General features: G+C 69.0%; 14 protein-coding genes and 1 pseudogene. 1 reads left to right on the forward strand and 14 read right to left on the reverse strand.

Features of this window, described 5'->3' with window-relative positions; translation table 11 throughout:
- The 8 genes and pseudogenes from H293_RS51600 to H293_RS53375 all read right to left on the reverse strand — a co-directional run.
- Positions 1-2,424, reverse strand: a 2,424-nt coding sequence (locus H293_RS51600; RefSeq protein WP_020124231.1) for an AAWKG family protein, incomplete at its 3' end; no start/stop codon positions are given.
- 155 nt (positions 2,425-2,579) lie between these two features.
- On the reverse strand, positions 2,580-3,059 hold the full coding sequence (locus H293_RS0144485) for a type VII secretion system-associated protein (protein WP_020124232.1): 480 nt from the start codon (positions 3,057-3,059) through the stop codon (positions 2,580-2,582).
- Positions 3,060-3,288: 229 nt separating this feature from the next.
- The gene (locus H293_RS0144490; protein WP_020124233.1) at positions 3,289-3,597 is read right to left on the reverse strand and encodes a WXG100 family type VII secretion target; all 309 of its coding nucleotides are present in this window, start codon (positions 3,595-3,597) and stop codon (positions 3,289-3,291) included.
- A 90-nt stretch (positions 3,598-3,687) separates the two neighbouring features.
- Positions 3,688-4,023 carry a hypothetical protein gene (locus tag H293_RS0144495; protein ID WP_020124234.1) on the reverse strand — a complete coding sequence of 112 codons (336 nt, stop codon included), beginning with the start codon at positions 4,021-4,023 and terminating at the stop codon, positions 3,688-3,690.
- 814 nt (positions 4,024-4,837) lie between these two features.
- Positions 4,838-6,424, reverse strand: a complete 1,587-nt coding sequence (gene eccB / locus H293_RS0144500) for a type VII secretion protein EccB (protein ID WP_020124235.1) — start codon at positions 6,422-6,424, stop codon at positions 4,838-4,840.
- A gap of 43 nt (positions 6,425-6,467) precedes the next feature.
- On the reverse strand, positions 6,468-7,874 hold the full coding sequence (gene eccD / locus H293_RS0144505; protein ID WP_020124236.1) for a type VII secretion integral membrane protein EccD: 1,407 nt from the start codon (positions 7,872-7,874) through the stop codon (positions 6,468-6,470).
- Positions 7,875-8,115: 241 nt separating this feature from the next.
- On the reverse strand, positions 8,116-8,310 hold the full coding sequence (locus tag H293_RS0144510) for a hypothetical protein (protein WP_020124237.1): 195 nt from the start codon (positions 8,308-8,310) through the stop codon (positions 8,116-8,118).
- 124 nt (positions 8,311-8,434) lie between these two features.
- Positions 8,435-9,237: pseudogene (locus H293_RS53375) on the reverse strand (HARBI1 family protein).
- A gap of 421 nt (positions 9,238-9,658) precedes the next feature.
- Here H293_RS53375 and H293_RS0144520 point away from each other — a divergent pair.
- Positions 9,659-13,642, forward strand: coding sequence for a type VII secretion protein EccC (locus tag H293_RS0144520; protein ID WP_020124239.1), 3,984 nt, complete (start codon positions 9,659-9,661; stop codon positions 13,640-13,642).
- A 90-nt stretch (positions 13,643-13,732) separates the two neighbouring features.
- Here H293_RS0144520 and H293_RS0144525 read toward each other — a convergent pair whose 3' ends face one another.
- The 6 genes from H293_RS0144525 to H293_RS0144550 form a co-directional block, all read right to left on the reverse strand.
- On the reverse strand, positions 13,733-14,980 hold the full coding sequence (locus H293_RS0144525) for a S8 family serine peptidase (RefSeq protein ID WP_020124240.1): 1,248 nt from the start codon (positions 14,978-14,980) through the stop codon (positions 13,733-13,735).
- Positions 14,977-18,294: a right-handed parallel beta-helix repeat-containing protein gene (locus tag H293_RS0144530; protein WP_020124241.1), complete on the reverse strand. Its 3,318-nt coding sequence runs from the start codon at positions 18,292-18,294 to the stop codon at positions 14,977-14,979. The genes H293_RS0144525 and H293_RS0144530 overlap by 4 nt, the downstream gene beginning before the upstream one ends.
- Before the next feature lie 148 nt (positions 18,295-18,442).
- Positions 18,443-19,633, reverse strand: coding sequence for an RICIN domain-containing protein (locus tag H293_RS0144535; protein WP_020124242.1), 1,191 nt, complete (start codon positions 19,631-19,633; stop codon positions 18,443-18,445).
- A complete protein-coding gene (locus tag H293_RS0144540) occupies positions 19,630-20,439 on the reverse strand; it encodes a type VII secretion system-associated protein (RefSeq protein ID WP_020124243.1) in 810 nt (269 codons plus the stop codon). The genes H293_RS0144535 and H293_RS0144540 overlap by 4 nt, the downstream gene beginning before the upstream one ends.
- A gap of 738 nt (positions 20,440-21,177) precedes the next feature.
- Complete coding sequence (locus H293_RS51610) at positions 21,178-21,972, reverse strand: type VII secretion system-associated protein (RefSeq protein ID WP_020124244.1); 795 nt, start codon at positions 21,970-21,972, stop codon at positions 21,178-21,180.
- A gap of 405 nt (positions 21,973-22,377) precedes the next feature.
- Positions 22,378-41,595, reverse strand: coding sequence for a lonely Cys domain-containing protein (locus H293_RS0144550; protein WP_020124245.1), 19,218 nt, complete (start codon positions 41,593-41,595; stop codon positions 22,378-22,380).
- Positions 41,596-41,626: the final 31 nt, after the last annotated feature.

Consider the following 41,626-nt stretch of genomic DNA (forward strand, 5'->3'; position numbering starts at 1 on the left):
GAAGACCGAACTACTCCCGTCCGGGAACTTATTGATCACCCCACCGTCATCGGTCAGCCCCGTACCACCACCCGTCGGTGTATCGAGCCCGCCCCCACCCAGACCACCATTGAGGTTGCCGAGATTCCCCAAGTTCGACGTCACCGACTTACCGTCCGGACCAGTCGTCACCGCCTGCCCCGTCGCCGGATCGACCGTCTGCGTCGAACCATCCGGGAACGTCGTCGTCAACTTCCCGTCATCACCCAGCGACGTCACCGAACCATCCGGATTCGTCACCGACGCCCCGCCGCCCAGATCATTCGTCGTGACATGTCCGTCAGGACCAGTCGTCGTCACCGTGTCAGTGTCAGGATCAAAGACCGAACGACTCCCGTCCGGGAAAGTGCTGGTGATCTTTCGATTGTCTGTCCTGGTACCGCCGCCGGTGGGATTCAGCAGGGAGCCTCCGCCGTTGAGTCCGGTTAGGGCACCCAAATCCTGAGTGGTCGGGGGGGTGTCGGAGTCGCGCGTGTCGCCTGGATTATTGTTCAGACCAGCGAAAGCCCCCAGGTTCTGGGTCAGGGCATCGTTGAAGTCGTTCGTCCCGCCCCGGCTGTCACCATTCAATCCGCCCAGAGCGTCGGTATTCTTGTTAGTCACATCATCGGTGACATCGTTCGTACTGTCGTTCAGGTCTCCAAGGTCGCCCAGACTTTCGGTGGTGATTTTTTTTCCGTCCGGTCCGCCCCCACCGAGGAGGCTGTTCAAGTCCTGGCCGCCGCCTCCAGCGGGGTTGTTCAAGTCACCCAGATTACTTTCGAGTCGGTCGGCTTGCTCCTTGGCCCTCTGCTCCGCCTCCGCCTGCGCTTCCTCCTGTTCCTTGCGCAGCTTCTCCTCGTAGGCCTTCTGCTCCTGACGCTCCTTCTCCACCTCCGCCTTCTGCTTTGCTTCTTCCTCTTCTTGCTTTTTCCTGTCGTTCTCGTATTCCGCCTTCTGCTTTGCTTCTTCCTCTTCTTGTTTCCTCCTGTCGTTCTCGTAGTCTGCCTGTCGCTTTGCATTCTCCTCTTCTTGCTTTTTCCTGTCGTCCTCGTAGTCTTGTTGTTGCTTTTTCAAAAAATCTTCCGCATCTTTATTTTGCTTATCGGCATCCTCCATCTCTTCGTCATTCTTATTCTTCGCGTACTCGTCGGCAGCCGTTCCGGTCGACTTCGGTTGGGGTTGGTTCTCCGTGAACACCCTGGCCAGATCCAGGAAGTGGTTATTCAGGGCCGATTGCACCTGGGTGGCCGGCTTGCCCAGGTATTCATCGACGCCCTGGTTCCAGATGCTGACCGCCTTGTCGCCGACCTTTGCCCAGTTCGCGATGTCGGAGAGGTCACCGTACTCCGGATGTACTTGAGTGAATCCTGGCCTCGCATGTCCGTTATAATCCCATGTAATGGTCGCTTGACCCCCAGAAGCCGCGCCAGCCGCATTAGACGTTGAACTTTCGATGTCCACCTTGGTGACGTTGTTCGCGTCCACCCATTGAGCAAGGTCGTCCAGGACGTAACGCAGTACCCGAAGCGGGTCGAAGTATGGAGAGGTGGCCCAGGCGTACCACGCTTCCAACAGCGTCGCAGTGGAATCCTGCAGGTACATTCGGGCCTGTGACAGAGCGCGCGAATATATTGTGCTGCCAGTGCCACCTTCCGTCCCCGGAGGCGTGGAATTGAACGTCTCCACGTAGCTGTCGTAATTCTCCCGAATCTTCTTCAGCAGACTCTGGAAGACCTCCGCCGCCTCCCCCTTCCAGCTCGCGTCATCCCGACTGAAGCGGTCCTCCCAGTCTTTCAGCACAACGTCCTGGTCCTTGAAGAACTTGGCCGCGAAATCGAAGGACTCACCTGTGGCGGCAAAAGTCTTCAGGTCCACCACATCGGCACTCCCGACGGACAAACCGCTGAACTGAACGCCATCAGTGTCACCGCCCAAAAGAGCTCGCAGCGCCGTCCGGGGGCCGTTCATGTACTGGTAAAGTGGAATCGTACTGAACTCGTCCTTGTGCCAATCTTTGAACTCATTGCCCGCACTATTGGACTTGGCGTCCTCGAAGTAGATCTCGTCGCCATTTCTCGCGCGCCCCTCGAAAACGATGCGAGCTTGGCGTAGCGTGGCGTCGCCCTTCATGTCGAAAAACCAGATGTCGTAGTCCTCGCCGGCGTTCCTCAGAAAGCCTGTGCCGTCCTCGACCAGCGATTTGATGGAGTGCTTCTTGATATCCATCCGGAAGAGCTTGCCGCCGTGCTCGGAGCGGAGCTTGTCGAAAACGGTGGCGCGGTCCGGTACCGGGTAGCCGGTTAGGTGAGTGACCAGACCGGCCCAGGTGTCGTCCGACGCAGCACCGCCACTGCCGAACTTGTTGACATTGGCGACGGAATTGGGATCGAATCGATCGGCCACCTGGGCGCCTTTCTGGTCTGTCGTCGTCAGTTCCGGTGCATCGATGCTCCCCGCGGGATGCAGCCGAACTTTTTTATGTCGAGCGGGCGGAGTCTGCCCGGCGTCCGTCGTTACGATGACTCGGCGTCAGCCGGTCGAGTCACCTTTCCGTTCGTTTATGTGGTGGCACCGGTGCCTCCGGTGCCACCGGTGCCACCGGAGGTGAGGGCGTCGATGTCTTGGAAGTTCATGAGCAGCGTCTGCGCGTCGATCTTGCTCAGGTTCTCGTCCTTGGTCTTGATCGCCTGGTCGATGGTTTCGGTCAGGGCCGCCTGCAGGTCCTTGAACAGGGTTATCTGATCGCCGAGCAGCTTGTCGACGGCAGTGGCCGAGGCCCGTACACTCTCCAGCAGCGTCGGCCCGGAGACGAGTGGTTCGGAGCCCATACGACCGAGACGCAGGAGCTGTGTGTCCTGCCCGAGGTTGTCCGGGGTGGTCTTTCCGTCGATGAGAGCGGCCAGCGAGCGGATGTGGCCCCCGTCGCCGTCCTCGCGGTACTTCGTCGCCGTGTTTTGTACCGGTTGCACCTCGTTGTCCCGGAAATTTTCCATCTGTTTGATGTTGAAGTGCGTGACGTCGGCTTTGTCACCAGCCATGGAACGTCTCCTGCCGCTTGTTACCGGACGAGAAAGAAAGGGAGGTGGTCCGTCCGGCGGCTGCGGGCTTCTGGCGCGCCGGCAGCCACCGGCCGGGAGCCGAAACCGCCCGCGCCCGCACCACGTCGTCACATGGGGCGACCGCGCGGGCGGGTTCGGCACCTTCCGATCGCACGCCCCGGACGGTGTGGCTTGCCCTCCGGGGCGGCGACGAATGAAGGGGGCTGCGCTAACGAACCCGCACGCTGTTCCAGCCGTCGACGCTCTTGCGCTCGTCGCGGATGTGGCCGTCGTGGATGTGGGTAAGCAGCTCGCCGGTGCTGTCCAGGAGCGTGCCCATGTTGCCGGTGGCCTGGTTCCACTCCAGCTGTACCTGACGGTACGTTTCCTGGTCGTCACCCTCCCAGGTTTTGATGAGCGGCTGGAGTTCGTCCTGCAGGTTGTTCAGGACACTCGCGATCTGCTGGGTCTGCGCGCGCAGATCCTCAATGGCTTGCCTGGCTACGGTGTACTGCACGTCGATGATGCCGTCGGCCATGACGTCTCCTCTCGGGTGACCGGGCGCGGGCCCGGACGGATCACGGGTAGGACCTCACAAAGGGGCCGTTTCCCGGGTGTACGGACTGGGTCAGCTGAGCGCCTGGAAGACGCCCTTGGAGGTCGCGCCCGCCAGCTGTTGAATCTGCTCCTGGTTGTTCTGTGCCAACTTGTGGGCAGAGTGCACGTTGTGCTCGAGCGCGTCGACCATCCTTGCGATCTGATCGACGACCTTCTGCGCCTCCTCGCTCCAGCTGTTGAACAGCCTCCGCAGGGCCACGCCCTCGTCGCCGCCGATGCCCGAACGAGCGGCGATCTCAACGACGTTGTTCTGAACTCGTGCGACCTGCTGCTGGGCCGTTTGCAGGGAGGTGACACCTCCCAAGCCCTTGGAATAATCCGCTTTCCTTGCGCCAGTGTCGGCCATGTCATGTTCCTTTCATCGAGTTGGTCCTGTCATGGGCAGGCTTTCGCTTTTCGAGGCTTAGGAAAACCAGCGCCCCGCGCAACGCCATGCAGGAACCTTCTAACATACGTTGGCCGTCACAATTAACGTTCGGGCCAGGGGAGTTGTTCCAAGGCGGCAGCCAAAAAGCACGCGTGTCTCACCTTGGGCGGGTGATGTGCGTATTCACCGGATGCTTACACCGGACGATTCCGCCGCGGGCGCCAAACAGGCAGACGAAGACGGCGATCGGTCACCAGGGGTGCCCGTCCCGGGCATATGACGTGCATTTGATACCTGTTCTTCATACTGCCCAGGCAGGTGAAATCGCCGATTTACCGTCATACCTCTCCTGGTCGGGGTCGTAGAGCGATACGGAGGTCGCATCAGCAATCCGCGAGCATCCGCCGGACGGTTCAGTGACCCTTTTGTCTTGCGGGGCAGATGGTGGGATGGCCGGTGGCCGACTGTCACATCGGGTGCGCGCAGGGTCCACTGCCCGGGGATGTCGTCAGGACGGGGGTCGACCGAGAGCGGCTGTGATTTCGTGGCTCCAGGCCCGGTGGCGGGCGAGGCGGAAAGTGCGGCGCCGGCCGGTGGTGACGAGCTTGGCGGCTGCGGAGAACAGGACGAACCGCAGGGGGCAAAGTCCGCAGAGACAGGCCTTGCACAAAGACCGGTCCTGCGGGCCGTTTCGACCAGCAGGAGCGACTCGGCCCGGGAGACGACCTGGCGGCCGTCGTCCTGGCCGCGGACAGAGGGACAAGACTCCTGCCTGCCTGCCGGAAAGCCCGCATCATGAAAGGGCGCCGGCGGCAGTGTCGCCCGCCTTGTCCTTGTCGTTGTCCGCAACGGAATCACGTTGCCTCGTGCTTGTCCCCGCAGCACACTTTTGCGCCGTAACAACGGACTTGGCGGCACCTGAGGCGGAGGCAGGGTCAAGGTCGGGACCCGTGGGAAGAGCCGACAGCAGCGGCGCCGGCACCGAGGCGACGTCCGAATCTCCGTACCCGAGGGCCTTCAGGGAATCCTCGGTCGGGACGCGGTACTTCACGCCGTCGTCGGAGACCAGATAGGTGGTACCGGCGTGCGCGGCGCCGCTCGCGTGCAGGGCCCGTACCAGAGCCCCACGCCCCGGCCGGACCACCGTGGCGTCGGTGGGGACACAGGCCGGCTGCGACGGCTGGAGGACGGCCTTGGAGGTCACGACCGGGGTGAGTTCACTCAGTGGCACCATGACCGAGCTGAGCCGGGCGCCACCGTTGTCGCCGTCCACCTGCGCGCACAGCGCCCTGCCGCGCGGTGTCAACTGCGGGACCGGCGGAGTGTCCGGCAGCTCCGCGGTGCCCGCCGTGGCCGAGCCCGGTGCCCGGTGCTCGCGCAGCGCGTCCGCGCCCAGCGTGCGGGCCTCGGGCGAACTGCCCTGGTAGGCCTGTTTCTGGGTCGCGGGATCACCCAGTACCAGAGCGGCGCCGAGCGGGGTCAGTGGTACCAGGCCGTCCTCGCGCAGCAGGTAATAAGAGCTGTCGGAGCCGACCACACTGATCTTGAACACCTGTCCGACGCGGGTGGCCTCACCTCCCAGTTCGGGTCCGGGGCCACCGCGTCCCGGCACGTCGGGAGACTTCAACGCGGGTCCCGGCGCCAGTGCGTCCAGAAAGGCCGCGGAGACCGGCATCGACTGCGTGGTGCCGAAACCGAGAGCGTTGCGGGCGTCGGAGGCGCGGTCCAGGGGCAACCTGCTGCCGCGCCACACCAGGTACTCGGTGTCGTCCGGGCCGTGCACCAGCACCGCGCGGTCCGCGTCGACCGCTCGGGATTTCACGGGTGCCCCGGCCACCAGAGTGGTGCTGCCGGGCTTGTCCACCGCGGTGTTCGCCTGGGTGCCGGTCGTGTCGAGCAGTGCACCGTCCGGCCCGGTGACGCACATGTGCCAGGCTCCGCCTTCGAGCCGACCGGACGCCGGCACGCCCTCTGGGGCACCCGGGATACCGACCGGGGAGCCCACCGGTACGTCCAGCAGTGAGGCGCTGCTGACGTCCGTGGTCGCCAGATCGGAACCGCCGATCAGCCGTGCGGAGGCGTAGTTGCGCACAGGGTGCAGTACACCGTCGGTGTCGGTCCACAGATAGCGGGCGCCGGTGTCCCGGTTGACCACCAAGTGCTTCCCGTCGCGCCAGCCGTCATTCCCGCCGGGCCGCAGCAGCCCGAAGACAAGGGCCCCCGCTCCAACCAGAATGGTGAACAGTACGCCGAAGATCACACCCCGGGTGGTGCGCCCGAGTGGGCTTTCCGCGGCGTCGGGATCCCCCATCAGCAGCGCAGAGCTGAGTCTGCCGATCATGAAGGTGTGGGCATTCACCTGGTCGCGCCTGGACTGCACGGCTCCTCCTCAACTCCTGTTTCCGCCACCCCGTTTCCGTACGTCAGCCGAAGAGGCCGCGCAGCCAGCCGAAGAGTCCCGCCACCCAGAAACACAGGGGCAGCAGGGCCACCGCGAGACCGGTGTGCGCGATCTCCGCGGCCCGGCCCCAGTACGGCAGAACGCGGCGGCCCGGCACGGTCCATGCGGCGATGACCAGCGCGGCGGCGGCGGCCAGCATCACCGCGAAGACCACGACGCGTTCGTCGCCGTCGCTGTCCAGCGCCCAGGCGCGGGCGAGCAACAGCAGACCCCACAGCCCAGGGACGGTCAGACTCAGTCGCTGGCCGAGGTGCATGAGGCCCCGTGCGTGCAGGAACAGCAGCAGGCACAGTCCGAGCGCGGTCAGGACCTCGGGCAGGTTCGGGTGCTCGGCGAGGACGACCAGCGCTCCGGCGTTGACGAGGCCGACGACAGCGAAGAGCGTCGTGACCCAGTGCCCCGCCAACTGCGTCCGCTCCGCGACCTCGTTGCCCGCGTGAGGCTCGATGCCCTCCTGGAGCTGCGCGGCCGTGGTCGGCAGCGCGGGCATCCGCATGCCGGCCAGCTTGAAGGCGAAGGGGGCCACCGCCCCGGCCGCGAGCGTGACCGCCGCCGCCACCAGCGCCGCCGAGGCGGGCAGGCTCAGATCGCTGTAGCCGATCATGGCCCCGCCGAGCGCGCCGATCACCGCGACCACCGCGGTGGCCAGCAGAGCCGGCGCTCCGACCGCGGTGACGGCGAGCGCGAGGACCGCTCCACCCGCGCCCGCTGCCCCGGCGGCGAGCAGTCGCGCGCCGGCGACCTCGGCGGCGTCGGGACCGGTCAGGTCGCCTCCGGGCAGCAGCCAGCCGGCCAGTGCGAAGGAGGGCGCTACCAGCATGCCGAGGGCGATGGCGGAGGCACGGTCGCCGACGGCGCGACTTGCCGAGCCCGCGCCCGCGAGCAGCAGCAGGCCGGTCACGGCCACGCAGGCGACCCGGGTGGAGGCGGAGTCCGTGACTCCGGGCCACAGCGCCAGCAGGAGGGCGGCCAAAACGGTCGCCACCACGGCGCCGATCAGCACTCCGCGGGCCGACTCCGCGTGCCAGGTGTGCAACGACCGGCGCACGGTGTCGGCCATCCCGTCCACCAGGTCGTCCAGACGCGCTTCGGGCAACGCCTCGGTGTGCGGGCGGAGGTGGAGAACCGCTCCGTCGGAGAGCCCGGCCTGACCCAGGGTGGTCTCCTCGTCGAGCGGGGCGTCGCCGAGTCGCTGCAGCACCCAGCCCGCGTGGTCGAGTCCGGCCTCCTCGGTCTCCTCACCCACGTATCGCAGCAGCGTGGGCAGGAGATCGGCGACCGGCACGTCGGAGGGCACGGCCAGATCGACGGAGACACTGGGCGCGCGTACGGTCAGGCGGCACAGTTCGGCTATCGCGCTGTCGCTCATCAGCAGGACTCTCAGTTTTCCGTGGGGGCTTGGCCGGAGGCCTTGACGCTCTGTCATTGATCAGACGGCGAGGTCGTACTCGAGCTGGAGCAGGAAGAGGGCTACGGCTGAGGCCGAGGCTGAACCTGCGCAGAGCCTTGAAGGTGATCCTGAGCAAGGAGGGTCGCCGCAGTGTTTTACGGCGGCCAGGCTTCACCCACTTCCTGTCACGGGCTTTCTCCCGGAGACCTCTCGCCGCGATTTACCAGGGGATCATCACGAATCCGTAACTCCTTGCCCCGCAACGGAAGCCGGCGAGCAGGCCCTGCTGGGCGAGCGTGTCGCCCAGCGTCTGGCACTCCAGGTAGGACTTGGTCCAAGTCGGAAGGAGATGTGTCTGGGCCGAGGCCGTACCGGCCGCGGAAATCATCAACGCGCCCGTGGCGAGTGCACCCATGACCGCGATCCTCGCGTACGCATGAGATCCTCCAGTCTCTGCAGGTTCAAGAGGGTAGAACGTTCTTCCTTCCAGATGAGCTTGCCCCGGGCTCCCTCCGAAGTCAACACCGAACGTTCTCGCTTCACTTGGCCTCCGCATAGCCCCACATTGCGGTTGCGGCGGCGATCTTCGTGATGCGGCTGGGGTCGAGGCTGACCCCGCGCAGTGCCTTGAAGGTCGTCTTGAGCAGGGAGTTGGCGCGCTCGCCGACACCATGGATGCCCCGGATGACCTTGTTGTAGGTCTGCTGGGTCTCGGTGAGCTCGCCTCCGGCGGGCTTCTTGACGGGGTGGCGGAAGCCGTCGCCGGCGTTCTCGTAGCCGAGGTCGGCCAGGTTCGGTATGTCGAGCTCGGCGACGATTCGGTTGAGGGCGTCGATCAGGCCGTGGTGACGGGCGCAGGTGCTGTCGTGTTCGCGGCCCGGTCGTACTGGCGAGACCCCGATGGGCCGGCCGTCCGGGGTGGAGGTGACCTGCACGTTTCCGCCATGGTGCTGGTGTTTTCCGGACCACCAGAGGTCTGTGCCGGCGGGGGCGGCGACGCGGTCGGTGCGGATGACGGTGCCGTCGAGGTTCAGATGGGTGAGCACGGCTGCCTTCGCACGCTCCAGCGCGGTCGTGAGGTCCGGTGCCCCGGCGGCCAGGACGGCCAGTCCCCTCGTAGAGGTAGCGGTAGGAGGTGGAGGCCGACAGGCCGTTGTCGCAGGCGAGCTGGGCCAGCCGGGTGCCGCCGAGGAACCAGCGCAGCATGCACGGCCTGCTCGAAGCAGCGTCGTCCCTTGTGGGTCCTGGCCGCGATCCGGTGATCGCGCAGGAGGCCGGCCAGGTGCTCGGTGGTGGACCGCTTCACATCGAGCACGGCGGTGTAGGTGACACTGGTCGCCACGTGAGGCCCCGCGGTCAGAAAATCTGTCGCAAGATCATTCCTATCAGGGGCCTTACACCTTCCCGGACTTGCGTATGCCACGGACCGCGAGACATGCCTCGCGCTCACTAGCGGTGGCCGACCGTTACTGGGAACAGCCCATAATGTAACCTCGGCCGACCGGCCCCTCCCGGCGTGGACAGGTCGCGTTCGTGAATGCAGACTACTGCCCACGCCCGCAGAATTGCGCTGCGGACCCGACTCGCCAGCCGGCATGGGACCATCCGCGCAGGGGAGTTGACCGCAGACCACTGCCCCGACAAAACATTCACCTAACATTCATCGCCTCACGGGGCCATGAAAGTCCGGGCGGGCGAAACCGGAGGTTCTTTCCTTGAGTGTCGTGTTGTTCCGCCGGCCTGCTCGCAGACGTGGTCCACAGATGCCCGACGGGCAATTGACCCTCCAGGAGCCGCCCGTCCTTTCCGAGAGCGTCCCTGACACCTCGGCGGTGTGGACGTATCTGCCGGTGGCCCTGATGTCGGTGTCGGTGACCCTGCTGTTCCTGCGGCCCGGCGGTGGCAACGGCGCCTTCACCTACCTGGCGCTGGGCACCCTGGTGGTTTCCGCCGTCGCCATGCTGCTGGGACAGTTGCTGCGCCGCAACAGCGAGCGCAAGCAGCGTCTGAAGGGCGAGCGCCGTGACTATCTGCGCTATCTGACCCAGATGCGCAAGCGGGTGCGGAGCACCATCACCGAGCAACAGCGGGCTCTCGCCTGGCGTCACCCCGAGCCCGCGTCGCTTCGGTCGCTGGCGCGCACCTCGCGACTGTGGGAACGCCGCCCCGGCGACGAGGACTTCGGCGAGGTCCGCATCGCGGTCGGCGAACAGCAACTCGCACTCACCCTGACTCCCGTCTCCACCCGGCCCGTCGAGGACCTCGAACCACTCTGTGCGCACGCCCTGCGCCGCTTCGTCCGCGCCTACTCCACCATTCCCGAGCAGCCGCTCGGTCTGTATCTGCGGTCCTCGGCCCGGATCCAGCTGCGGCCCGAAGAGTCGCCCGGCGAGCAGGACGGTGAGTCGGCGGACAGCGACGACGGCATCAGCGCGGTACGCGCACTGACCCGCGCCCTGCTCGCTCAACTCGCCGTGTTCCACGCCCCGGAGGAGCTGTGGATCGTGCTGTGCGTCAGTGACGAGCGGCGGCCCGACTGGGAGTGGGTGAAGTGGCTGCCGCACGCGCTGCACCCGCACGAGGAGGACGGTGCCGGGCAGGTCCGCCGGATCGCCGGAGACCTCACCGAACTGGACGATCTGCTCGGTGCCGAGTTCGCCGAACGCCCCGGCTTCGATCCGGACGCCCGCCCCGGCCGTGAAGAGCCGTACACAGTCGTGGTCCTGGACGGTGTCACGGTTCCCGAGGGGCACCGCTGGGAAGGGCACGGCTACCGCAACGCCGTGATTCTCGACGTCGGCGAGGGGCTGCGCTGGCGGCCCGGCCGCAACACGCTCCGGCTGACCGTCGGCCCCGAGCAGGTGAGCCTGGTGCGTACGGACCGCAGCCGCAAGGAACGCTCCGTGCCGCTCGGCCGGCCCGACCGGCTCGGTGTGCTCGGCGCGGAGGCCCTGGCCCGGCTCGTGGCTCCGCGCCGCATCAGCCTGGGCACCGACATCTCACAGCCGATGGATTCCGACGTCGAGCTGACCACGCTCCTGGGCATCGCCGACCTGCACCGTCACGAACCACGCGTACTCTTCGAGAAGCACACCGGTTCGGCCCGGCTGCGGGTGCCGATAGCGGTCGGCGTCGACGGCCGTCCCGTCGAGCTCGACATCAAGGAGTCCGCCCAGGGCGGTATGGGCCCGCACGGCATGCTCATCGGCGCCACCGGCTCCGGCAAGAGCGAACTGCTGCGCACGCTCGTTCTCGGGCTGGCCCTGACCAACTCATCCGAGACCCTCAACTTCGTCCTGGTCGACTTCAAGGGCGGCGCCACCTTCCTCGGCCTGGAGGAACTGCCGCACACCTCCGCCGTCATCACCAACCTCGCCGACGAGGTCGCCCTGGTGGAACGCATGCAGGACGCCCTGCACGGCGAACTCATCCGCCGCCAGGAACTGCTGCGCTCCGCGGGCAACTTCACCTCCGCCCTGGAGTACGAGCGGGCCCGAGCCGCCGGGACGAACCTCGCCCCCCTGCCCAGCCTGTTCGTCGTCGTCGACGAGTTCAGTGAACTCCTCTCCACACACCGGGAGTTCATGGACCTGTTCGTGATGATCGGCCGCCTCGGCCGCTCCCTGGGCGTGCATCTGCTGCTCGCCTCGCAGCGCCTGGACGAGGGCCGCATGCACCAGTTGGAAAGCCATCTGTCGTACCGCATCGGCCTGCGTACCTTCTCCGCCATGGAGAGCCGCGGCGTCCTCGGTGTACCGGACGCCTACGAACTGCCGGCCCAGCCCGGCAGCGGCTATCTGAAGTCGGGCGTCGAGGCCCTGACCCGGTTCCGCGCCGCCTACTCCTCCGGCGGCTACCGGCGGCGCACCGGCGCAGTCGTACAGGCGCGGGTGGCCAGCCAGGTGGTGCCGTGGACCAGCAGCTGGGTCGTGCCTCGTACGCTGGAGCCCGCCGCCGAACCCGAGCCGGAGACCGAGAAGACCGGCGACGAGCAGACCCTGCTGGACGTGGCCCTCGACCGGCTGCGCGACTCCGGCCCCGCCGCCCACCAGGTGTGGCTGCCGCCCCTGACCGAGCCCTCGCCGCTGGACACGCTGCTGCCCGGCATAGCCCCGGACCCCGAGCGGGGCCTGACCGCCGCCGGCTGGCCCGGAACGGGGAAACTGCGCGTCCCGGTCGGCCTGGTCGACAAACCGTTCGAGCAGCGGCGAGACCCGTTGATCGTGGACCTCTCCGGCGCGGAAGGCCATGTCGCCATCGCGGGTGGTTCGCAGAGCGGCAAATCCAACCTCGCCCGCACCCTGATCGCAGCCCTCGCGCTCACGCACACGCCCGCCGAGGTCCAGTTCTACTGCCTCGACTTCGGTGGCGGCGGCCTCTCCCAGTTCGCCGGGCTCCCCCACGTCGGCGGTGTCGCCGCGCGTCTCAACCCCGACCGGGTGCACCGGACCGTCGCCGAGGTGATGTCGCTGCTCGCCCAGCGCGAGCAGTTCTTCGTGGACCACACCCTGGACTCGATGCAGTCCTACCGGCGGCGCCGGGCCGCCGGGGAGTTCCCCGAAGAGCCCTTCGGTGATGTCTTCATGGTCGTCGACGGATGGTCCACGGTCCGCCAGGACTACGAGGACCTCATCCCGAAGTTCAACGAACTCGCCGCCCGCGGACTCAACTACGGCATCCATCTGCTCATCACCACGAACCGCTGGGTGGAGTTGTCCGCACAGGTCCGTGATCAGTCCGCCACCCGCCTGGAGTTGCGGATGGGTGACCCGATGGACTCCGAGATCGACACCCGCAAGGCGCGCTCGGTGCCGCGCAGCGGCGGACGCGGCATCACCGCCGACAGCAAGATGCACTTCCTCGCCGGCCTGCCCCGGCTGGACGGCAGTGGTTCCCTCGAAGACCTCGGCGACGGTGTCAGCCATCTGGTCGCCGAGATCTCCCGGCACTGGCCCGGCCCCTCGGCCCCGAAGGTGCGGATGCTGCCGCACCGGCTCCCGGCGGCCGAACTGCCCGCGCCCGAGCCCACCGAGGGCGGCGGTATGCGCCTGCCGCTCGGCATCGACCAGGACGCACTGGAGCCGGTCTGGCACGACTTCAGCCGTACCCCGCACCTGATCGTGGTCGGTGACACCGAGAGCGGCAAGACCAACATGCTGCGCCACGTCGCCAAGGGGATCACCACCCGGTACGCCCCGAACGAGGCGAAGATCATCGTGGTGGACTACCGGCGCACCCTGGTGGAGTCCATCCCCGAGGAGTACCGCATCGGGCATGTGATCTCCCTGGACAACCTCCAGGAGACCGTCGACGGTGCTGCTCGCGCGATGAAGACCCGTGTTCCCGGCGCGGACATCTCGCCGTCACGGATGCGCTCGTGCGACTGGTGGACCGGTCCGCGCCTGTTCATCCTGGTCGACGACTACGACATGGTCTCCGGGAACTCTTTCCAGAACCCCTTCGAGGCGCTCTTCGAGTTCCTGACCCTCGGCTTCGAGACGGGCATGCACCTGATCGTCGCGCGCAGCGCCATGGGGGCGGGCCGCGGCATGAGTGACGGGCTCATCCGCCGCCTCGACGAGGCCAACAACCCCGCCGTGCTGCTGTCCTGCCCGCCCACCGAGGGCCGTCTCTTCGACGCGAAGCCCCTCACCCTGCCTCCCGGCCGGGCTCTGCACATCGCCCGGCGCAAGGCCAGGCTGATGCAGACGGCGCTGGCGGAGGAGCACCCGGGCCGTCAGGACTGACGAGCGGGAAGCGGGAGAGCTGGGCCCGTACATGAGGACGGGGGCCACCTGGGAAGGTGGCCCCCGTCGCCGTCTCCGCCGGCGGTGCGCCTATGACGCGGCCGGATCGTCCTTCACGTTCGTCCCCGCCGCCGGGCGCCATTGCCGCGCGCGTGCCCGGCGCAGGGCGAACGCGCCCCACCCCATGACCAGAACGATGACGGAGCCGACAGCGAGGGCGAGGGTGGCGCGGTCCAGGGTCCGGTCGGCGGCGGACGTGTCGCGGACGGTCACGGGCTCCGCGGCGGGCTCCGCCCCCTCGGACGTACCCGGGTCGCCGAGCACCGTGGTGACGGCTGCGTACGGGTCGAGCTGGGGGATGTCGGCGGGATAGGCGGTCGCGGTCAGACGGTGCACGACTGCCTCGGCGGACTCATCAGGGTAGGCGGCACGGACCACCGCTGCTGCTCCGGCGGCGTAGGCGGTGGCCACCGCGGCGCCCGCACCGAGGTAGTGGCCGGTCCCGCGCGGCCCCCCCGAGACCACGCCCACGCCGGGGGCTACCAGGTCCACGTCGGCCGCGGGCAGCGAGCCGTCCGGGCGGGCACCGCTGGGGAGCATGTCAGCGACCGCGAGGACCCCTGGTTCGCCGGCGGGCCAGTAGGTGCGGACCGGAGTCTCGTCCGTGCCCAGCCGTGCCGGTTCGGGGGCGGCCGCCGCGACGACAACGGCGCCCGCCGCACGGGCCTCGGCGACGGCGCGCGTCAGGTCTGGGTCACGGTCCGGCAGGGCGACCGTGACCGCGATGACGTCGGCCCGCGCCTGGGAGGCCTCGCGCAGGGCCGCCGCGACCTGCGCGGCACTGCCCCGGCCGAGCTGGTCGGTGCCGCGCAGGCCCAGGATCTTCGCGCCCGGAGCGACGCCGGCCAGTTTGGGGCTGTCGCCTCCGTTCCCGGCGATCAGACCGGCCAGGAAGGTGCCGTATCCGACGCAGTCCTCGCCTGCCGACCCGGAGACGGTGACCCTGCCGTCGAGCCCAGAGGCCTGAGGTGCCACCCCTGTGCCGATCAGGGCGACGGTGACACCCCCGCCCGTGGTGTGCTGGTGCAGGCGGTCCAGGTCGAGGCGCTGGCGCGACCAGTCCTGTGTGCGCGCCTTCTCCTTCGAGGCGGGAGTGCACTGTGCCTGCTGGGCGTCCGGGTCCAGCGAGGCCGGCATGGGGGGCAGTTCCTGTCCGCCGGTCGCCGCCGGCGGGTCCGCACGGGGTGCCGCGTGGGCGGTGACGGCCAGGGGCAGCAGCAGGCCGGCGGCGAGGGCGGTGCCGCACAGCAGACGGGCGCCCCTGGTGGGCGGTTTCATCGGCCGACCGCCTTCGGCGTGGCGGTGACGATGTCCTCCGGGCGCAGGATACGCAGGTCGTCCAGGGTGGGCGCGGCCACGGAGCTGAGCCGCCCCGCCTGCCGGGTGACCATGGTTTCGACCACCTGGCGGGCCAGGCGGGCGTTGCCGAAGGAGCGGTCCCGGGGCTGGGCGTCGAAGTACTCCTTGAGCAGCGGGCCGGTGCCGGGACCGCACTCGTACCCCATCGACGCGGCATGGGAGCGCACGATGGTGACCAGTTCCTCCGAGGAGTAGTCGGAGAAGGTGATCCGGCGCGGGAAACGTGAGGACAGGCCCGGGTTGGAGGCGAGGAAGTGTTCCATCTCCTCGGTGTAGCCGGCGACGATGACGACCACCTCGTCCCGGTGGTCCTCCATCAGCTTCAGCAGGGTGTCGACCGCCTCCTGGCCGAAGTCGGCGCCGCCGCCGCGGGGGGTGAGGGTGTATGCCTCGTCGATGAACAGGACGCCGCCGCGGGCCCGCTCGAAGACCTCGCGGGTGAGTTGCGCGGTGTGGCCGATGTAGCGGCCGACCAGGTCGGAGCGGGCCGCCTCGACCAACTGGCCCCGTTCGAGGATGCCGAGCTGGGTCAGGACGCTGCCGTACAGGCGGGCTACGGTGGTCTTGCCGGTGCCCGGCGGGCCGGTGAACACCAGGTGATTGCTGATGGAGGGCACCGGCAGCCCGGCGGCGGCCCGATGACGGGCGGTGGTGATGAGGTTGACCAGGTCCGCGACGTCGCGCTTGACGTCCGCGAGGCCGACCATGTCACCCAGGCGGGTCAGCGGGTCGTCCTCGGTGGTGGTCCCGGCGACGGCCTTCTCGGCGGCGGCCGGGGACACGTCCTCCGGCAGCAGCAGCCGCAGGTCGCTCTCACCGACCTGTTCCAAGGAGGCGAGCCGTACCGCCTGCCGGTCCACCATCTCCTCGAACACCCCGCGTGCGGCGCGGCCGTTGCCGAAGCCGGCGTCCCTGGGCATCGCCTCGAAGTGTGCGGCCAGGGCCTCAGCCGTGCCCTCGCCGAGCTCGTACTGGTGCTGGGCGCACATGCTCTCCATGATCGCGACCAGATCGGTCACCGAGTAGTTCTCGAACTCGATGGTCCGCGAGAAGCGCGACGCCAGGCCGGGGTTGGACCCGAGGAAGGAGTCCATTTCACGGGAGTAGCCCGCCGCGACCACCACCACGTCGTCGCGGTGGTCCTCCATCAGCTTCAGCAGGGTGTCCACGGCCTCACGGCCGAAGTCGGCGCCACCGTTGCCGCTGTCGGCGGTCAGGGTGTACGCCTCGTCGATGAACAGCACCCCGCCGAGGGCGCGTTGGAAGGTCTCGGTGGTCTTGATGGCGGTGCCGCCGACGATCTGCGCGACCAGGTCGGCGCGCGAGACCTCCACGAGGTGTCCGCTGGGAAGCGCGCCGAGTTCGGCCAGGATCGCCCCGTACAGGCGGGCCACGGTGGTCTTTCCGGTGCCCGGCGGGCCGGCGAAGATCAGGTGGCGGCTCATCGGCGGTGCCGTCATGCCGAGTTGTTCGCGGCGCTGGGCGAGCTGGGTGAGATTGACCAGCGTCCGCACCTGCTGCTTGACGTTCTCCAGACCGATCAGCGCGTTGAGCGCGCCCAGCGGGCCGTCCTCGCGGTCCGGCGGGGGCGCGTCGGCGGCGCCGGAGCCGGCCGGGTCGGTGTGCTCGGCGGTGCCGGCCCCCCAGGCGTCGCGCTTGCCGTTGGCGGCGCTGGTCAGGCCGTCCACGGCGAGCCGTTCGCCGGGCACGGTCTGCACCAGGCCGCCGCCCGCGTTCTCCCGGGCGGCGCAGTTCACCAGGGAGACCGGCTCGACGGTCTCCACCCGGAAACCGTCCTGGGCTCCGCCGGTCACCTCGCATCCGCTCAGTGAGGCGAGCGCGCCTTCCTTCAGGAGGACGCCGTGGCCCTGGGGGGCGTGGACAGCGATGCGGTTGGCGGTCAGCTCTCCGCCCGCCTCAACGACGACGCCCTCCTGCCCGGACACCTCGACACGGAAGTCCCTGAGGGTGACGTTGCCGCCGTCCGCCACGACCAGACCCTGGGCGACGGCGTCGGACACCCCGCCGCCGGCCAGGTAGAGAGAGCTGCCGGACGCCACGCGCACGCCCACCCCATTGGGTCTGATGATCTCGCAGTCCTCGACCCGGCCGCGGGCGTCCTTGACCGCCGAGATGCCGTCACCGGAGGGCTCCACGAGCCGCGCCCGGCGGAGCAGCGGGTTGGCGCCGTCACGCACCACGATGGCGGGCGAACCGCCGATCACCTCCAAACGGTCGAGTTCCGCCGCCGAGTTCTCCTCCAGGAGCAGCGCGCTCTGTTCGCAGTCGCGGACCGTCAGCCCGGTGAACGCGGGAGAGGCGGCCCCCGCCACACGTACCGCGATGCCCTGGGCGCCGGTGACCCAGCAGTCCTCGAACGTCCCGCGCGCCCGGTCGGTGACCAGGACGGCGTTGCCACGGATACGCGAGACCCGGCAGCGGCGCAGGACCGGGTCGGCGCCCTGGGAGAGCGTGATGCCGTTGATAGAGGCCCCGGTGACACGGACGTCCTCCAGGGTCGTACGGCCCGTGCTGCTCACGTGGACGCCCGTGCTGGTGTCGTGCACCACGGTGCGGACGACGGTGACAGCGGAGTTCTGCTCCAGGGCGATGGACGGCTTGTCGGTGGAGGAGATGTCGCAGTCCTCCACCGAACCGCGGGATTCGCCGTTGGCGAGCAGGCCGTTGCCGCGGGCATCGCGCACCGTGCAGCCACGGATACGCGCCTCGCCCTGTTCGGCCAGTACCAGACCGCTCGTGCCCAGGTGTTCGAAGGTGCACGACTCCACGGTGGTGGGCGACGCCGAGGTGACGACGACGCCCGCCCCCTGCGGGTTGCTGATACGGCAGTCCCGCAGCGCGAGCGACCCGGTGCCGCCGGCCAGCATCGCCGTCCAGGCCGCGCCGACCACCTCGCAGCCGTCGAACGCGGCCTGTCCGCGCCGCACGTCCACGGCCGACAGTTCGGCGTCGCCACCCCGCAGAGTGACCTCGGACAGCATCACGGCGTCGGCGCGCAGCGAGAGCGCACTGCCCGAGCGTGGCCGGATCTCCACGGTGCCCCGCCCCTCGGCGGCGGCGATGGTCACTCGGGTGTCGACGACCAAGGCCTCGGCATACGTCCCGGGCCGCACGCTGATGAGCGCGCCGCTGCGGGCGGCCGCGAGCGCCTCACCGATCGTCCGGTAGGGATCGCGGTCTCCGGGACCGACCGTCAGTACCTGGCGCGACACGCACCAACCTCCTTGCCACGAGGCGTCTTGAGAGGGCTTCCACGTCGCCGGGTGGCGGACGTCAGTGGGTCCGACGATGCCATCATGCCTCGCGCACGGGGCGGACGGATGCCGGGACGGACCTGCCTACGGAATCGGACCGATCCTGTCAGACGAGCCACATCTGGTCTTTGGTTCCCAGGCAGTCCCAGAGCTGGAGCGAGGAGCCGTTGCCCGGATTGTCGCCCTTGATGTCCACACACAGGCCGGTCGCGTTGTTACGCAACTCGTGACGCTGGTTCAGGACGAAGTTCTGGGACTTGTCACCGTCGCATTTGGCGATCGTGATGGGGTAGCCCTTGGCAAGGCTCACCACGTCCATGCACAGATTCCTGATGCGGATCGTGCCGTCGGAGCCGAACTGCCATTGCTGCGCCGGGCCGTTGTTGCAGTCCCACACAGACAGTTGCGCGCCGCTGTAGAAGGTGGACGCCGGTACGTCCAGGCAGCGGCCGGAAAGCCCGCTGCGCGGGGAGACGGGCGAACTGAGCTTCACCACCGGGGTCGGCGTGGGCGTCGGCTTGGTCTTCGACTTGCTCTGGGGCGTGGACTGCACGACGGGCTGCTTCGCCGGGGAGGTCTCCGCCTTGGGCGTCGATGGCGGAGGGGTCTTCTTCTCCTTCTTCTCCTTAGCCGAAGGAGAAGGGGAAGGGGACTGGGTCACGGGCAGCTTGAAGTCACCCGGCGCCTCCTGCGTGTTGCCGCCGAGTACGGTTCCGGCGGCGGCCGTCGAGCTCGATTTGGGGCCATCGTCGTGGCCCGTGTTCGCCAGAAACGGCACGCTGACCAGCAGTACCCCGGCGGCCGCGGCACCGTACAGCATGGTCTTGCGCGGCCGCCCGACCGGTCCAGCCTCCTGCCGCGGCTGGTTGATCGCGGTCGCGGACATGGTCCGCACGAACGCGGGCAGCCGGCTCTTCGCCTCCGCGACGGCAGCACCGTCGGCCTCGGCTTCCGCTTCCGTACGACCGCCGTTGGCCGCAGCGCCGTCGGCGCCTCCGGTGTCACTGCCCCGCCCGGCGGCCGCCGTCGGCTCGGGGGCGGGAGCGGACGCGGCGGACTCGCCCTTCGTCGCGCCGTCGCCCGTCTCACCCGCCTCCTCGGCCCCTTCCGCGGTCTCGTTCGTCGCGGGCCGGATCGCGGCCTTCGCCCGCGTGGGCCCGGCCTGGGGTTCGGGGCCCTCTCCGGGGGCGGCTGCCTGCGAGCTCTCGGTCGCAGCGGTGGCGGCCGCGACCGTCTCCTCTCCGTCGGCGCCGCCGCGCCGCGGGGGCGTGGCGGGGTGCTGCGATGCAGGTGTCATGACGTCCTCCGTGCGATGTGGGGCGAGGATTCGGATGAGAGGCTGGTGCGGCTGTGGCCGGGGGCCGCGGGCGACGAGTCGTAACCGGAAGGGCCGGTGTGGTGCTGCTCGACCTCCGTCGGTGACGCCTCGGTGTCCGGACCGCCCCGGGGGGCGGGGACGCTGTCCGCCGGGACGAACAGGGGAGCCGCCGCGGCGGCGTTGACCAGCAGCTGCGCGTCTGAACCATCGAGTGCGCGGACCAACTCGTGGGCGGGGAGCCTGTCATGCCGAAGTGCCGAGGACATGAACTCGTGCGCCGGCGAGGTGAACAGCAGCACGACCGGGGCCCCGTCCCGTCCGACTGCGGTCAGTGGCGCACCGTCCGGCGCCCGCAGCACCGCGACGTCCGCCTCCGCGAGGGCCGTAAGGGCGTCCTCCACCGAGCCGTAGCCGGTGGCGGCGCGCTGCGCCGCCGCATCAACCGGATCGGTAGGGTCCGGCCAGCCGAGCACGCCGGCGGAGGGCCGGTACGCCGGGTTGGCGCGGTACTCCCCCACCTCTCCGCTGTCGTCCGAACGCCACTCTCCCACCAGCGCCCACTCGGGGGGTGGCCGCTCCTCGGTCCACTCGGGGTCCACCACGCCGATCCAGTGCCCTGGTGCCGTGCGTGCGATGTCGCGCACGGCCTGGGGTATGTCGTTCGGGTCCATGCCGTCGGCCGCGTCTTCGGCGGACGGCTCACGGGGTGATGGTTCCGAGGCGGCGGGCGCGTTCGGGCCATCGGGCATCACGGGCAGTTCGCCATGCCGTTCTCGGGGCCGCATTTCTCCCTGAACTCTCATGGTCCGTAAACGAGATCATGCGTGCCGGTCGCGTGTCACGCCGACTCCGGCACGTATGTCAGATGGATGAGGCATCAGAATGCCAGACCTGTCACGTCTGTTGGGGGTGAGAGGCAAGCCCACTCGGGCTCCCGCGTGCCCGACGGCCGCCCGCATAAGGAACGTTGTGGAAGTCGGGAGTCTTCCGGAGACAGGAATGCGCGGGAGGACAAAGAGGCGAACCGGGCGGATGGGGACGCAGCCCAATTCGCCTCCGGAATGGGGCACCAGGGCGAAAAGCGCCCCAAGAGGCCGACCACGCCGCACACTTCTTCATGCCCGCCCTCCGGCCGTCACATCCACGCCCCGAACAACTATACAGAACGTTCAGTATCGGTGTGACTGGACGCCATGTCTACCTGTCCGGCGAGGACGGATCCGATGGTCCGCTGGATAGGCCGGCGGTCGCTTCGCCGTGCTCAGTCGTCCGTGCCGGGTGACTCGCGGGTCGCGGCACCGTCTGCCGTCTGATTCAGCTCGATGAGGCATGAGGATGCCACATCCGTCACGCCCGTTGGCCGCGCCGGTGTGCCCATTCACTCCTCGACACGCCCGTTTTCCCGCGTGAAACGCCGCTCGCACGGGCACCGTCGCGAAATCACGACCACGGGGCGGACCAAGGCGCGGGCCGGAGTGTGAACGCCGGCCTCCGGTGCGTCCGCACCCCCCGATCCCGTGGGGTCACTCGGCCGTCGTCGCCCCGTCACCGCGCTCCTGCCGGCCGGGCCTCTCCTCCCGCTCTTCCTCGGCGCCGAGCAGCTTTGACTCCACGTCCTCCTGAGAGTCGGGCAGGTCGTCCACGTCTTCGTCGGGGAACAGGTCGGCGTCGTCCTCGCTTTGCGGATTCGCCGCTGCGTCGTCCTGTGCCCCTTCCGCTTCCCGCACCGCCTCCTTGAGCGCCTCCGCGAGACCGTCCGTGGTCATCACCATGTTGACCGGCCCGGTGCTGTTCAACGAGAGGCTGTGGCCGTCCGGGATTCGGTCGACCAGGTCGGCGATCGGCACCTTTTCGGAACGCAGTGGGCCCAAGGCATGCAGGTAGGGGGCCGCCGTATAGGCGAGGACGACCGCGGCGCCGTCGCTCGTCGCGGCGCCGATCAGCTCTCCGTCCGCCGTGACCGGCACGAAGAGTTCGGCGCGGGCGAGAGCCGCGGTGACGTCCTCGGCCGGGCCGTAGCCCGTGGTGGCCATCTGGATGGCGCGGTCCACGTCGTCCAGGGGCTCGGGCCACCCCATGGCTTCGGGCGACGGCCGGTAGTCCTCGTTGTCCTCCCATTCGACGATCTCGCCCTCGGAGTCCGAACGCCACTGACCGAGGACCGCCCACTCCGGCGGCGGGTGCTCGCCCTGCCAGGCGGGGTCGATCATGAAGAGCCAGTGGTTGGGCGCCAACTTCGCGGCCGCTATGAACTCCTCCGGCGGCGGCGGGTCCAGTACGGGGCGGTCGGCCGGGGGTTCGGGGGTGTTCTCACTCATGGGGTCCTCGTCTGCTGGGTGTCCGAATCGGCACCGGCCCGCGTCCGTGTCGGCCGTGCGTGCCGGGCGCCCGCCGCGGATTCGCGCCCTACCCCTCACACCGTGGCCACGGTGGTCCACGGCAACGGACGCGCTGGCACGGTCACAGCCGAGTGACCGCCGGTCGAGGGAGGGCGGTAAACATCGTCATCATAGGGTGCACACCCGGTCAACGGGCGACCTGCGAGTACCGTGACCTCTGCCGTACGTATGGATGTGAGTTCCGCTGCGGGCCTGCTGGCGCACCGGCTGGCCAACCTGGATCAGCCGGTCCACGAGTGGTCCTCTGATGAGCACCTCGGCTTCGATCCGGATCCCGCTTGTGGTCACGATGCCAGTCATCCGGACTCTTGTTGACGACTCTCGTCAGTAGTTCTGGTTCTCACTCTCCGCGGTCAGCCAGTCCATGTTCTCGTGGAACTGCGAGCCCGCCTGCTGGAACAGCCCGTGCTCTCCAGCCCTCGGGTTCTGGACGCCGAACTCCGAGCCGATGAAGCGATCGACCTCCTGAATGAGGGCGAACGGCCCGGTCGCGACGGGGCCGGCCATATCGAGGTCCGCGGCGTCCATGTCGCCGAGACGGTCGGCGATCCTTTGGATCATCGTCTCCATGACGAGCGAGTTCTGCTGCGCGCCGATGAAGTGGTTGCCGTAGCTACCTGTGTTGAGCAGATGACGTGCCGCCATTGCGACCTGCTCCCTGGTCACGGGTCCCGTCAAAGGCGGCGCCCCCGCAGCGGAGAGGGCGTGCGAGAGGCTGTTCATGTCCCGAATGAGGGGCCCGAGGATCGGGACGTCATTCGTACGGAGTGCCGGCCGCGTGTGCCTGAGATCGATCGATCCGGGCCCCAGGTCCACGTCGGAGTACACCCCGCCGACCCTGGCGAGGATGGAGTACCGGGCGACGTCGGAGGCCAAGGGGTACGCCTTGCGCGGGCCCTTGGTCGCCTCCTCGTAGATGCCCCGTACCCGCTCGTCGAGCGCGTCCTCGATGGACTTGAACTCGATGCCCCTGGTCCCCTTCACCCGGGCCTGGTCAGCCCACGACCAGGTGCTGCGCCTGTCCGTCCAAAGGTTGACGCGCCAGTGGGAGTTCCGTGCTCGGTCCGCCCACGCGAGCACGTTGTTGAGCGCGCTTCTGGAGATGGGGCCTCCGATCCACACGAAATGAATAAGGTGCGGGAGGTCTGGCCGTGCCTCGACGGGGGTCTGCGCCACTACCTCGCGCAGGTTGGCGACATAGGCCGGCTGCGGGTTGAGGGCTTCGAGACGGTTCATGATGACTGAGACCGACTCGTGGTTGCCCTTGAGGATCGCATCGAAGACGAATTGGCGAACGCCCTGTTCGTCGTCGGAGTGGACGGTTCGTGGGCCCATGTCGTCCGCTGTGTACGTGACACCGAGCGGAGTGGACGGGAGGTCCTGGTAGGTCACCTTTCCGGCGTTCCCCTGGCCTGCTTCGGCGTCGCCGGGAACGGATGGGGTGGCGAGGCTCGCAGGGCCGGCAGGGATGCCCGTCTCCGCCGCGCGGGTGTCCTCGGCGAGGTTCTCGGTGTCGTCGGACGCGTGTCCCGGCTCAGTGTCGGCTTGCGGGCGGCCCTCGACCTGTGACAGCCCCCGCGGCCCGGATCCGCTGTCCGAATTCCGCAACCCGGAGGGATCCTCCACCGGAGCGGTCGACAACGGCTCCCCGAACGAGTGTTGCGCAGCCACAGCTGTGCCGAGGCGGGCCGGGACCGCCTCGGCCCACGCGACGTCCCCGTCGAAGGTGAGCACCGGCCGCCCTGATGCGCCCTGGCGGGAGTAGTCCGCCGGGGTTTCGCTCCACCACACCTTGCGGCCCAGCACCTGGGCAAGCCGGTCGGACAGGCTCCCCAGGAGGACGCTGCGGCTCGAGGACACCAGCACCACCGGGACGGCGCGTGCCTTGGACATCTGCACCGGGTCACGCGCTATCAGCTCGACCAGTTCGTTCATGTGTGAACGGTGCGTCGTCCCGCCGAAGGACACCGACAGGAAGTCCGGGTCATCCGCCTTCGGGGCGATCCGCAGCACGTACGGCTCAGGCGCCGCGGGCTGGGCGGACGCGCCCCCGGGTCCGGCCCACGGCGCGTCCTTCAGACCGGCAGGCACGGCGAACTGACTCAGGTCCATCCGGTGTGGCAGCTTCTCACCGGTGAAGTCCCGGCCCGAGCCGGTCCTGGCTGCCGTTTCCGTGACCAGCCAGGTGCCTACAAAAGCCCTCTTCCGCTCAAGGACGTACGCCGCGGCCATGTCCACATCCGACATGTCCCGGCCCACCGCGAACCCCTCAGTGAGCCAGCGCAACGCGTCCGCACGAACGCGCTCCGAGGAATCGTCCAGGTGCAGCCGATCCATGAAGTCGCGCGCCCGTGCGCCCTGTGCGGCCAGAGTTTCCTCGGCCTTCACCCGCGCCCAGAACATCCGCGACAACTCGCCCGTACCGACCTCGGTTTCGGAAAGGCGCAGCAGCCTTGCCGTCCTGGAGGCAAGGTCCTTCTGCCGCCGCATCCACTTCTGGGCGGCACTCACCGCCGGCAGGTCGACGAAGCCGCCCACCAGTCGCGTCCCGGGCGCCTTTTGCCACTGCCGCGCCGCGTCAGCCAGCACCCGGCGGACAGTCTCCTGATCCACTCCCCGGGCAGACTCCGGGTGCGCCGTGATCACCCGCTCCAGCAGGTCCAGTGTGAACCAGCCGGCCACGGCGAAGTCCGGATCACCACTCCACATCCGGTCCACATCCGCCACACCACGCAGCAGACCATCGAACCCGGCCTCACGGTCCACCGGGCGCTTGAACAACTGGCGCAACGCCTCCACCAAAACCACGGTCCTGCCCCGCGCCTCGTCCGAAACCCGCTCGGCCTCAGCGAATCCCGCAACACCCACAAGCCGGTCCAGCTCCTCACCTGACGGATCGGGCCACACCACATCAATAGCACCACGCCGACCCCGCGCATCCGTTAGTACCGCGCGTGTGTACCGCTCCTTTCCCGCCGTCCCCATGGATTGGGAGCCGTAGGACATGCGTACGGGACGGTCCAAGCCATTGGCGAAATGCTTTGCCGGCGGCTGCTGGCGCAACCGATCAGCCACAAAAACCCCGGGGAAGCCGTACCACCAGTGACGCACGCTCGGCACGGCGGCGTCTTGGGGGGACCCGGCGAAACAAGCGGCAAGATCGATCCAGTCTTTCCCGGCCAGACTCCTCCGCCTCTTGAGGTAGCCGACAGCTTCCTCCGCACGGACACCACGAACACTGCCGTCCCTCATCGGGAATCCGAAGCCATTGGGACCGCCATGCAGGCCGAACACGTACGCGGTGTGTGCCGGCCCCGGTTGCGGCATCGGCTCCGGAGCCGAAGATGCACCCGTGGCCACGTCGTTGTGCACGAACGTCGTCATAGCCGGCCGGTGCCACCGATGCTCCTCCTTCGCCCATTCGGCGGTTGAGAGCAGGACACGGCCGGCCTGCGCGCCGGAATCGCCGGCAACAGGCCACGAGACCACGTCACGATGCCAGTCGACGGTCGCGTCATCCGGGTCCGACACCAGCCCAGGACCCGTAAGGAACCAGTCCCCCTGCGGCTGCCCTGCACGCTGGACGACAGTGATGACCCCGTCTCCGTCAAGCTCAACCTCGCCGCTGTGCGCCCACACCGGCATCCCCGTGCGGTCAAAGAGCTTACGCGGCAGATCGAGGTATCCACTTGCAGCGAAAGAGACCACCAGCACCACCCCGGTGGTGCTGGGGACGCCCTTTCGAGCCACGTCCGCCGCGATCAGCTCCACCAACTCGTCCTGGGACACCGCAAGGCCCGAACGGCCCGGAGCAGTCACCCGCACCGCATCCGGTCGCCCCGCTTGGCCTCCGTCCACGACATACGGCGTCTCAGATCCCCGCCAAGGAGCAGTCCGGTTACCACCGATCCTGGAGCGGCTGCCGTTTTTGTCCACCCTCACGACTCGGGTGAAGCCCGGGTTCAGTAGCACCGATCGCGGCGACCAGTGCAGACCCGGAACACCGCGGCGTTCGACGGTGAAGTCCGGCCTGCCGTGCGCGTCGACACCCCGCCGCACGTGATTGACGGTGAAACCCGGGTTTCCGCCCGCGTCAAGCACACCCAGTGTCACAAGGTGGAACGCCCCCAGAGCCGCCAGGCTCCTCGCCGAATCCGCCTGCACCGCCCCGCCCACCAGGTCCAGCAACTCCTTACGCAGGTTCTCCCCGACCGGGGCAGCGGAGTCCAGGTGCAGCACCCTGCGGGCGAGTCCGTCCACGTCCAGCGGTCCAACACGCAGCTCCGGCTCACGGCTACGCAGAACATCCAGCGTCCGCAACGCCGACACGTGTTCCGGCGTCAACACCGCGCCCGCAGCCTCCCCGGGCCTCGACACCGGCGCCACGGACACCACGACCGGCGCGCCACTACCGCCCCGCACTACCACCCGATCCACCGGATCCGGCGCGTCCTGCATCACCACGTCGGCATCGATATCGGCCATCATCTCGGACATCGGCCTGCGGTCGGAGAGCACGGAGCCGAGGCCGGTGTCGGTGGGCTCGGTGGGCTCGGTGGGCTCGGTGGGCTCGGTGGGCTCGGTGGAGAGACCGGCCGGCCGGAGCGTGATGTCCAGTCCGACTTCGGCGAGTTGCTGCGTCGTCTCGGCCATCGGAGCGACAGGCACCGTCCCCGCAGAGGCGGCCCGCGGCTGAGACGCGGAAGCCCCCGGCACCGCACTCCGGGTGGCCCCGCCCGGGACCCGCGCATCAGCCACATCCTGACCAGCGGAGCGAGGCAGCGGCGCCGGGGAAGGAAGCGGACTCATCACCATCTTGACGGGCGCCACGGGGCGCGCTACCCGCCACTTGACCGGCGGGGGCGGCGGGCCCGTCCAGTGCGCCCCCGGTCCTGCGAAGCGGATCGCAGCCCGGGAACCGATCGTGCCGGAAAGATCAGCTGTGAAGTCGTTCCACCACACGACACGGCCCAGCCGCTGGGCGAGCTTACCGGCCATGTCCTCGGCCCGGCCGGTTCTCCGCGAGAACACCAGCACTACAGGAACTGTCAGCTCCTCGCGCATCAGCTCTGGGTCCCAGGCCATCAACTCGGGCAAGTCGTCCCTGTGCGCGACCCGCGGCAGGCCATTGAAGGTCATGTCCAGGGAGTCGAGAAGGTACGCGTGTGGAGTGACTCGCAGCAGGTACCCCGTCTCACCCCACGGGGCGGCCTCCGTTCCGTCCGGCGTGATGAACTGCGTCATGTCCACCACTGAGGGCACTCCCTCACCGGTGAAGTCCCGGCCCGCACCCTGCCCACTTCCCACCCGCGTGGTCAGCGCCGTATCGGCGAACGCTCCGGACAGCTCCAGCGTGTAGGCACCCGCCACATTCACATCGGACATCTCCCGGCCCACCGCGAACCCCCGGGTGAGCTTGTCCAACGCGTCCTCTCGGTCATCATCCGCAACCGACGAGGGCCGCTCATGGAGGACCCGGGCGACGAAATCGTTCACATCCCGTCCCGGGGCGGCCAAGGCCTCCTCGGCCTTCACCCGCGCCCAGAACATCCGCGACCGCTCGGCCACGCCCACGTTCGCCTCGGGCATGTCCAGAACGTAACTCGCCTCTACGGTGAGGATCTCGCGCTTCGTCCACTCCACGGCGTCATCCACCCGCGGCAGCTGCACGAACGACGTCAGCGGAGCACCAGGGTGGCTCACCCGGTGCGCCGTCGCGGCTGTCAGGACCCGCCGGGCGACCCTCTGGTTCACGCCCGAGGCGGCCTCCGGATGCGCCGCGATCACCCGCTGCAGCAGATCCAGGGTGAACCAGCCGGCATCACCGGAGAATGCCTGGGCACTCCACATCCGGTCGACGTCCGCCACACCACGCAGCAGATCGTCGTAATCGGACGCGTCGTCCACGTGCATTCCGAACACCAGCCGCAAAGCCTCCACCAGGGGCAACGTCCGGGCACGCTCCTCGTCCGTGACCTGAGCACCCGCGGCGAACCCCGCGACCCTCACCCGCCGGTCGAATTCCGCGCCCTCCGGATGCGGCCGCACCAGATCGAACCGCCCGAGCCGCCCCTGCAGATCCGTTGTGACATAGCGCGCGGGCCGCCCGCCGGCACCCAGCGTCGTGCCTTGACTGAAGGTGGACATCCGCACCCACCGACGCGTGGGGTTGGCCACGTACTGCGCCGCCGAGAAATTACGAATCGGGTCCGCATTGAAGGCATTGGGGAAACCTCTCAGCCCGGCCTCCTTCCGAACCGGCACGGAACTGTCCTCGGGCGACCCGCTGTGACAGACCACCATGTCGATCCAGTAGTCCTTCGGCAGACTCGTCAGACTCTTTCGGCGCCTGAGCCACCCCCGGTCCTGCCGCGGAACGATTTCCAGGGTCCCACCGTCGTGGGTATCCATGAATAGCCTGCCGGGTGCACCGTGCATGTCCAGCCGGTGGGCCTTGCTCTCCGGCCCCGGACGCGGCAGCTCCGACTCCCCGAAGAACTCGCCGCTGCCTGGGTGGTAGTGCAAGAAGGTCGACATCCGGTCGAAGTGACGTATGTCGTCCGCGATTTTCGCCATGAAGGCGTAATTGTGGTAGGCACGGCCGATCTGCCGCTGGGTGACACCGCTGACGATGGGATGCGTGAACACCTCGCTTTCCCAAGCGGCAGGCGCGTCCTCCGGATCAGGCGCCAGACCGGACGTCGTGGCGAACCATTCGCCTTGCGGCTGCCCGGCGTGACGGAGGACGTCGATACTCCGCTCCGCACCCGGGGAGACAGGGTTCTCAAGGATCACCACGTCGCCGGTGTACGCCCACACCGTCAGACCCGTACGATCCCTCAGCTTGCGCGGCAACTCGGCGTAGCCAGCCCCGGCATACGCGATCGCCAGCACGATTTCCGTGTTCCGCGTGAGCACTCGTCCAGAGCTCTGCGTGTGCAGGCGAGCGATGTCCGCCGCGACGAGCTCCACGGCCTCGTCGAAACTCACCTCGACCTCAGAGCCGTTCGGCTGCCGCACCATCAGGGAATCACGGGTGACGGTACCTCGGGCACTCAGGACATAAGGATCTGCCGCCCAGCGCGCCCGCACCCGCCCGAGGTAGCTGAGGCCGCCGGCCGCATACGTTTCGAGGATGCGATTGTGCGCGGTGTCCAGGTCACCGGTGGCCGACGCCCAGTTGAGGCCCAGGACGGGGCGGCCCCCCTCGGTGAAGCGCCGGGCCCGGCCCGACACGATCACGTCCAGATCATTCATCAGCCTGAACGCGCTCAACGACGCCAGACTCGTCGCCATCCCCGCCTGCTCCGCCTTGTTCACCAACGCGAAGAACCTTGCACGCTCCTGCGGCCAGAGCGATTCCGTGCGATGCAGCACCCTGCGGGCGACGGCATCCACGTCCAGAGCCTTGCCACGCCATTCCCTCTCACGCCCCCGCAGCACATCCAGCGTCTGGAGCGCGGCGGCCTCCGGCGGCAGCGAGACAGCGATCACCGCCTGCCGGCCCAGCTCCGGCCGCGACACGCCCGCGAGGTCGCCCCGGCCCACCAGATCACGCGGTGCCTTCGCCGCACCCTGCTCCACGACCGTGAAGTCCGCAGCCGTCAGGCGTGCTTCTCCCGCGCGAACCTGCTGTTGAAGGCTGTCCAACGCACGACCGAGCGCCGACCGGAACAGCGCACCCGCGGACCGGGCACGCCGCCTGCCCATCTTGACGTGACCGGTGAGGGTCAGCAGGTTCGGCCCGGAGACGTCGGCCCCATAGCCGGTGATGTCGATGCGCGGCAACGCCACGTCTTCCGACCTGTTGCGCAAACCGGCCTCGGCCACCTCGAACGCCAGCCGTTCGATGTCCGACGTGTCGTCTTCGGACGCCACGTCGCTCTCGGGGGCGAATCTCACGAGGCTGTGCGACGGCAGCGCCGGCAGCGCACGGACTCCGGCGGCGGCCACCGGAGCGGTGACCACCGACCCGGACGTCTGCACAATCGGCGCTGAAGGCATCCGCACCGGCGCGTCCGCGCGGGAATCCACCGAGGGCACCGTGCCGGGGGACACGACCTCGACACCCCGCGACGCTGCGGACCCGTCCTCGGACAGTGCCTGCACGACGGCGGTACGCGGCGCGAACGAACCTCGCTGCCCGGCTCCTCCGGCCCGGACCAACGCATCAGCTCTGCTCCGGCCGATGGAGCGCGGCAGCGGCGGCGGCACCGGACGGGGAGTCTCTACATCCTCGTCATACCCGGGGGGTGTTCTGTGCCACTCCCAGACGGTGTCGGCACGCACGGAAGCGAACGTGAGCACGGCCCGGGATTCGGCCCGTCCGGAGAGATCAGCCGGCGAGACGTTCCAGTGCACGGTACGGCCCGTCTGCGCGGCGAGTTCGGCGGCCAGGTCGGTGGCGAAGGACAGCTCGGGCGTCTCCGAGAACACCAGCACCACATCGGCGTTCAGTGGCTGGTGCATCAGCTCCGGGTCCCTGGCCACCAGCGCGGCCAGGTCGTCCCTGTGCGACCGGTATCTGCGCCCACCGATGTGCAGCGGCAATTGGTGGCGATGGCTCGCGACGGGGGTGACCCGCAGCAGGTACGGCGCAGCCTTGTCCGCCTCCCACGGCGCGTCCAGCTCTCCCGCGGCCGTGATGACCTTCGTCAGGTCCACCACTCGCCGCGTGGGCAGGTCGCCCGTGAAGTCCCGGCCGGCACCGTCCCCACCGTCCGACGACGTAACCAGCGAGGTGCCGGTGAATGCTCCGGCCAGCTCCAGCGTGTAGGCAGCCGCCGCCTTCACATCGGACATGTCCCGGCCCACCGCGAACCCCCGGGTGAGCACGTGCAACGCGTCGTCGCGTCGCTCCTGCGAGGTCGGCCCGGGCCACGGTAGATGAAGGAGCCGGACGACGTAGCTGTCCACGTGTGGTCCTTGCACGGCCAATGTCTCCTCGGCCTTGACCCTCGCCCAGAAAATCCGCGACCGTTCGGCCACACCCACATCGCTCCGGCGCAGGTTCAAAACGGCACTGGCCTCGGCATCGAGATCGTTGGCCTGCATCCACACCGTGGCGGCGTCCACCGCCGGCAGCCGCACAAAGGTGTCGATCCGTGGATCGCCGGGGTACGTCGCCCAGTGCGCCGTCGCGGCTGTCAGGACCCGCCGGGCGACCCTCTGGTTCACGCCCGAGGCGGCCTCCGGATGCGCCGCGATCACCCGCCGCAGCAGATCCAGGGTGAACCAGCCGGCATCACCGGAGGATGCCTGGGCACTCCACATCCGGTCGACGTCCGCCACACCACGCAGCAGATCGTCGTAATCGGACGCATCGTCCACGTACGGTCCGAACACCAGCCGCAAAGCCTCCACGAGGGGCAGCGTCCGGGCACGCTCCTCGTCCGTGACCTGAGCACCCGCGGCGAACCCCGCGACCCTGACCCGCCGGTCGAGTTCCGCCCCCTCCGGATGCGGCCGCACCAGATCGAACCGCCCGAGCCGCCCCTGCAGATCCGTTGTGACGAAGCGCACGGGCTGCCCGTCGGCACCCCACGTCGTGCCTTGAGAAAGGGTGGTCATCCGCACCCACCGCTGCGTGGGGTTGGACACGTGGTGCGCCGCCGAGAAGTTACGCAGCGGGTCCGCGTTCCAAGCGGAGGGTGAACCATCCCACTGTTGCCCCACGGTCGGCACGGAACTGTCCTCGGGCGATCCGCTGTAACAGACCACCATGTCGATCCAGTAATCGTTCGGCAGACTCGTCAGACTCTTACGGCGCCTGAGCCACCCGCCGGCTTCCCTGAAACCGACCGGCCGATAGCTGCCGTCGCGCATGTACAGGGAGAGCACACCGGGCAGGCCGTGCAGGTCCAGCCGGTAGGCCTTGCTCTCCGGCCCCGGACGCGGCAGCTCCGACTCCCCGAACATGACGTTGGTGGCCCTGTTCCTGTGCAGGTACGTCCTGGCCTGGTCAAGATGACGCTGGTCGTTCTCAAGGAACTTCTGCTGGTAAGTGCTGTGCGAGGCGCGACCGATCTGCAGGCCGGTGGTGCTGCTCACAATGGGTTGTGTCCACACCTCATGGTGCCAGGCGGGTGGATCGTCATCCGGATCAGGAGCCAGGCCTGGGGTGCTTGCGAGCCAGTCGCCCTCAAACATCGTGGGGCGGGAGACGACTTCGATGGTCCGCCGCGTGCCGGGGTCGACGGGTCCCTCAGGGATCACCGCTTCACCGGTGTGTCCCCACACCTTCAGACCCGTACGGTCCGACAGCATACGCGGCAGCCTGACGTAACCATGCGCGGTGAAGGGGATCACCAGCACGATCTCCGTGTCCCGCGAGAGCCTCCCCCGGTTAGACAGTCGAGCCACGTCCGCCGCGACCACCTCGACGAACACGTCTCCGCGCACCGGCAGCTCCGAGCCGTCCGGCCGCAGCAGGACTATTCCGTCGGGGCGGGTCCCGGCACTCACGACGTAGGAGTCCTCCGGCCAGGGAGCCTTCAGCTTCCGTTCCTTGGCGTTGCCCTCCTTGTCGACCTCCGGGGCCTTGGCGTTGCCGTCCTCATCCACCTCCAGGATGCGAGTGTGCGCGGTGTCGAGGTCACCGGTGGCCGACGTCCAGTTGAGGCCCGGGACCGTGCGGCCCCGGTCGGTGAAGCGCCGGTCCCGGCCCGACGCGATCACATCAAGATCATCCATCAGGAAGAAGCCGCCCAGCGACGCCAGACTCGTCGTCATCCCCGCCTGCTCAGCCCGGGTCACCAGCGCGAACAGCTCTGCGCGCTCGGGCTCCCCCACAGCGGTGTCGGGGGCGAGATGCAGCACCCTACGGGCGATCGCAGCCACGTCCAGAGCACTGTCACGCAGCTCACGGTCACGCCCACGCAGGACATCCAGCGTCTGGAGCGCGGCGGCCTCCGGCGGCAGCGAAACAGAGATCACCGCCTGCCGGCCCAGCTCCGACCGTGACACGCCCGCAAGATCGCCCTCGCCGACCACGGCATCCGGCACCTTTGTCAAGCCCCGGTACTCCACCGTGAAGTCCGCGGCCATCAGGCCCATGTCCCCGCGTTCCTGCTGTAGGTCGTACAGCGCGCGGTCGAGCGCGCTCAGGAACAGCTCACGCGAGGACAGCGCACGCCGCCTGCTCGTCCTGGCCTCGGACCCGTAGCCGGTGATGTCGATGCGTGGCAGCGCCACGTCTTCCCGCCGGTTGCGCAGCCCGGCCTCAGCCACCTCAACCGCCAGTCGCTCGACGCCCTCCTCTCCTTCCGCGGACGGCACATCGGTCCTGGGAGCGAACGCCACGAGGCTGTGCGACGGCAACTCCGGCAACGCACGAATCTCCGGCCCGGCAACGGGAGCCGCGAGGACCGAATGCGAATCCAACTCCACATCCCGCATGGCCGCCTGCACACCCTGCATGGGATCACCAGCCGACGAACGCGGCACCATCACCGCACCGCCATCCCGGACAACGCCCGCCCCCCGCGACCGCGTGTGCTCCTGTCGCGCCGCCGCGAGCGGCTGAACCGGACGGCGGACCTCCTGGGGTGCGCTCGGGTCGACGGGCAGGGCCTCGAACACGTCAGTGGCCGTCGGGCTGATCGATAGGGACAGCGACTCCCCAAGCGTAAGCACTGTGGCGCCCACGCCAGGCAGCGCGGACATCACCGCCGGGAAGGGCGTCCACCACACCCTGCGGCCCAGCCGCTGGGCCACCGTGTCCGCGTTGAACGCGAGCCCGTCGAACCCGTTCAGCGCCAAGAGGACGGGGGTCGACAGCTCCTTTCGCTGCAGTACCGCATCTGCGGCGAGCAGCTCGGCGAGTTCGGCGGCCGACACCCGGTACGTCGTGCCGCCGAAGGTCACCTCGAGAATGCTGGGGTTCTGACGGTCCGTGCCCACCTGCACCAGGTAGGGGACGGGCCTGTCCGCGCCGGACGCGTCCCGCCCGGCCCACGGCGCGTCGACGAGGGCACCGGTGGGCAATCTGAACTGGTCCAGCGTGTGCCCGAGGGCCGGGCCGGAACTCCAGTTGCGGCCACCGCCCGAGGAGAGCCCCATGGTCGTGGTCACCGCGGACTGGTCGAACGCGCCACGCCTCTCCAGGCCGTACGCGACGGCCACGTTCGGGTCGCTCATGTCCCGGCCCATCGCGAATCCGAGGGTGAGCAGCATCAGTGCCTGGCCGCGCAGCGCGTCGTCTACCCCGACGGCGGGGTCGAGGTGCAGCACCTTGGTGGTAAGGGCGTCCGCGTCGGGGCCGGCCGTGCGTAGTCTCTCCTCGGCCTTGACACGCGCCCAGAACATCCGCGCCCTCTCGGGCGCACCCACCCCCGAGGGGCCGGCGAGTTTCAGCGCTGCGGCGGCCGCGTCCACCGCGGCCGCATTCGTTTGGAGCCACCGGGCAGCTGATCGCGGCACCGACAGGTCCACGAACCGGCTCACGGGCATCCGGGTTCCGGCATGCGGTACCTGTGCCGCATCGGCCAGCACCCGGTGGCCGGTCTGCGGGTCCACTCCGGACGCGGCCGATGGGTGCGACGCAACTACCCGGCGCAGCAGGGCCGTGGAGAACGGACCGGTCGGGCCGAGGTCTGGATCGGCATGCCACATGTTGCTGATGGCGGCGGCGCCGCGGAACAGGGTCGTGTAGTCGGCGGAGTCCTCCACGTCGTATCCGAAGAGCTGACGCAGGGCCCGCATCACGCGCAGTGCCGCAGCGCGCTTCTCCGGCGTCGACCCACCCTCGAGCCTGGCGAGCTCCGCCAGCCGGTCCAGCTCTGCCTCGGTCAGAGGCGGACGATGGATGTCCCACCACCATCGCTGTCCGCTCGCGGCGTTCCACAGAGTTCGCCTGTCCCCCACGCCTTGCATGGCTACGGACAAGCTCACCGTGCGGTCAGTGTCCTTCGCCAGGGACTCGCCCAGGGACATCGTGTCGCCCGCGAGTTCGTCAGCGGCGAACGGTACGGGGTAAGAGTCACCGAGCCGAGAGGCATCCTGCACAGCGCTGTCCACCAGTGCCGAGCTGTAGCAGACCACCAAGTCAATCCAGTGGTCCTTGGGCCGGCTCGACAGGCTCTTGCGTCGCCGCAGCCACTCCCCCGCCTCGCGCCGGTCGGCCATCCGCGACCCTCCTCCGGCCAGCGGCAGCTGAAGGATGCCCGGTGCACCGTGTCCCGCCAGGTAGTACGCCTTCTCCTGCGGACCGGGGGCTTTGAGCGGGAACTCGGCGGACGTCGTGCCTGTGGCGGGGTTGAAGTAGACGAACGTCGTCATCTGGTCGAGTCGGCGGAAGTTACTTTCGCGCTGTCCGGGGCCGACGAGTTCGGACGGCACGTGCAAGCTGCGGCCGATCTGCTCTCCCGTCATCATGCTCACAATGGGCTGGGTCAGTACGTCGCGGTGCCAGACCGGGGCATCGTCGTCCACGTCAGGTGCCAGACCAGGCGAGACTGGCACCCAGACGCCGACCGGGTGCCCGTCCCGCCGGATCACGGCCATGGTGTTCTGCGCGGCGGGGTCGGGGTGGCGGCGTACGAGGCCGCTGTGCGCCCATACGAGACGGCCGGTACGCTGCGCGAGCTTCCTCGGCAGTTCCAGGTACCGGTCAGCGGCGAACGGGATGGCCAGCACCATCGGGACGTCAGACGGCAGACTCTGTAGCGCCGGGTCGTTCGCGACAAGCTCGACGAACACATCTATGTCCAGGTCCTCCGTCGTGCCGTCGGGCAGCCGCAGCGTCACCATGTCGTGGCGCCCCTCGGCGAGGACGGGGTACGGGATCACACCAAAAGCCCACGGGGCAAACTCCGACAATCCGGTGGGGACGAACCCGCCTGCCTGGTCGGGCGAGAGGTCCTCGACGAACATGCCGTTCAGTTCAGCTGTGTCGGAGCCGGTCCAATTCAAGCCCGGTACCCGGGTACCGCCCACGTGGACGTACTGAGCACGGTCGGCCGCCAGCACACCTGTCTCCTGGATGCGGAACGCCGTGAGCGCGGCCAGAGAGGTCGCCCGCCCGGCTGCTATCGCACGCTCGACCATCGTGTACAGGTAGCTGCGCTGTTGCGGAGTCACGGGCACGAGCGGCTCCAGGTGCAGAAGCCGCCGGGCGACCGCGTCCATGTTCAGCGCCCCGGCCCCCAGCGCCCGGTCCCCGCGGCGCAACGCGTCCAGGGTCTCCACCGCCGCCGCCGGGCCCGAGGATGTGATGGCGATCGTGGCTTGCCGACCCAGGTTCGCGTGGCTCACGAACTCGGACGCGGCCACGGTGACGCCCCGGCTGGGCACGCGGGCGCGGCCGCGCGAAGTGATCCTGAAGTCCTTTGAGGTCAGCCAGGGCTGCCCTGGCGCAGGGTTTCCCTGGAGGGTGCGCAGCGCGCGATCCAGCTGATGGACAAAGAGCGTGTGCGCGGCCTGCGCGCGCTGGTCACCCATCTGTCGCGCGGCCTGTTCCCGCACCCGCGCGACTCCGGCCATGCGAGCGTCGGCGCCATACCCGGCGATGTCGATCTTCGGCAGTGGCACCCCGATACGCCAGTTGCGCAGGGCTGCCCTGGCTACGTGAAACGCCAGCCGTTCGACGTCCGCCTCCGATGAAGGGGTCGTCTGCTTGTGGCCGTATTTTACGAGGCTCAGCGGGGGCAGCGGGGCGAGCGGCGAGGCCGCCGAGTCCGGCGCTACCGGGGTGACGAACACAGACTGCCCGCTGCCTGTGTCCAGAGCGGTCAAGTCCGGGCCAGGGGCGGTGGATCCGAACATGTCCAAGCCGAAATCGAAATCGCTGAGTCCGTTCTCCAGGTCGGCCCAGCCCGATCCGAGATCGCTGAAATCGAAGTCCCCAGGTTCGTTCCCCAGGAGCGACAGGTCGGGGTCGAACACACCGTCAGGCATGTCGAAGTCGGGCATGTCGAGGTCGGGCATGTCCGAGCCGGTCCCCGACTGCGGCAAGGGCACCTGCGCATTCTCCTTCCGCACACCGGACGCGGCGTGTGGTGCTGCCGCGGTGTCGGTGGCGGGTGTGGTCCAGCGTCGCCGCAGACCTTGAGCTGAACGGAGGGTGTCGGCCAGTTCGACGGCGGATTTCGGTACGGGCCCGGTGCCGGTTCTCCCATCCAGCAGATGGTCCGCGACCCGGCGCACCGCGTCACGGAACTCGACTGCGCTGTAACGGTAGTCGACGAGCACCGGGTGCGGCTCCGCCGGCAGTACCAGGGCGACGGCGGCGAACCAGGCCCCTGCGATGTCCGTCGCATCCGACTCTTCGGGCGCGGCACCCACAAAGTCGGCGTACGCCCCCGCCCACAGTCGCCGCGTCGCGTTCGCGGCCACCTCGTCGGCTATGTCCGTCCATGCCTCGGGCCGGGCCATCCGTACCCGGACCTGGTCCAGCGGCGACAGCACACCCATGGGCAGCCGGTTATCGCCATGCAGGGCCATCTCGGTCCGCAGTCCCGGAGAGAGCGCGATGCCCGCGGCTTCTATCTCCTCATGACCGACAGTCTCGCTCGCGGTCGGGATCGGCGCTTGGGACGGGAGGTCCTCCTCAGTCACCTGGCGCGCGATCCACCGATGCCCGTCAGCGTCGGCCGGGACTGCCCAGAACGCGTCAGCGGCGTCGGATTCGTCGCCCAGGCCGGTCATCGCCGCATCACCCGTGCCCCGTGCCGCGCCCAGCGCGTCCGCCGCGACACCCAGCGCCAGCAGCCGCGCCTCAACGTCCTCAAGCCGCCGACGCGCGTCGTCCGTCTTGGCCCGGGCATGCTCCACCGCACGCTCGTCACCGCTGTCGCGCTCCAGCGCCACGGCTTCGGCGGTGGCCGCGCCGAGCGCGGACAGCGCTCCCGCATGTGCTTCCCACGCCGCTGCGAGACCTGCGGCAGTGGTGTTCTCACCTTCCGGGGCAGCGGAGGCGGGACCGGCCGCCGTGTCGAAGACGGGCGGCGACGCCAGCAGGGACACCTGCGGCGCGGCTGTGCCGGGGTCGGGGTCGGGGTCGGGGTCGGGGTCGGGGTCGGGGTCGGGGTCGGGGTCGGGGTCGGGGTCGACAGGGTAGCGATAGCGCACCAGGCCGGTTCCGGCCGACCAGGCGTCGTCGGTCTGGCCCGTGCCGCCGGCCGCCGGCCCCGGCGGCAGCCGCAACCACGCCGCCCCGGGCAGCACGACCATATCGCCGTCGTCGGTCACCTCGCCCTCGGACGGACCGAAGATTTCCACGCCCGGGACGCCGGCCAGGCGGCTCGACGGTATCTCGGTCACCTCGGCGTACTCGTCGGCGCTGGCCGGGATGTAGACGGGCTGCCCCAGCGCCGCAGCCAGTTCTGAGCCCCACTTGACGAGCGATCCAGGAGTGTCCTCACCTGGAAGGGCGATCACCAGCGGTGTCCCGGGCGACCAGCCGAGGTGCTTCAGCAGCGGGACGGATTCCGTCACTGTGAGCGGCGTGCTGCCCCCGAGGCCGAACGCATGCGGAGCGCGTGGCCGACGCCCGAACGCGAGCATCGCGACGAAGGCGTTGCCCCCGGGGAACACGGCGCGCAGCCGGTCGGCCGCGGCTGCCACTTGCTCGTCCGCCGCGCTCTGGGCGGGGTGGAACACCGCGCCTCCGGGCAACCGGTTCACGAAGAGACCGCCCAGCGATGCCAGCCTCTCCAGACCGGGAATCCCGGCCGGTTCCAGCAGCTCGGCGGCGGCTTCGCCGGCTTGGGCGCCCAGGCCGCCGTACCACGACGTCACCGCGAACCGGGCCATGGCCTGAGCGCGGTTCGCGGGCCGCCAGAAGATGCGATCCAGCATGCCGCGCAGGCCCGCGGTGACCTCGGGCGCGTCCGGCTCGAAGACCGTCACCGACCCCGGCCCGCTTCCCGCATGGCGCACCCGCTGCACCACGGCGGAATGCGAGCCCACCTGCTCGTAGGCAGACGGCAGCCGGTTCGGGTCGTCGGCCAGCCGCAGGGCCGCGTGCACCAGCCCCAGGGAGATGCTGACGTTGGCCTGGATCTCCGCTTCGTCCAGGCTGCCGTCCCACGCCCGGAACTCCACGTGGTCCGTGCCCTTACCCCTCACGCGCTTGAAGCTCAGCGCGTCCTCGTTCCGCATGCTGGGGACATCACGGACAGTGGTGTACGGAGGGGGGCCTTCGGGCAGCGGCCGGGCGTGCTTGTCGCCGCGATGCGCGTCGGCGCGCGGGTTCATCGCCAGCCGGAACAGCGCGTCCTGGTGGCCCGTGAACAGCGCCCGCAACGCCTCGTACGCGCGAACGTCATGGCCGAACTGACCGGTGCTCACATGAACGTGGCCGCCCGCCCGGGCCGTGATCTGCCCGCCGTTCCTGCGGATGACGCGGACGGCGGTGCGCAGGTCCTCCCACGTCTGCCGGGTGTCGCGCAGGATCGGGGAGACCAGCTCCACACCCACCGTGGGGTCCCGCTCCAAGAGCCATCCGTCCCTGGATTCCGCGTAGCCCCTGTCCACCGCCTGGTGGTATCCGGCGATCTCATTCTGCGTGGTCAGCCCGGCTTTCTTGAGTTCGGCGACGATCAACTCGTAGCGGGCTTCCTTCTCCGGGCCGGTGAGGCCCTCGTCGAGCTCGAACTCGATCTCGACGCCGAATGCCATACCGCCGCGGTCCGGGTCGGCCAGCCCGCCGGTCGCGTCCTCAAGCATGTACGGGATGTGCGGCTCGCCCTGTGCCACACGGTCGGCGACCTGCTGGAACACCTGCTCAAGTGCCTCAGGCGTCGTTTCGGGCGTGCCGCCCATCTCCGACCACCATGCCCGCGCGTGCTCCCGCACCACCGAAGCCGGAACCTGCACCAAGGAACCAGCCTCGGCGCCGGGAACCGGTGTCCCCTGCGGGAGCAGGGACCGGATCGCCCGGAACAGCGCCGCGTCGGCCTCCACGGTCGGCGACGCCTCCGTGGCAGCGGGGTCTTCACCGCGGCGGCCTTCGTCCGGCTCCGGCACCCCGTCCGCCGTTCCGGAGACGGTCGGAGTCGATGGCCGGTCGCTGGACGGAGTCGACGGGCCAGCCGGCGCCGGCTCCCCCGCCGTGTCGACGTCCAGCGCGCCGGCCTGATGTGCCCGGCGCTGCACCTCCTGCCCGGCCTCGCTCACCGCAGTGCCGGTCGACTGCCAGACTCGGGCCTGGTTCTCGCGTGCGGTCTCGACCGCGGCACGGGCGGCGGGAAGAGCGGCCTGTGCGGTGCTCAGCGCGGTCATGCGGTCCTGGTGCCGCTTCTGGAGCTCATTCCACCGCCGCCTGGCAGCCTGCTCACGTTCCCGTGCCGCGTCCAGATCCGGCAAGGGCGCACCGGACGACGCCATCCGCTCGATACTCCGCGTCTCGGCCTGCGCCTGCCGCCACGCCACCCGGGCCTTTCGCACCTGCTCCACGGTCGGCAGGGCTCGGGCGTCCCGGATCGACTGTTCGATCCGGGACAGCTCTGTCTCGGCGTCTTGGACCGTGGCGTCGGCCGCCTCACGGGCGATTTCGGCCTGCCGTACAGCGGCGTCGTACGCCGTCCCGGCCTCCGTGTCGGGGGCCGTGGCGACACCGTTCATGAAGTCACGGAACGCCTCATACCTCGCGTTGTCCGCCCCCGTCGCCGCCACCGGGTTGGCTTCCGCACCACCCGCCGACTCACCGACCGGGCCATACAACCGCTCCAGCAATCCCAGCAGCTCCGGCTCATGCACACGCACCCACTCGGCACCGTTGTGACGCAAACGGCCCGTCGCCGGGTCCGTGCCGTGATTGGTCCCCAGATAAACATTGCTGAGCTGCGCGAAGAACTCATACTCGTTCCCCGACGAATAATTGTCGCCCGCTGCCGGATCCTGATTGACACCGTCCGGCCACAACACGTCCGGACCCCGCACCTCCTCGCCCCGCCTCCTCTTCTCCCTCCTCTCGGCATCCGCCTTCCTCTTCGCGTCATACACATCCCTGACCAGATCCCGGTCAGCATCCGTCAAAGCAACCGTGTGCAGCAGATGCGCAATCTCGTGCGTCGCCGCCGAATAACCCTCAGCCTGATGCGGAGCCGGGCCCACAGAAGTGACCTCACCCAGCAGGTTCTCCTCCGGCACCACCGCGATCAGGCCATCCGTCACCCCCCGCAGCGTGCCGACACTCCTGCCGGACTCGGCATCGACCTTGCCTGCCAGATGCGCAAACGAACTCAACCCGGTCAACGGCGTGTCCTGCGGCAACACCACAATCGCAGCTCCCGACCCGAGCAGCCGCGTGGCAGCCTCCCGGTCCCGCAGCATCCGTGCCGCCCACGCATACGCCTCATGCCGCGCCGACACCGGCCGCGACACCTCACCCGGCACAACCACCAGCAACCGCGCCGCAACCCCCGGGAACTCCCCCGGCAAGGACTTCCGCACCCCGTCCACAAAGGGGCCGTGCCCAGCCAGCCACCGCCGGTGCTGCGGTGCCATCACCTCCAGCGCCTCAACCAACTCCCCCGCCGGCAACGCCAGCAGACCCGCCACCAAAGCACCCGACCCGACAGGCTCGACCGGCTCCACCACCGAAACCAACGCCGGATCCGAATCCGCTCGA

Source organism: Streptomyces canus 299MFChir4.1, from assembly GCF_000383615.1.
GTDB classification, from domain to species: Bacteria; Actinomycetota; Actinomycetes; order Streptomycetales; family Streptomycetaceae; genus Streptomyces; species Streptomyces canus_C.

Bases quoted from the DNA above. Each gene is read 5' to 3' on its own strand.
- H293_RS0144535 (WP_020124242.1), bottom strand. From the start codon at position 19,633: ATGACACCTGCATCGCAGCACCCCGCCACGCCCCCGCGGCGCGGCGGC.
- eccD (WP_020124236.1), bottom strand. From the start codon at position 7,874: ATGAGCGACAGCGCGATAGCCGAACTGTGCCGCCTGACCGTACGCGCG.
- H293_RS0144485 (WP_020124232.1), bottom strand. From the start codon at position 3,059: ATGGCTGGTGACAAAGCCGACGTCACGCACTTCAACATCAAACAGATG.
- H293_RS0144520 (WP_020124239.1), top strand. From the start codon at position 9,659: ATGCCCGACGGGCAATTGACCCTCCAGGAGCCGCCCGTCCTTTCCGAG.
- H293_RS0144510 (WP_020124237.1), bottom strand. From the start codon at position 8,310: ATGGGTGCACTCGCCACGGGCGCGTTGATGATTTCCGCGGCCGGTACG.
- H293_RS0144495 (WP_020124234.1), bottom strand. From the start codon at position 4,023: ATGGCCGACACTGGCGCAAGGAAAGCGGATTATTCCAAGGGCTTGGGA.
- H293_RS0144525 (WP_020124240.1), bottom strand. From the start codon at position 14,980: ATGAAACCGCCCACCAGGGGCGCCCGTCTGCTGTGCGGCACCGCCCTC.
- H293_RS0144540 (WP_020124243.1), bottom strand. From the start codon at position 20,439: ATGCGGCCCCGAGAACGGCATGGCGAACTGCCCGTGATGCCCGATGGC.
- H293_RS51610 (WP_020124244.1), bottom strand. From the start codon at position 21,972: ATGAGTGAGAACACCCCCGAACCCCCGGCCGACCGCCCCGTACTGGAC.
- H293_RS0144490 (WP_020124233.1), bottom strand. From the start codon at position 3,597: ATGGCCGACGGCATCATCGACGTGCAGTACACCGTAGCCAGGCAAGCC.